51 protein-coding genes (1 of these 51 running past the window's edge) are annotated in these 57,671 nt (G+C 65.9%); 29 read left to right on the top strand and 22 right to left on the bottom strand.

The genetic code is table 11. From position 1 onward, the window contains the following. The 7 genes in view from E6K76_09095 to E6K76_09065 are tightly spaced (at most 37 nt apart) and all read right to left on the bottom strand, a layout consistent with a single transcriptional unit that may run on beyond the window. On the bottom strand, positions 1 to 798 hold the 5' portion of the coding sequence (locus E6K76_09095) for an MBL fold metallo-hydrolase (protein ID TMQ58053.1). It extends 807 nt beyond the left edge of the window; the window shows 798 of its 1,605 coding nt (coding positions 1–798); the start codon lies at positions 796 to 798; its stop codon lies off the left edge, out of view. Then, complete coding sequence (locus E6K76_09090; protein ID TMQ58052.1) at positions 696 to 1,604, bottom strand: homocysteine S-methyltransferase family protein; 909 nt, start codon at positions 1,602 to 1,604, stop codon at positions 696 to 698. Before E6K76_09090 ends, E6K76_09095 begins: the two co-directional genes overlap by 103 nt. Further along, positions 1,601 to 2,797, bottom strand: coding sequence for a hypothetical protein (locus tag E6K76_09085; protein TMQ58051.1), 1,197 nt, complete (start codon positions 2,795 to 2,797; stop codon positions 1,601 to 1,603). The genes E6K76_09090 and E6K76_09085 overlap by 4 nt, the downstream gene beginning before the upstream one ends. Then, the gene (locus E6K76_09080; GenBank protein ID TMQ58050.1) at positions 2,710 to 3,519 is read right to left on the bottom strand and encodes an SDR family NAD(P)-dependent oxidoreductase; all 810 of its coding nucleotides are present in this window, start codon (positions 3,517 to 3,519) and stop codon (positions 2,710 to 2,712) included. Before E6K76_09080 ends, E6K76_09085 begins: the two co-directional genes overlap by 88 nt. Then, positions 3,520 to 5,637: a S9 family peptidase gene (locus E6K76_09075; protein TMQ58049.1), complete on the bottom strand. Its 2,118-nt coding sequence runs from the start codon at positions 5,635 to 5,637 to the stop codon at positions 3,520 to 3,522. Between the two features lie 17 nt (positions 5,638 to 5,654). Then, positions 5,655 to 6,701, bottom strand: coding sequence for a DUF1028 domain-containing protein (locus E6K76_09070; protein TMQ58069.1), 1,047 nt, complete (start codon positions 6,699 to 6,701; stop codon positions 5,655 to 5,657). 37 nt (positions 6,702 to 6,738) lie between these two features. Continuing rightward, the gene (locus tag E6K76_09065) at positions 6,739 to 8,016 is read right to left on the bottom strand and encodes a DUF1028 domain-containing protein (GenBank protein TMQ58048.1); all 1,278 of its coding nucleotides are present in this window, start codon (positions 8,014 to 8,016) and stop codon (positions 6,739 to 6,741) included. On the opposite strand from E6K76_09065, the gene E6K76_09060 reads away from it, so the two are divergent. The 3 genes from E6K76_09060 to E6K76_09050 all read left to right on the top strand — a co-directional run bounded on the left by E6K76_09060 (position 8,015) and on the right by E6K76_09050 (position 11,753). Continuing rightward, positions 8,015 to 8,920: a hypothetical protein gene (locus E6K76_09060; GenBank protein ID TMQ58047.1), complete on the top strand. Its 906-nt coding sequence runs from the start codon at positions 8,015 to 8,017 to the stop codon at positions 8,918 to 8,920. The two genes, E6K76_09065 and E6K76_09060, sit on opposite strands and share 2 nt — an antisense overlap. Continuing rightward, complete coding sequence (locus E6K76_09055) at positions 8,853 to 10,202, top strand: DUF2330 domain-containing protein (protein TMQ58046.1); 1,350 nt, start codon at positions 8,853 to 8,855, stop codon at positions 10,200 to 10,202. The genes E6K76_09060 and E6K76_09055 overlap by 68 nt, the downstream gene beginning before the upstream one ends. A 168-nt stretch (positions 10,203 to 10,370) precedes the next feature. Beyond that, positions 10,371 to 11,753, top strand: a complete 1,383-nt coding sequence (locus tag E6K76_09050; protein TMQ58045.1) for a DUF2330 domain-containing protein — start codon at positions 10,371 to 10,373, stop codon at positions 11,751 to 11,753. Positions 11,754 to 11,831: 78 nt separating this feature from the next. On the opposite strand, the gene E6K76_09045 is transcribed toward E6K76_09050, so the two are convergent. The 5 genes from E6K76_09045 to lexA form a co-directional block, all read right to left on the bottom strand. Beyond that, on the bottom strand, positions 11,832 to 12,656 hold the full coding sequence (locus tag E6K76_09045) for a hypothetical protein (protein TMQ58044.1): 825 nt from the start codon (positions 12,654 to 12,656) through the stop codon (positions 11,832 to 11,834). Next, positions 12,653 to 13,321: a hypothetical protein gene (locus E6K76_09040; GenBank protein ID TMQ58043.1), complete on the bottom strand. Its 669-nt coding sequence runs from the start codon at positions 13,319 to 13,321 to the stop codon at positions 12,653 to 12,655. Before E6K76_09040 ends, E6K76_09045 begins: the two co-directional genes overlap by 4 nt. A gap of 131 nt (positions 13,322 to 13,452) precedes the next feature. Further along, positions 13,453 to 16,464, bottom strand: coding sequence for a DNA polymerase III subunit alpha (locus E6K76_09035; protein TMQ58042.1), 3,012 nt, complete (start codon positions 16,462 to 16,464; stop codon positions 13,453 to 13,455). Next, complete coding sequence (locus tag E6K76_09030) at positions 16,430 to 17,662, bottom strand: hypothetical protein (protein TMQ58041.1); 1,233 nt, start codon at positions 17,660 to 17,662, stop codon at positions 16,430 to 16,432. The genes E6K76_09035 and E6K76_09030 overlap by 35 nt, the downstream gene beginning before the upstream one ends. Before the next feature lie 23 nt (positions 17,663 to 17,685). Then, complete coding sequence (gene lexA, locus E6K76_09025; GenBank protein ID TMQ58040.1) at positions 17,686 to 18,399, bottom strand: transcriptional repressor LexA; 714 nt, start codon at positions 18,397 to 18,399, stop codon at positions 17,686 to 17,688. Positions 18,400 to 18,598: 199 nt separating this feature from the next. Between lexA and E6K76_09020 the strand changes: the two genes are divergently transcribed. After that, complete coding sequence (locus E6K76_09020) at positions 18,599 to 19,459, top strand: SRPBCC domain-containing protein (GenBank protein ID TMQ58039.1); 861 nt, start codon at positions 18,599 to 18,601, stop codon at positions 19,457 to 19,459. A gap of 4 nt (positions 19,460 to 19,463) precedes the next feature. On the opposite strand, the gene E6K76_09015 is transcribed toward E6K76_09020, so the two are convergent. From E6K76_09015 to E6K76_09005, 3 genes are read right to left on the bottom strand one after another with little or no spacing between them, the layout of a single operon-like run. Continuing rightward, a complete protein-coding gene (locus E6K76_09015) occupies positions 19,464 to 20,477 on the bottom strand; it encodes a zinc-binding dehydrogenase (GenBank protein TMQ58038.1) in 1,014 nt (337 codons plus the stop codon). 4 nt (positions 20,478 to 20,481) lie between these two features. Further along, on the bottom strand, positions 20,482 to 20,907 hold the full coding sequence (locus tag E6K76_09010) for a hypothetical protein (protein TMQ58037.1): 426 nt from the start codon (positions 20,905 to 20,907) through the stop codon (positions 20,482 to 20,484). Positions 20,908 to 20,914: 7 nt separating this feature from the next. Next, positions 20,915 to 21,730, bottom strand: a complete 816-nt coding sequence (locus E6K76_09005; GenBank protein ID TMQ58036.1) for a uracil-DNA glycosylase — start codon at positions 21,728 to 21,730, stop codon at positions 20,915 to 20,917. Between E6K76_09005 and E6K76_09000 the strand changes: the two genes are divergently transcribed. From E6K76_09000 to hemG, 12 genes are all read left to right on the top strand, one after another. Further along, positions 21,632 to 22,864 carry a redoxin domain-containing protein gene (locus E6K76_09000; protein ID TMQ58035.1) on the top strand — a complete coding sequence of 411 codons (1,233 nt, stop codon included), beginning with the start codon at positions 21,632 to 21,634 and terminating at the stop codon, positions 22,862 to 22,864. The genes E6K76_09005 and E6K76_09000 overlap by 99 nt on opposite strands. An 8-nt stretch (positions 22,865 to 22,872) precedes the next feature. Further along, positions 22,873 to 23,349, top strand: coding sequence for a DUF664 domain-containing protein (locus E6K76_08995; GenBank protein TMQ58034.1), 477 nt, complete (start codon positions 22,873 to 22,875; stop codon positions 23,347 to 23,349). A gap of 86 nt (positions 23,350 to 23,435) precedes the next feature. Continuing rightward, positions 23,436 to 24,257, top strand: a complete 822-nt coding sequence (locus tag E6K76_08990; protein TMQ58033.1) for a hypothetical protein — start codon at positions 23,436 to 23,438, stop codon at positions 24,255 to 24,257. Then, a complete protein-coding gene (locus tag E6K76_08985) occupies positions 24,004 to 25,584 on the top strand; it encodes a glutamyl-tRNA reductase (GenBank protein TMQ58032.1) in 1,581 nt (526 codons plus the stop codon). The genes E6K76_08990 and E6K76_08985 overlap by 254 nt, the downstream gene beginning before the upstream one ends. Then, the gene (gene hemC, locus E6K76_08980; protein TMQ58031.1) at positions 25,562 to 26,482 is read left to right on the top strand and encodes a hydroxymethylbilane synthase; all 921 of its coding nucleotides are present in this window, start codon (positions 25,562 to 25,564) and stop codon (positions 26,480 to 26,482) included. Before E6K76_08985 ends, hemC begins: the two co-directional genes overlap by 23 nt. After that, complete coding sequence (locus tag E6K76_08975; GenBank protein ID TMQ58030.1) at positions 26,479 to 27,258, top strand: uroporphyrinogen-III synthase; 780 nt, start codon at positions 26,479 to 26,481, stop codon at positions 27,256 to 27,258. Before hemC ends, E6K76_08975 begins: the two co-directional genes overlap by 4 nt. Positions 27,259 to 27,275: 17 nt before the next feature. Next, positions 27,276 to 28,238 carry a porphobilinogen synthase gene (gene hemB, locus E6K76_08970; protein ID TMQ58068.1) on the top strand — a complete coding sequence of 321 codons (963 nt, stop codon included), beginning with the start codon at positions 27,276 to 27,278 and terminating at the stop codon, positions 28,236 to 28,238. Positions 28,239 to 28,251: 13 nt separating this feature from the next. Next, positions 28,252 to 29,580, top strand: coding sequence for a glutamate-1-semialdehyde-2,1-aminomutase (gene hemL / locus E6K76_08965; protein TMQ58029.1), 1,329 nt, complete (start codon positions 28,252 to 28,254; stop codon positions 29,578 to 29,580). Next, entirely contained in the window at positions 29,559 to 30,617 is a 1,059-nt protein-coding gene (locus E6K76_08960) for a uroporphyrinogen decarboxylase (protein ID TMQ58028.1), read from the top strand. Before hemL ends, E6K76_08960 begins: the two co-directional genes overlap by 22 nt. Before the next feature lie 8 nt (positions 30,618 to 30,625). Beyond that, complete coding sequence (hemN, locus tag E6K76_08955; GenBank protein ID TMQ58067.1) at positions 30,626 to 32,005, top strand: oxygen-independent coproporphyrinogen III oxidase; 1,380 nt, start codon at positions 30,626 to 30,628, stop codon at positions 32,003 to 32,005. Then, positions 32,002 to 32,961 carry a ferrochelatase gene (gene hemH, locus E6K76_08950; protein ID TMQ58066.1) on the top strand — a complete coding sequence of 320 codons (960 nt, stop codon included), beginning with the start codon at positions 32,002 to 32,004 and terminating at the stop codon, positions 32,959 to 32,961. The genes hemN and hemH overlap by 4 nt, the downstream gene beginning before the upstream one ends. Then, positions 32,961 to 34,331: a protoporphyrinogen oxidase gene (gene hemG / locus E6K76_08945; protein TMQ58027.1), complete on the top strand. Its 1,371-nt coding sequence runs from the start codon at positions 32,961 to 32,963 to the stop codon at positions 34,329 to 34,331. Before hemH ends, hemG begins: the two co-directional genes overlap by 1 nt. Positions 34,332 to 34,397: 66 nt before the next feature. On the opposite strand, the gene queD is transcribed toward hemG, so the two are convergent. Then, positions 34,398 to 34,760 carry a 6-carboxytetrahydropterin synthase QueD gene (gene queD / locus E6K76_08940; protein TMQ58026.1) on the bottom strand — a complete coding sequence of 121 codons (363 nt, stop codon included), beginning with the start codon at positions 34,758 to 34,760 and terminating at the stop codon, positions 34,398 to 34,400. Beyond that, the gene (locus E6K76_08935; GenBank protein ID TMQ58025.1) at positions 34,760 to 35,542 is read right to left on the bottom strand and encodes a 7-carboxy-7-deazaguanine synthase QueE; all 783 of its coding nucleotides are present in this window, start codon (positions 35,540 to 35,542) and stop codon (positions 34,760 to 34,762) included. Before E6K76_08935 ends, queD begins: the two co-directional genes overlap by 1 nt. 18 nt (positions 35,543 to 35,560) lie before the next feature. On the opposite strand from E6K76_08935, the gene E6K76_08930 reads away from it, so the two are divergent. The 4 genes from E6K76_08930 (at position 35,561) to E6K76_08915 (ending at position 38,839) form a co-directional block, all read left to right on the top strand. Then, positions 35,561 to 36,217 (top strand): fatty acid hydroxylase, encoded by a 657-nt coding sequence (locus E6K76_08930; protein ID TMQ58024.1) that lies wholly within the window; start codon positions 35,561 to 35,563, stop codon positions 36,215 to 36,217. A 92-nt stretch (positions 36,218 to 36,309) separates the two neighbouring features. Then, a complete protein-coding gene (locus E6K76_08925) occupies positions 36,310 to 37,089 on the top strand; it encodes an ABC transporter permease (protein TMQ58023.1) in 780 nt (259 codons plus the stop codon). After that, positions 37,086 to 37,913, top strand: a complete 828-nt coding sequence (locus E6K76_08920; protein ID TMQ58022.1) for an ATP-binding cassette domain-containing protein — start codon at positions 37,086 to 37,088, stop codon at positions 37,911 to 37,913. Before E6K76_08925 ends, E6K76_08920 begins: the two co-directional genes overlap by 4 nt. Next, positions 37,910 to 38,839 carry an MCE family protein gene (locus E6K76_08915; GenBank protein ID TMQ58021.1) on the top strand — a complete coding sequence of 310 codons (930 nt, stop codon included), beginning with the start codon at positions 37,910 to 37,912 and terminating at the stop codon, positions 38,837 to 38,839. Before E6K76_08920 ends, E6K76_08915 begins: the two co-directional genes overlap by 4 nt. 37 nt (positions 38,840 to 38,876) lie before the next feature. Here the strand turns inward: E6K76_08915 and E6K76_08910 are convergent, their stop codons facing one another. From E6K76_08910 to E6K76_08895, 4 genes are all read right to left on the bottom strand, one after another. After that, positions 38,877 to 41,411, bottom strand: coding sequence for a choice-of-anchor B family protein (locus E6K76_08910; protein TMQ58020.1), 2,535 nt, complete (start codon positions 41,409 to 41,411; stop codon positions 38,877 to 38,879). Positions 41,412 to 41,461: 50 nt separating this feature from the next. Then, a complete protein-coding gene (locus E6K76_08905) occupies positions 41,462 to 42,685 on the bottom strand; it encodes an NAD-dependent epimerase/dehydratase family protein (GenBank protein ID TMQ58019.1) in 1,224 nt (407 codons plus the stop codon). Beyond that, positions 42,445 to 43,473, bottom strand: a complete 1,029-nt coding sequence (locus tag E6K76_08900) for an N-acetyltransferase (protein ID TMQ58065.1) — start codon at positions 43,471 to 43,473, stop codon at positions 42,445 to 42,447. Before E6K76_08900 ends, E6K76_08905 begins: the two co-directional genes overlap by 241 nt. A 65-nt stretch (positions 43,474 to 43,538) precedes the next feature. Next, positions 43,539 to 44,783 carry a pyridoxal phosphate-dependent aminotransferase family protein gene (locus E6K76_08895; GenBank protein TMQ58018.1) on the bottom strand — a complete coding sequence of 415 codons (1,245 nt, stop codon included), beginning with the start codon at positions 44,781 to 44,783 and terminating at the stop codon, positions 43,539 to 43,541. A gap of 186 nt (positions 44,784 to 44,969) precedes the next feature. Here E6K76_08895 and E6K76_08890 point away from each other — a divergent pair, with 186 nt between their 5' ends. The 9 genes from E6K76_08890 to E6K76_08850 all read left to right on the top strand — a co-directional run bounded on the left by E6K76_08890 (position 44,970) and on the right by E6K76_08850 (position 54,946). Beyond that, the gene (locus tag E6K76_08890) at positions 44,970 to 45,947 is read left to right on the top strand and encodes a DUF1028 domain-containing protein (GenBank protein ID TMQ58017.1); all 978 of its coding nucleotides are present in this window, start codon (positions 44,970 to 44,972) and stop codon (positions 45,945 to 45,947) included. Positions 45,948 to 46,017: 70 nt separating this feature from the next. Further along, entirely contained in the window at positions 46,018 to 47,193 is a 1,176-nt protein-coding gene (locus E6K76_08885) for a citrate synthase (GenBank protein ID TMQ58016.1), read from the top strand. A gap of 42 nt (positions 47,194 to 47,235) precedes the next feature. After that, complete coding sequence (locus tag E6K76_08880; protein ID TMQ58015.1) at positions 47,236 to 48,021, top strand: NRDE family protein; 786 nt, start codon at positions 47,236 to 47,238, stop codon at positions 48,019 to 48,021. Continuing rightward, a complete protein-coding gene (locus tag E6K76_08875; GenBank protein TMQ58014.1) occupies positions 48,011 to 48,586 on the top strand; it encodes an isoprenylcysteine carboxylmethyltransferase family protein in 576 nt (191 codons plus the stop codon). Before E6K76_08880 ends, E6K76_08875 begins: the two co-directional genes overlap by 11 nt. Positions 48,587 to 48,607: 21 nt before the next feature. Then, positions 48,608 to 49,696 carry a transcription termination factor Rho gene (locus E6K76_08870; protein TMQ58013.1) on the top strand — a complete coding sequence of 363 codons (1,089 nt, stop codon included), beginning with the start codon at positions 48,608 to 48,610 and terminating at the stop codon, positions 49,694 to 49,696. A 530-nt stretch (positions 49,697 to 50,226) separates the two neighbouring features. Next, a complete protein-coding gene (locus tag E6K76_08865) occupies positions 50,227 to 50,910 on the top strand; it encodes a hypothetical protein (protein TMQ58012.1) in 684 nt (227 codons plus the stop codon). 268 nt (positions 50,911 to 51,178) lie between these two features. After that, positions 51,179 to 51,565, top strand: coding sequence for a hypothetical protein (locus E6K76_08860; GenBank protein TMQ58011.1), 387 nt, complete (start codon positions 51,179 to 51,181; stop codon positions 51,563 to 51,565). 51 nt (positions 51,566 to 51,616) lie between these two features. Continuing rightward, entirely contained in the window at positions 51,617 to 53,575 is a 1,959-nt protein-coding gene (locus E6K76_08855; protein ID TMQ58010.1) for a hypothetical protein, read from the top strand. 432 nt (positions 53,576 to 54,007) lie between these two features. Next, complete coding sequence (locus tag E6K76_08850; protein TMQ58009.1) at positions 54,008 to 54,946, top strand: hypothetical protein; 939 nt, start codon at positions 54,008 to 54,010, stop codon at positions 54,944 to 54,946. A gap of 27 nt (positions 54,947 to 54,973) precedes the next feature. On the opposite strand, the gene E6K76_08845 is transcribed toward E6K76_08850, so the two are convergent. After that, complete coding sequence (locus E6K76_08845) at positions 54,974 to 57,208, bottom strand: T9SS type A sorting domain-containing protein (protein TMQ58008.1); 2,235 nt, start codon at positions 57,206 to 57,208, stop codon at positions 54,974 to 54,976. Positions 57,209 to 57,671 lie beyond the last annotated feature (463 nt).

Genomic DNA, 57,671 nt, shown 5'->3' with positions numbered 1-57,671 from the left:
CAGGATCACATGGCGCGAGGGCACGCCGTTCGCCTCCGGTACCGCGCGAAGCCGGGCCGGAAGATCGTCGGCCCCCTCCCCGATCACCCGAATCGCGTGGAGCGTGGGCATCGCGAGCGTCACGCGGTCTTCCTCCCAGAGCCTGAGCGCCCGATCCGGCTCGACCCACTCGCCCGAGCTGAGCTCCCCCGGCCAGACATCGGGAGATTCCGGCTGCTCGAGCTCGGAAACGAAGAACATTGTGTCGAAACGCGTGCGGCTGAAAGGGGGCGTGACCCACCGGCCCGACATCCGGAACGCCGCGCGGTCCAGCGAAAGCCCGATCCGTTCGATGGAGGGCCAGAATTCGGCGTTGCCGTTCAGCACCTGCTCCCTCAGGAGGCGCCGCGCGGCCTGGTCCGGTTTCGGCCCGTTCACGCCCACGAAGATCCCTGTTTCCTCGAACGTCTCGCGCACGGCGCAGCGGATCATTGCCAGCTCGAGCGCCTCCTCCCCGTCGGTCGGGCCGTCTTCGGGCGACATCCTCCCGCCCGGGAAGGAATGAAAGCCGCCGAGGAATGGATTCGCCTCGGCGCGGCGCACCCAGAGCACGCGCAGCTTGGGCGTTCGCGAGATGAGAATCAGGCTCGCCGCAGGGCGGAGCGGCGGCGCCGCGGCCGGGCCGGCGGCCTCGGGAGCGGATTGCGGTGGCAACGCTACTCGACGAGCACGGGAGGCAGTGCCTCCCGGAGCGCTCGGATGTGATCCGGTCCGACCCCGCAGCACCCGCCGATGACCTGGGCTCCCCGCGCCACCCATGTGGCGGCGGCCTCCGCGAATTTCTCGGGGGTCCACGCGGGATCGAAGAGCCACGTCCCATGCGCCATGTCCGGCGCGCCCGCGTTCGGGTAGCAGCCGATGGGCGTTCGCGTCGAGCGCGCCATCTCTCCCAAGCAACCCGCAACCATGTCCGGCGCCGTGCAATTCACCAGGATGACGTCGGGTTTGAACGGCTCGACCGCGCCAACGGCATCCGCAAGCGATTCCCCGTTCAAGATTTCCGTGGCGCTCTTGCAGATGAAGCTCACGAGCACCGGGAGACCCGAAGCCTTGGCTCCGCGGAGCGCCGCTTTGGCCTCGGCCGTCGAGTTCATCGTTTCGATCAGAAGGAGATCGACGCCGGCGCGCGTGAGCCGGACCGCCTGCTCCGCGTGCTCGCGTTCGGCCAAGGCGGGGTCGGGCGCGAGATCGGGCCGGTAGCAATCCTCGAGGGGTGCCAGGGCGCCCGCGATCAGGATCTCACGCGCTCCCCGCGCCCGATCCGCGGCCTCCCGCGCGAGCGCGACCGCACGCGCCACCATGCGCTCGGCATCCCCCGCGCGCCCCGCCTTCGCCAGCGTCCGCGGCGTCGCCCGGAACGTATTCGCGGTGAGGATATCGGCTCCCGCACGCACGTAATCCTGGTGGATCGAGCGCACGGTATCGGGAGAATCGAAAAGGGCCTGCGCGCTCCAGAGCGGGAGCGGGGTCGGGATCTGCCGCCGCTCGAGCTCGGTGCCGAGGGCCCCGTCCAGGAGGATCAGCTCGCCGCGGTTCAGCCGGCTCTTGAGCGGGTTATGGATCATTCGGCGACGGAGGCCTCATCCGAAGGGTTCAGTCCATGAAACTGCATCAGCTCTTCGATGACCGCGCGCCTGCGCTTCAGGACCGAGGTCATCGAGGTATACCCGTATCGCAGGATCTGCTCGCGCTCGGAGTAGCTCATGGTCGGATGGAGGAACATCATCACCTCGGCCGACGAGGGCTCGATCCGATAGATCTTTACTTGCGGAAACTCCGCTTGGGCGCGCCGGATCTCACCGTCCAGGCGCGTCCGCGTCTCGATCCGCGATGCCTGGTCCTGGACGAAGGACATGCCCTTCTCTACGATCCTCGCGCACTTCCCGTCGCTCCGCGGAATGCAGACCGAGCTGCGGTCGTTCATGATATTGAGCAGCGGGTTGATGATCAGGATCGTGGACGCGCCGGCTTTGATCGCCACGTCGATGTGCGCGACCCGGCCGGTGGAGCCGTCGATGAAGTCGCGTCCCTGGATCCGAACCGGCCGGAAAAAGAGGGGGATGGCGGAAGAGGCGGCGACGGCGTGGGAGATCGGAACCTGGTCTTCATCGGTATTCGAGAAGATCCGTCTCGTGCCCAGATCGAGGTCGGTCGCGGGGATGTAGAGCTCGCGGGCCAGACCTGTGAAGGAATCGGTCTTGCCGAAGGCTTCGAGCAGCTGGGCGAAGAACCGCTGGTAGTTGTCCAACGCAAACAGGCCGGGTGGCAGGCGCTCTTCGATGTGATGCATGAACTCGAAAGGTGAAGGGTGCTGGCGCAGCCGGATACTCTTGAGGAAGAACCCGGGGACCGAGGCCACGGTCGCGAACACGGATTTCACGATGGCCCAGCGATTCGCCATGTAGAAATCCCCGCGCTTGAACTCGAGGGAGGGCTCCGAGCCGTGCAGAAGCCCCCAGTAGATTTTTCGGGCCGGCACCCCCTTGGCGAGGAGCGAGGCGACGGAGGCCCCCGCGCTCACGCCCATGTAGATGTGGAAGCCCGTGCTCGAAAAATCAAACCCGAGAAAATCGTCGAGCGCCGCCAGGCAGCCGATCTCGTAGAAGGCGCCGGTCATGCCGCCGCCGGTCAGGCCGAGGGCGATTTTTCCGCCTTCCGGGGCGGACGGAATCACTCCGGCCTCCCGGGGTAGCGGAAGAGGCGGTTTACGATCCGGTCCGACAGGCGCGGAGATAGGACGTTCAGAAGCCCGATCCATCGGTTTCGGCGCGGAATGTAGATTTCGGGTCTGGGGCGCCGAAGCGCGCCCACGATCGCCCGCGCAACCTCCTCTGGTTCGAGTACGGTGCCCGCCGGGCCCAACCCGAGCGCCCGGTTTCGATCGAGCCGGGCCAGAAACTCCGTCTCGACCGCCGCCGGGATCACGAGCACCACGTCGATGCCGCGGGGCCGAAGCTCCCGCCGCCACGCCTCCGTCATCCCCACGAGACCGAACTTGGAGGCGCTGTAGAAAGAATAGTACGGCACCCCCACTTTTCCGGCGAAGCTCGCCACGTTGACGATGACCCTACGAACGCCGTCCTTCGTGCCCTCGGAGAGCTTGGGATACGCGGCTCGGGTTACCCGAAAGGTGCCGAGGACGTTCACCTCGAGGAGCTCCGCCACGCTGCCGTCGGATGCCTCGGCGAGCGAGGCGAGCATGCCGATGCCGGCGTTGTTCACGACGGCGTCCAGCCCGCCGAACCTCCCGACCGCCTCGGCCACGGCGCGCTCCGCGTCGGGGAGGCGGCGCACGTCTCCCGCCACCGCGATCGCCGAGCCCCCTGAGGATTCAATGGAAGAACGGAGGGTTTCGAGCGGCCCCTGTCTGCGGGCAAAGAGCGTGAGCTTGGCCCCGCCCCGCGCCAGGAGCTGGGCGGTCCGTCGGCCGATCCCACCCGTGGCGCCTGTGAGGAGGATCGAGCGACCGCTAAGCTCCACTCACTTTGCTTTCGCCATCGCCGGCTCCGCCGCCACGGGCGCCCTTGCAGCCGTGTCCGCGGGCTCCGGCTTCAGATGCCGCACGAACCACTCGCGGATGAAATGGAGCCGCGCGAGGCGTCGTGAGGGCGTGCCGCCGCGCGATAACCCGTGGCTTTCGCCGGGGAAGAGCACCATTTCCACGTCGCGGCGCAGCAGCTTGAGCGAGGTGTAGAGCTGCTCCGCTTCCTCCACGGGGCAGCGGTGGTCCTCCAGGCTGTGCAGGATCAGAAGGGGCGTCTTGATGTTTTCCACGTAGGTGATGGGGGACATCCTGCGATAGTCGGCGGAATCCCTCCAAGGCTGATCCCCGAACTCGGGCACGGCGTCGTCGCTGAAATCGCCGGCGAGAAGGAGCGTTTTCAGGTCGACGACGCTCCGCTGGGTCGCCGCCGCCTTGAAGCGATCGGTGTGCCCCACGATCCAGTTCGTCATGTATCCACCGTAGGAGCCTCCCGTGACCCCGAGGCGTTCGGGATCGATCTCGGGGTAGCGGCGGAGCGCTTCGTCCACGACGCGCATCAGGTCCTCGTAATCGGGGCCGCCCCAATCCTGCACGATCGCCCGCGTGAAGGCCTCGCCGTACCCTTGGGCGCCCCGTGGGTTCGAGAAGAGGACGTAGAACCCCGCGCTCGCGAGAACCTGGAACTCATGAAAGAAGCAGGCGCCGTACTGGATCCTCGGTCCCCCGTGGATCTCGAGCACCATAGGGTGCTTTCCCTTCGGAGCGCCCTTTGGCGCGCCGGACTTCGGCGGTTTGAGCATCCAGCACTGGACCCTGTGCCCTTCGGGCATGTCGACCCAGAGCTCTTCGGGCGTCCCCACCGCGAGGGTGTCGAAAAGCTTGGCCGTCGGGCGAGCCAGCGGCGTCATGGCCCCGGTCGTCGGGTCGAGTCGCGCGACCGTTCCGGCGTCGGTGTGATCGCACCGGACCACCGCGAGATCCTTCGTTCCAGCGCAGCCCTGCACCGCGAGGAGCGCGAGCCCGCCCGATGTGACCCGGCGCGGGGCTCCGCCTTTCGAGGAAACGGCGAATAGATGGGTCGAGCCCTCGTCGCTCGCGGAGAAATAAATCGTCGCTCCGTCGGGCGACCAGACAGGCTGCCCTGGCTCGTGGAAGTCCCGAAGATCGGTCCCCATCAAGTCGAGCCCGCTCCGATCGAAATCCGGGGTGAGGTCGCGAGCGGGGCCCCCGGCGGGCGAGACGATCCACACGTGCACGTTCTTCACGCCCCACGCGTCGGTCTCGTCATCGTTTCCCAGGTAGGCGATCTGGGAGCCGTCGGGCGACCACGCGGGAGCCAAGGCCATGCCCGGCTCCGGCGTGAGGTTCCGCGGCTCCCCACCGGATGACGGGAGGAGCCATAGGTCCATGGTCGTCGCATGGTAGTCGGCATCGGGCAGGCGATTCGCCGGGACGACGAGCCATTTCCCGTCGGGGGACCATGCCGGGGTCCCGTGGTCCCATTCACCCCTCGTGAGGGCCCGCAGCTCACCCGTTGCGATCTCGAAGACGTGGACATGGAACCGCGATTTCGGCAGGAATCCCTGGCCATCCTCCTTGTAATGGAGCCGCGTCAGGTGCCGAAACGTCGGCGGCTTCGGATCTTTCTTGTCGGCCTGGGCCTGGGCCGCATTCTTCGCGGCGATCGAGCCCGGGAGATGTCCCGTTTCGGGCGGATCGTTCGCACGATAGGTGAACGCCAGCTTCGAGGCGTCCGGGGACCACGAGAGCCCGCCGACCACCCCGTCGAGATCGGTCAGCCGTTCCGCTTCGCCTCCCTCGAGCGAAAGCCGGTAAATCTGCGCCTTCTTATCCCGGCGATCCGACACGAACGCGATCGACTTCCCGTCCGGACTCCACGCGGGGCCCCCGTTCTTGTGCTCGCCGAACGTGAGACGGCGCGGCTCGCCGCCCCGCATCGGAACGAGCCAGAGGTGCGATTCATACGCGTCCTTTTCGGAATCGATCGAGCGAACCTGGTAGACGACGCGGCTCCCATCGGGCGAGAGCGCGACACCGTCGATGAACTGGAGATCGAGCAGGGTCTCGGGCGTAACCGGGCTTCGTTCGGGCATGGGTTGTCTCCGCTGGACTATTTGCTTCCGTTCTTGAACCGGTTGATTTGCTCTTTCAAATATTGATCGTTGGGCGCGTAGGAAAGCGCCCGGCTTTCCACTTCGATCGCCTTGGCGGCGTTCCCGCTACGGTAGTGGACCTCGGCGAGCGTGTCGAGTATCTCAGCGCTCTTCGGCTCGAGCGCGGCGGCGCGTTCGGCGGCCTGAAGCGCCTCGACGAGGTGCACGTTGTTCGTGGCGCAGATCCAGGCGAGCCCGTTCAGCGTGGAGGCATCCACGTCCTTCCGCGCCAGCGCGTGCGCGAGCGACTCGGCGACCCGGTCCCGCTCGACCCGCGCGAGATCCGCGCGGCCGGCCTTGTCGTAGGCCTCGGCGTAGCGAATGTGGGCCTCGGCGAGCCGCTGCCCCTCGAGGAGGCGATAGACGCGGATCAGCTCGTTGATGGGGTCCCTGTGATCCTCGACGCGCAGGTCCACGTAGCGCGTCCGGTATTCCGGATACTGGTCGCTCGGCCGCACGACGACGAGCGCCGCGGATTCCATGCCCCGGCGGTCGCCCCCCGCGGCCTGCGCCGCCTGGAGCGCGGCCAGGAGCCGCTCCGCCAGCTCCCCCTGGGTCCCGAGATACGCCCGCTGCATCCCCTGTACAACGGCCTCCCCCGCCAGGATGTTCCCTTGGATCGCATAGCCCGGCCCGGTGATGCCTCCCGCCCAATCGGAGCAAAGCTTCCCGGTGAAATTGGCGCTCCTGCCCCGGGCGTCCACGATTCCGATCTGCCGGTGCGCGCTCCCGGAATCGGCGGCGAGCAGTGTGCGCATCGCCTCCGGAGCCGGTTTCCCCGCGCGGAGAAGCGTGAGCCCCATCGGGCCGAAGGACTCGTTGGTCGAGGCCTGGGTGGCAATCGCGCCCACGCCCGCCTCGGCCCAGGGAACGGCCATCCCCACGCTGAACGCCCGCGATTGGACCGCGACGCCCAGCTCCTGCGTGACCGAGTCGTACGCGACGATGGAAAAGGTGGCCCAGGCCGGATGGGCGCACGCCGCGAGCGCGGCGGCCGCCACCATCGCGATGACAGGGAAGGCTCGAGCGCTCATGGGGAGCCTATCCTCCGCCGCCCCTGCGGAAGCGCTCGATCTGGTCTTTCAGATACTGGCTCTTCGGGTCGATCGAGGCGGCCCGGGATTCGACCTCGATCGCCTTCGCCGGGTTTCCGTGACGGAAATAGACCTCCGCGAGCGTGTCCAGGATGTCCACGTTCCTGGGCTCGAGCGACGCGGCACGCTCGGCGGCCTTGAGCGCGTCCTCGAGATAAAGATCGTGGGTCGCGCAGGCCCAGGCGAGCCCGTTCAGCATCGAGGCATCCCGCTCCCCCCGTCCGAGGGCGCGGCGCAGGGTCTCCGCCACGCGCTCGCGTTCGCGCGTCGCCAGGTCCGCGCGTCCCGCGGCCTCGTACTGGTCGGCGTAGAAGAGGTGGTTGTCCGCGCCGTGGAACCCCTCCTGGATCTCGAGCAGGCGCCTCAGCTCCTTGATGGGGGTCTTGTGGTCCTCCACGCGAAGATCGATGTATCGCTGCGTGAACTGAGGCCGCGTCGCGTTCGGGCGAACCACGAGGAGCGCCGCGGACTGCATGCCCCGCTTGTCGCCCCCCGCGGCCTGCGCCGCATCGAGCGCCGCGAGGAGGCGCTCCGCCATCTCCCCCTTGCTCTCGCGGTACGCTTTCGCCATCCCGGACACGACCGCCGGGCCGGCCAGGATATTTCCCTGGCAGACGAAATCGGCGCCCGCCTCGCCGCCCGCCCAGTCGAGGCACTTGCTCCCCGTCCAGTTCGCGACGCCCCCGCGCGCATCCACAATTCCGAGCTGGCGCGAATCCCACACCGAGTCGGTCGCGGCCAGGGCGCGCAGCACATCCGCCGCTCTCAAACCGGTACGGAGGAGACCGAGCGCCTTGAGCCCGAAGGAAGGATCGACGCGCGCCTGCGTCGCGACAGCCCCGACGCCCGCCTCGGCCCATGGAACATCGGTCCCAACGCTGAAGTACTTGGACTGAACCGCGACGCCCATCTCCTGCGTAACCGAGTCGTAGGCGACGATCGAGAAGGTGCCGCGATCCGATGCGGCGGTGGCAGGCGAGGCGCCCGAAACGCCGAGCCAAACGAGCACGGCGAGGCTCGCTCCGATCCGGGATCCGGCCGTCCGTGGAATGTGGAGGTGACTCATCTCTTCTCCTCGGCTGATCGGTTGGGTGCCGAGCCAGGTCAGGGTAGCTCCTAACCGGTGCCACGCGGCGAGTCTCCCCGAATTTGCCCTTGCGGTCAACGCCGGCCAAGTAGGATCCTTGGAATACACCCGCCGGGCCGGGCGTAGGAGAGGCACCATGCGTGCTGATTCCTCAAGACCCAGGCCCCCCCTCGATCCAAGGATTTACCAGATCACCGTCCTGTCCGGCCTCTTGATTTACGGCCTGGGCTGGCTCCATTTCGACATCACGCCCGGCCGCGCCGCCCTCCTCCTTTCGACCGCCCTCCTGACACAGTACGTGTGCACCAAGCTCTGGCGGCTCCCGAAGTTCGACCCCAAGAGCGCCCTCATCTCGGGGCTCTCGCTTTGCCTCCTCCTGCGCACGAACTTCGCGGCGCTGGCCATCCTGGCCGCCGTCGTGACGATCGCGAGCAAGTTCCTGGTCCGATGGAAGGGCAAGCACATCTTCAACCCGACGAATATCGGGCTCGTGTTCCTGATGCTCCTGGGCGCACCCATCTGGGTTTCACCGGGGCAGTGGGGCAGCGTCGCCTACTTTGGATTTCTGATGGCCTGTCTCGGCGGCCTCGTCGTGAACCGGGCCGCCCGCAGCGACGTGACGTACGCGTTTCTGATTTCCTTCGCGGCCCTCCAGTTCGGCCGCGCGTTCTGGGCCATGCAGCGGTGGGAGGTGCCCATCCATCGGCTGGAGAGCGGGGCGCTGCTCCTCTTCGCCTTCTTCATGATCTCCGATCCCAAGACCACGCCGAACTCGCGCGCCGGGAGGATCCTCTTCGCGGTTCTCGTCACGGCCTTCGCCGGCTTCATCCAGTTCGGCCTGTACCGCACGAATGGAATCCTGTGGTCCCTCGCGCTCTGGTCGATGGCCGTGCCTCTCATCGATCGGCTCTTGCCCGGACCACGATACGAATGGAATCGTGTGCGTTCGAAACCCCAACCCGAAGGAGTACTCGATGAAGCGCCTTCTTCTCTCCGGCAGCCTGCTTTGGATCGCCCTGCTCTGGGCCCAACCGGGGCATAGTTTCTGCGGCTTCTATGTCGCGCAGGGGAACGCGAAGCTCTTCAACCACGCCTCAAAGGTCGTCATGGTGCGGGACGGAGATCGGACCGTGCTCACCATGGCCAACGACTACAGCGGGGAGCCGTCGGAGTTCGCGATCGTGGTTCCCGTACCGACCGTCCTTGCCCGGGGTCAGATCCACGTGGGCGATCGGGCGGTCCTGGAGCACCTCGACGCCTACTCGGCCCCGCGTCTGGTCGAGTATTTCGATCCAGACCCTTGCATGCGGTACGAAGCGCTGGAGTCCGCGCCCATGGCGCAGGGGATGGCGCGGAAGGCCGCCGACGCGATGAACTCCGCGCGCGAACGATCGCTCGGAGTCCGGATCGAAGCCCGCTACACGGTCGGCGAATACGACATCTTGATCCTCTCCGCGAAGCAAAGCGGCGGGCTCGAGACATGGCTCCTGGAGAACGGCTACTCCGTCCCGCCCGGCGCCCGGCGCGTCCTCGGGAGCTACCTCCGCCAGGGCATGAAATTTTTCGTCGCGAAGGTGAACCTGGGCGAACAGAAGCGGCTGGGCTTCTCCTACCTGCGCCCGATCCAGGTCGCATACGAATCGGCGAAGTTCATGCTCCCGCTCAGGCTCGGTATGGCGAACGCGGATGGGCCGCAGGAGCTCTTCGTCTTCGCGATCACGAAGAACGGTCGCGTCGAGACGACCAACTACCGCACCGTCCGGCTCCCCGAGGGCATGGACATACCGGAGTACGTGAAGGATGACTTCCCGCGCTTCTATCGCGCGATGTTCACCCAGCAAGTCGAGAAGGAAAATCGTGAGGCCGTGTTCCTCGAGTACGCCTGGAACATGAGCTGGTGTGATCCCTGCGCGGCGGACCCGCTCTCCGCGGACGAGCTGCGGAGCCTCGGGACGTTCTGGGTCGCCTCGCCCGCGTCCGGCTCGAACCCGCCCCAGCCGGTTCCCCAGACCACGTTCATCACCCGCCTTCACGTGCGGTACGACGCGCGGCATTTCCCGGAGGACCTGGTCTTTCAGGAGACATCCGACCAGAGCAATTTCCAAGCGCGGTACGTGCTTCGGCATCCGTGGAAGGGGGAAGGCTCCTGCCCCGGCATCCGCGAGTATCACCGGAGCGTCCGGGAGCGCCGCGTGAAGGAGGCCGAGACCCTGGCCTCGCTCACCGGGTGGGACATTGCTTCGATCCGGAGAAAGATGGGCGGGGGCTGGTCCGATGATCCGGACAAGCCGTTCCCCTGGTGGGACCAGATGTGGAAGAACTGATTTCACATTGGACTTGGCCGGCGCTGGGTGTAGCGTGATGGGAGTCGGCGCAGACGACTCCGCTCACACGGCGCCGGCCGGCAGTCCTCCCCATCCCTCTCCCCTCTCCCTTGAGCCCCCTCTCCCTTGAGCCCCCTCTCCACCCGCTGGATTTCGGAGGCTCGTGTCATGAATCGGACCTATCTCGCGGATCGAATCCGCCCAACCCTGGCCGGGGTCCCCTTCCTTCTTCTGCCGCTCCTGGCCGCCGCTCCAGGCGCCCTCGCCTTCTGCGGTTTCTACGTCGCCCAGGGCGATGCCAAGCTCTACAACCAATCGTCCAAAGTCGTGCTCGTGCGCGACGGGAACCGGACCGTCCTCACCATGGCGAGCGACTTCAAGGGGGATCCCAAGGAGTTCGCGGTGGTCATCCCGGTGCCGGTCGTGCTCAAGAAGGAGCAGGTCCACGTGGGGGAGAACGGCTGGGTGGATCACCTGGACGCGTATTCCGTGCCGAGGCTGGTGGAGTACTGGGATCCGAATCCGTGTCCGGAGGAACTGCGCATGAGAGGCGGGGCCCAGTCTCTCATCAGAAGGAAGGATTCCTCGACGATGCAGGTCATGGCTATGAATGCATTGGGCGACGTCCGGGTTGAAGCCCGCTACAAGGTCGACGAGTACGACATCCTCATCTTGTCTGCCGACGAGGGACGCGCGCTCGAGCGTTGGTTGCATCAGAATGGCTATCAGATTCCGGAGGGCGCTTCACGGGCCCTCCGGAGCTACATCAGGCAGGGCATGTTCTTCTTCGTGGCCAAGGTGGACTTGGGAGAGCAGAAACGGCTCGGCTACACCTACCTGCGCCCCATCCAGGTGGCGTACGAATCCCCGAAGCTCATGCTGCCGCTGCGCCTCGGGATGGTGAACGCGCAAGGATCGCAAGAGATGTTCGTGTTCACGCTCACACGAGCCGGACGAATGGAGACCACCAACTACCGCACGGTCCGTTTGCCGACCGGAAGCGACGTGCCCGAGTTCGTGAAGCCCGACTTTCCGGACTTCTACCGCAAGCTCTTCAATAAGCAGCACGAGCGTGAGGGCGGAAAGGCAGTGTTTCTCGAATACTGCTGGAACGTCGCCCCGAACGCCCCTTCATGCGATCCATGCACCGCCCCTTATCTCACCGCGGAGGAGCTACGATCGCTGGGAGCGTTTTGGATTTCGACGACCACACCGGATCCCGGGCAGGCGGTCCTGACGAGGCTCCACCTGCGATACGACGCCGGGCACTTCCCGGAAGATCTCCAGTTTCAGGTGACCGCCGACCGGGAAAACTGGCAGGCGCGCTACGTGATCCACCATCCGTATCGAGGAACCGACGAGTGCCCACAGATGGCCGCATACAACCGAACCGTCTGGGGACGCCGCAAGAAGGAAGCGGAAAACTACTGCGATCTCACGGGTGCTCGGATCGACGACGTTCGCGACCGAATGGGGGCCGCCGCGGATTGGTCTACGGCGTACGAAACGGCGACTTGGTGGGAGCGAATTTGGAAGGTCATGGGCAAGTAGCAGGGGTGCCGCGGGGTTCAGCGGACGGAGGAGGAACGCTGGACCCCGCCGTCTCCACGCGAGACTACGCCGAAGTGGCTACCCTTCCAGGCCCCAGAAATACCGGACACTTACCCTGAGCGCGATCCCAACCACGAGCGCCACGGTTGTGCTTGCGAGGGTCCCCAAGATGAAGTACTCGGCGAAGGCTCTGTTTTCAAACTCACGAGAACGAATGAGACCTTTGGCAGCAACCAGGAATCCGAGCACTTCATAACGGCCGACAACGATCGCCACGATCATCAGCAATCGTTCCAAATTCCCAATGCTGCGCCCCCGGCTGAGCTCGGTCGTGCTCGGGAGGGACCCCGAGCCACCTTCGGGTTCGCGCGGCGGGATTGCACCGGTCTTATTGAGGACGCCGCGGACAACATATGTACCGAACCTGAAAACGGCCACGACCACGGCGATTACGCAAACGATCGCCGTGACCTTGCCTGATTGCACAACGGTTTCCGTGGCTGTCCAACCGGTCCCACCGAAACCGATAACCAGGGCGCTGACCGCTAGCAGACCAACGTTGGCTCCTATCTCAAGCTCCGCCAGGAAGCCGTCGCCGCCGCGAACGCTCATCAGCCTTTGACGTATCAATCCTGTGCCAAGAACGAAAACGGCAAACGCGACAAGAAGCAGCACGCGTGCACGAGCATCTGTTCCGGCAGGCGGGAGCAGCCACCCGAGGCAGCCCGCGAAGGCGCTGGCGGCCAGCAACTTGGCTATCTTTTGAGCTGGCCCCTCGATCCTCCCCCGCTCGGGCACGCAGTTCGGCGCGATAGCGTAGCTTGCGATGATCCATACCGAAATGAGCTGCGCCCAAAGCGTCAGCTCCGTTGGGCCTGCCGGCCAGATCGGATCTGGAGTCATTCCTGGGAGGGGGAACGCTGCTTGGTGGCAGCCAGGACCAACTTCCAGGCGGCCTCGGCCTCCCTGTATGCTTCGAGGCCTCCGGCTCGAGCCCGCTTGCTCACGGCCTGCTTACTGATACCTTCACGTGTCGCGATCTCCGCTTGCGTTTCATCCTGAAGCAATGCCTCGAGCAATTCACGCTGCTTCATCGTCAATCGTGAGCGAACGTGGTGGAGCACTCGGGCCATACCGTTTAGTACCTGGTCCTCTTTTGGGCCGAAGCCAACGAACACACCCCCAAAGCGGCGGCTGGCCCTCGCGTCCTCCAGGGCTCCCCTCGCTGCATACCAAGCGGGGCCATCCATGCCGATCGCGTACTCCCCAAGGTCTGTGTAGAGAGCTCCCCGGCCAATTCCGAGCCTTAGACTTGTATTCGGTAGATTCATCTCCAGCTCCCGAACGAGGTCGGGTATAGCGACGGGGTCTCGAAGGAGACCTTGAAACTCATCCCCGATCGTTATCAGAAACTTCGCCGCGAGCGAAAGGGCAAAGTGGCTGTTTATCTGCTGGAGAGTTCGCCCTATTCGACGCTGAAGAGCGCTCCGCGCGTGCGGCGCGATCTGCCGTGATCTAACGATGTCGCCAATGACCCCTACATAGAGAGTCGGCATATGTACAACCATAATAGGTTGACTTATTGGTAGTCAACCTTTTTTTGTTGTATTATTAATGCAATAAACAACAATAACTTATGCGGTTACAATCCCAATATAGATTGACTCATTGAAGGTCAACCCAATAAGGTTGACCGATCTCAGAGGCGCGCCAGCCCCTCCACCACGAGCGTGCACACCCCCATGTCCTCCTCTACGCGCCCCTCCAGCACGAAGGGACGCGAGGCCGTCAGCAGGTGGCAGAAGCGCCGGTACGCGCCCGGGAACAGGGTCGCGTCGTAGAGCGCGGTCGTGTCCTCGAAGGAGAGGAACTCCATCGGCTCATGGTCTTTGGTCTGGACGGGCTTCGATGTGACGAACCAACCTCCGACCCGGACGCGCTGTCCGGCGTGGCGGGAGAGGTCGCAGGCGCGGATCACGCCTCGGGTCTTGAGGGCGCGCTCGAAGGGCTCGAGCGGGTGCGCGCTGAGCAGAAAGCCGAGGGTCTCCACCTCGTGCCGGAGTACGGTGGCCCGGTCGTAGGCCTGGGCGTGGGGCGCATTCACCGGCTCGGGCGCGAAGAGGTCGCCCGTGGCGCCGGGGCGTCCGTTCGCCCCCAATCCCAGGTAAAGCTCCCACAGAAGCTCCGGCCGCGTCCTCCCCTCCCCGATCGAATCACACGCCCCCGATTTGACAAGCAGCTCCGCATCCGAAAGGTGCAGGGCGACGCGGCGTCTCAGCTCCGCGAAGGAGGCGAACGGCCCTCCGCGCGCGCGCTCCCCGAGGAGCGCGCCAGCCGCCTCCGCATGGAATCCTTTGAGCTGCATCAGCCCCACGCGAAGCTCGCGGCCCCTCCCGGTGTACTCGCGCGCGCTCGCGTTCACATCGGGTGGAAGGACGCGGAGGCCCATGCGGCGTGCTTCGGAGACGTAGGCGAACGTGGAGTAGTAGCCACCCTGATTCGAAATCACCGCGGCCATGAACTCCGCAGGGAAGTGCGCGCGGAGCCACGCCGAGCGAAACGACACGAGCGCGTAGGAGGCGCTGTGCGGCTTGCAAAAGGAATAGCCGGCGAAGCTCAGGATCATCTCCCAAACCTGTTCCACCACCGGCCGGTCGACGCCCCGCTCGGCAGCGCCCGCGAAGAACTCCTCCTGATAGGCGCGGAGCGGCTTCACGGGCCGCTTGTGCCCGAGCGCCTTGCGTAACCCCTCCGCATGGGCGAGCGTGAACCCCGCCATCTCCATGGAGACCTTGGTCACGTCCTCCTGGTACACCATGATGCCGTAGGTCTCGTCGAGCGTATGCTGGAGCGCGGGATGGATCGGGTCGTAGGCGCCCCCTTGGAGCCGCCTCACGTACTCCCGGATGTAGCGGTTCGCGGCGGGGCGGATGATGGAGGAATGGATGACGAGGTGGTCGAAGTCGCCGACGCCCGCCTTTCGCTGAAGCTGGCGCATCGAGGGGGATTCCGCATAGAAGCACCCGAGCGTGTCCCCCTCCGCGACGAGTCGCCGGGTATCGGGATCGTCGATCGGGTTCCACGTCCGCTCGTCGATCTCGCGCCCGGTGTTGCGGGCCACGGCCAAGAGCGCGTCGCGGATCACCGCGAGCGAGCGGTTCCCCAGGAGGTCCATTTTCACGAGGCCGTAGTCTTCGACCTGGTCTTTCTCCCATTGGACGATCGGCACTCCCTTGGGAGCGATCTCGACCGGGACGTGGTCGGCGAGCGAGTCGGGCACGAGCACGATCCCCCCACTGTGCACCGAGAGATGGCGCGGATGGCCCTCCAGCGCGATGGCCTGCGCGAGAATCTCGGGCCAGGGAGGCTCGAAGTCCACGTCGCGGAATCGCGGGTGGCCGTCGAGGCGCTCGATCGGATCCTCGAGCCCCCAGAAATGCTTGAGCCGCTTCGTCACGTTGCGGATCTCCTCCTCCGGGAGGCCGTAGACCTTCGCGATTTCGTGGATCGCGGCTCTCGACCGGAACCCGACGTGGTTCGCGACCATCGCCGCGCGCACGGGCGCGCCATTTTCCTGTAAGACGTCGAGCTGGATCTGATCGCGCTCGTCCCACGCGAAATCGACGTCGATGTCGGGCGGGTCCTTGCGCTCCGGCGAGAGGAAGCGCTCGAAGAAGAGGTTGTGGCGCACGGGATCGACGTGCGTGATGCCCAGGAGGTAGGCCACGATGCTCGCGGCGCCCGATCCGCGCCCACAGATCCGCGGCGTGCGTGAGGTGATCGCTTCCACGATGAGAAAGTAGTCCGCGAAACCCTTGTCTCCGATGACCGCGAGCTCTCGGTCCAAGCGGGCGCGGACCGCGGGGTCCGGATCGCGCCCGTATCGGTGCAGGATCCCCGCCTCGCAGCGCGCGCGGAGGATCTCGAAGGCGTCCCCCCGCTCGAGCGGATAGGACGGGAAAACGGTCCGCCCCATCGACCAATCGACCGCGCATTCCTCGGCCAGCCGCCCCGCGTTCTCGATCGCCTCGGGCGCGTGGGGAAACCGCTCCTCCATTTCCTCGGCGCTCAGGAACGTGCGATCGGGCTCGGCGAGGTCGTCGAGCGGGACGCGGTCGAGCGTCGCGTTCCGCGCGATCGCGCGGAGCGTGTGGTGGAGGCGGTGTCCCTCGCGGTGGACGAAGTGGACGTCGTTCGTCGCGACGCACGCGATCCCCTCGCCGCGGGCCCAGCGGAGGAGCCCGCGGTCGTCCCGTCCCGGGACGAGCTCCGCGTAGACCGGGAGCGCGTCGCGCAAGACCGAGAGAAGGCTGCGCTGCCCGCTCAGGAGCAGGAGCGATGCTGCGTTCTCGCGGACCGCCCGGGCGAGCGAGAAATCGGGATCGAGATGCCGCGCGGTGAGGACGCGGCAGAGTGAGCGGTAGCCCTCGCGGCCCCGCGCGAGAAGCACCGCGCGATCGGGCGCCGCCCCCGCGCGATCGGGGGTGGCCCCGGACGCGGATACGACCTCGGCACCCGCGATCGGCTTGAGGCCCCGCTCCTCGCAGATCTGCCGGTAGAAGACAAAACCGTAGAGCGCGTTCGTGTCGGTGAGCGCGAAGCGATCCATGCCGCGCCCGCGCGCCGCCTGGGCGAGCGCTTCGATCGTGTCGGCACCTCGCATGAGCGAGTAGTGGCTATGAACGTGCAGATGGGCGAATCGTGAGGCCATGCAGCATCCAAGCGGCGGGAACGAGCGCCTCTGCTCCGAAACGCTCGCGTGCGCCGTCGATCGTCGACTCGAGAGCCGCCGCGCGCGATCCCGGGCCCTCCTCAGGCTGGACGTCCCACAGGGGGAGCTGCGTCGCCCCGCGCGCGATCCCCCGGGCGTCGAGCCTGAGCCTGCGCACCCTCACGCGCCGCGTGAGAGCGCGCCCGAGCAGCTCCGCCACCGCGGCGCGAAGCTCTGCGCTCCCGAGCGGCGGCCGCGCGAAGGTCCGCCTCGCCCGGGCGCCCCGGCCGTCCGCGTAGTCCACCGCGAGCATGAGCCACCGAGCCTCTTCGCCGCGTGCCCGGAGCCCCGCGCCCACCTCGGCCGCCAGCCGCGCCGCGTGCGCGGCGAGCGCGCGGCGATCGTTCGTCTCACACGCGAGCGTCTCCTCGGCCGTGACGTGAGGACGAAACGCGGGCGCCCGCACGGGCGTCGAGTCCATGCCGCGCGCCTGCCTCCAGAGAAGAAGCCCGGCCTTGCCGAACGCGCGTGCCAGATGCGCAGGCGAGAGAGCCTGAACCTCACGGACGAAGCGGACGCTGAGAAGATCGAGCCGTGGCGCCACCTCGGCTCCCCGCGCCGCGGGGAGCATGTGGACGGAAAGCGGGGCCAGAAACGATGCCTCGCTTCCGGCGGAAACATCGACGAGATCCCCGTCGGGCGCCACGACTTGTGCCGCGACCCGGCTCACGAGCTTGTTCACCGCCACGCCGAGGGTCGGATGGAGCCCGAAGGAGGATTCCACGTCGCTTCCTGCGCGCGCGGCGCGGTCCCGCGCTTCGGAATGGGTGCGCGCGACCCCGGTCAGGTCGAGAAAGAAGCGGCCGCTTTCCGACGAGCCGCTCCCCGGTCCGCCCGCGGGTTCGACAACGGGCGCGAATGGAGCCAGGCGCCCGAAGATCGACTCCCCGATCCCGCCGTAATAGGCGCGGTCGATCGGGAGCGCGACAAGATCCCGGCACAGGCGCCGCGCCAGCACGAGCGGCGTCCCCCGCGTGACCCCCGCCTCGCACGCCTCGCGCGAGGGCATGATGACGTGCGGTCGCGGAGACTCGCTCGGAACGAGCGCGAGCGGGCGGCCCGCGAGCTTCGGGCAGCGGAGCCGCTCCGCTTGGATGGGAAACGAGTCGATCGCGACGTGGAGAATCGTGCGTTCCATGGCAAGAACGGCGGGCCGCTGCCTCAGGAATAGCGGCGCAGGAGCCCGATCAGGATGCCGCGGATCTGGACTCGCGAGGCCGGGAATTGCATCGGCCGAAGCGCGGCGTTCGCGGCGCGAAGCTCGACCTGGGCGCCGTGGCGGTAGAAGCGCTTGAGCGTAGCCTCGCCGTCCACGACGGCGACGACGGTGCGGCCGTCGTCCGCCTCGAGCGCGCGGCGCACGACGATGAGATCCCCGTCGTGGATTCCGTCCTCGATCATCGAGTCCCCGCGCACACGCAGCGCGTAGCGCTCCCCGGGACCCAGGAGGGATGGCGGCACCTCGACCGGCTCGGGGTTCTCAATCGCCTCGATGGGTTCTCCCGCTGCGACCACACCGAGAAGCGGAATTGTCGCGGCGGCGCGCTCCGCCCCTCGCACGGGCCGGCCGACGCGCCCCGAGCGCGCCCTTCCCCACGCCAGAGGGGTGAGGCTCCGCTTGGCATTCAAGGGAGAGGGAGCCAAAGCGCCCCGGCGGCGGAGCTGCGCGATCAGCTTCGCCACCGCGTTGAGCGATCGAAGCCCTAAATGGCGGCGGATCTCCTCGTAGGATGGGGCGAACCCCCAACGCTCGAGGAATCCGGCGATGAATTCATAGGCCGCATACTGGCGCGGCGTGAGCATGAGGTTTCCCCCGTGGCCCCGCGCGCCCCCAGCGATGGCGATGGCGCGGCGGCGCCGTAGCGTGACCCGCAAGGTGGGCGCCCCGGGGCGGCCGCATGGCGCCCTGTTAGCAGCCGTCCGGGACCCCCTGTTCGCCAGGCGGTACGCGATGCGCGCCCTGCGAACCGAAACAACAGTATAGGTGAATAAAAGGTGAAAGTCAAGCGGGTCCCGTGATTATTTGCTTGATGCGATCACGGGCCATGTTCGAGCCACCGTCCCATGGGCTACGATGCCCCCCATGGAACCCACCGCGTTCACCCACTTCCGCTCGTTCCAGTCGCCGGTATCCGCGATATGGCCCTGCCTCACGGTTCCCGATGGACTCGCGGGTTGGATCGGCGCGGCGGAGCTCAACCTTGCCCGCGAGGGCCCCCTCACACTCAAGACGTGGAACGGCGACGTCTTTCGCGGGCGCGTGATCTCGGCCGTTCCCCCCGTGAGGCTCGAGTTCGCGTGGCGGCTATTCGACTTCGACCCGGAGAGCCACGTGACGTGGCGGCTGACGGGGGACGGTCCCGGCTCGAGACTGACGGTCACGCACGACAGCCTCCGCAGCCGCGAGGAGCGCGACCACGCCAGGCTCTTCTGGCGGGAGTCTCTCGACGCGCTCAAGAGACTCGCCGACGAGAAGCTCCCCTCCCCTGAATGGGGAGGAACTCATCCGGTCACGATGCGCGCTGTCTTGCCTCGCACGGCAGCGGACCTCTGGCCGGTTCTGTCGACTCCTTCGGGGCTCTCCAAGTGGGTCGCCAATGTGGAGCAGTTCGAGGCGCAGGCGGGGGGCGCCTTCCGATTCCGGTCGCGCTATCGCGGGCAGGATGTCATCGAGCAGGGGTTTGTTCAGGAGATCGTGGCGGAATCGAAGCTCAGGCTCTCCTGGGAATGGATCGGCGAGGGCTGGGGGGCGCCGACCGAGGTGCTCTTCGCGCTCGAGCCGGAGCAGGACGGCACGTCGCTCATGATCTCGCACTCGGGATTCGAGCGCATCGATGCGGGACGCGGGCCGGACGCGCGGAGGAATTATGCCCTGGGCTGGCCGGAGGTCCTCTCGGACTTGAAGCGGCTCGTCACGCCCGTGGCGAGCCGGTAGCTATCTAGACACGCAGCACGATCTTCCCGACGTTGCGCCGCCTCTCGAGGAGATGATGCGCCGTGGCGACCTCCTCGAGTTGCAGGACGCGTCCCGGTTCCGGGTGGATTTCCTTCGCCTCCGCAAGGCGGATCAGCTCGCCGAGCACTTCACGCACGAGCGCCGGATCGCCCATCAGCCGCGCGAGATTGAGGCCGTAGAACCCACGGCTTCTGCGCAGCATTTGGAGCGGATCGATCTTGGGCGTCGAGAACAGGAGCCCGAGCGCGCCCAGAATGCCCCGCTTCGAAATGCTCGCAACCCCGCAGCTCACGAGCCTTCCGCCGGGCCGAAGCGCGCGAACGCCTTGCCCGATCGAACGCCCGCCCACCGAGTCGACGATGATGTCGAACCCGCCATTCCTGCCGTAGAGGGTGCGCGCGACCCGGTCCACGTGAACCCGCCTCGAATCCACGACGTGCTTCACGCCCTCGCTCTGGAGGCGCTCGCGCTTGAAGTGGGAGCTCGCGGCTCCGACGATCTCGAGCCCCACGCGGCGCGCGAGGTCGATCGCGGCGAGCCCGACGCCGCCCGCGGCCGCGTGGAGGAAGAGCCGCATCCCGGGCTCCACCGGGCCGGTCCGGTAGAGCGCCACGTAGGCGGTCCCGTAGTTGAGTGGGAGCACGACGGCCGATTGCGTGCCGAGGGAATCCGGAATCGCGTGCACGTTGGCGGCGGGGACGGCCACCCGTTCCGCGTAACCGCCCGACCGGTGATACGCGAGCACGCGCTGGCCCACCCGGAACCCGTTCACGCCCTCACCGAGCGCCAGCACTTCGCCGCCCGTCTCGAACCCGGGGACGAACGGGCGCTCCGGCGCGTCCGGGTAGAGACCTTGGCGCGCGAGGACGTCGGCGAAATTCACGCCGGCGGCCCTGACCTGGATCAGGATCTCACCGGGACGCGCGACCGGGTCGGGGATCTCTTCGACGCGAAGGTTCGACGGCGGGCCCGGACGGCGGAGCACGATGGCGCGCACGGGACTACCTCGCCGGGCGCCCGGCCGGCGGCGCGCCCTCGCCTGCCCGAAGCCTCGCGACGAGCGCTTCCACGCGCGCTCGGACCTGATCGCGGATTCGCCGCACGTCCTCGATCGGTTTCTTCGCCGGATCTTCTATGGCCCAATCCTCGACCTTTCGACCCGGATCGTCGCAGACCGCCGGATCGTCGCAGCCCATCGAGATGACGAGGTCGGCGCGCTCGAGCATCGCCCGGTCCACGCGGCGAGGGATCCGGCCCGAGAGATCGATCGCGACCTCCCGCATGGCCGAAACGACCGATGGATGCACCGAGGCGGCAGGCTCGGATCCCCCCGAGAGTGCGGCGTGATCCGGCGCCAGGCTCTCGAAGAAGGCGTGGGCCATCTGGCTGCGGCCGGCGTTCTGCCGGCAGAGAAAGAGAACCGTCACGCGCCGACTATACGCGAACCGATCCGGTGCCCGCCAGCGCCCGCGCCTTCTCGAAAACGGCGCGCCACATCGCGGCCGTGAGCTTGCCCGTGCTCGTGTTCTGCTGGCTCGGGTGGTAGGAGGAGAGAAGGAAGCCGCCCTCCGGCAGGGACCTAGAGGCCGCGTGCGCGAACTCGGGCCGGGGTTTGAGCTCGGTCCGTCCCAGCTCGCGCCGGGCTTTCAAGATCGCGTCGAACGCGATCCGCCCGAGCGCGAGCCGGATCCGCACGTTTCGAAGGGCCATCATTTCGCGGACCAGGTATTCACGGCAGTTGTTCAGCTCTTCCGAAGTGGGCTTGTTCCCGGGCGGCGCGCAGCGGGCGGCCGCCGTGATGTAAACGCCGCGCAGGGCGAGGCCGTCGTCCGCGTGACGGGAGTGCGGCGAGCCGGCGAGCCCTTGGCGATACAGTTCTCCGTAGAGCCATTCTCCCGAGCGATCCCCGGTGAACATCCTGCCGGTGCGATTCGACCCGTGGGCCCCCGGCGCGAGCCCGACGATGAGGAGCCACGCTTCGGGATCGCCGAACCCCGGCACCGGCTTGCCCCAGTACTCCTCCTCCCGGTGTGCCTTGCGCTTCTCCCGTGCGATTCCGGCGCAGTAGGCGCGGAGCCGCGGGCATCGCTCGCACGCAATCACGTCGCGTGAGATGAGCGCGGGGCCCTCGCTCCGTGCCGAGGCCGCCGCTTGAATGGCCTGGGGAGGGGGTCGCCGCCGTGCGGGTTTCGTCACAAGGGCTCCTCGCCCGCGTATACTCCCAACCAAGTTCGCTGCCGCAATGCACATCCCCCCGGAGGTCCCGTGACGAAACGAAGCATCCTATTCGCGGCGCTTGGCGCTGTGGTCATTTCATTCGCGGCGTCTCCGCGCACCGGGGCCGAGCTGACCCCGGGCACTCCCGCGCCCGACTTCGCCGGAAACCACGTCTGGATCAACACGCGCCCGCTCTCGCTCAAGCAGGAACTGAAGGGCAAGGTCGTGCTGGTCGATTTTTGGGAGTACACCTGCATCAACTGCATCCGAACCCTTCCCGCGCTCAAACGCATGTACTCGCGGTACAAACCCTACGGCTTCGAGATCATAGGTGTTCACGCGCCCGAATTCGATTTCGCCTACAAGGCTGAAAACGTCTCGATCGGAACCAGTCGGCAGCGCATCCCCTGGCCCGTTGTGGTGGACAGCGATTTCTCCATCTGGCGCGCCTACGACAGCAACTCGTGGCCGAACAAGTTCCTGATCGATTCGAGGGGCATCATCTCACGCCACCACGCGGGCGAGGGTGCCTACGGGGAGCTGGAGCGGCAGATCCGCGAAGAATTGAGGAAGACGAATCCCAAAGTTACCTTCCCCGCCGCATGGGTGATCCCCCCGGATTCCAACGACTTCGACCCGACGCGATGCGGGAGCATGTCGGAGGAGACGTATGTCGGCACCTCCCGTGGATCGCGCTGGGGAGGGGAAATCGCCAACCCTGAAGGTTTCCAGCCCGGGAAGTCGGTTCGGTACGCGAGCGGGCCGCGCCCCGTGAAACGGGGCTTTTTCGCGCACGGCCTCTGGAAGAACAACCCCGACGACTTCGAGCATGCTCGGAGCACCACGGATCTCAAAGACTACGTAGGCATGTCCTATCTCGCCCGCGAGGTGTACGTGGTCATGAACCCGAAACGTGGAGGAGCCGCATCGCGCGTATACTTAACCCGCGACGGGCAGCCGGTGCCGGGCGCCCGCCGGGGCGTCGACGTCAAGGCGGACGCGCGCGGACGAACCTACATCGACGTCCGCGAGGGGCGAATGTACTACGCGATTCAGGGGGAGGACACGGGGCAACACGAGCTTCGCCTGTTCGCGACCGATCCGGGCGTCGCGATCAACTCGTTCACCTTCGGAAACCGCTGCCTCACCAGCTTCGACCGCCTTTAGGAGCGCGAATGGATCTGAGTAACTACTTCGAGGAGACGTGGAAGGCGCGGCGCACGCTCCTGGGTGCCGCCGAGAAGGTTACCCCCGAGGAGTGGAAGCGGGAGTTCGAATTCTCCTGGCGGTCCATGCAAAAGATTTTCGCCCACATCATCGAGGTCGAAAGATCGTGGATGCTCGAGGACATCTTGGGCAAGAAGTACGCCTCGGTTGGCGACGCCGAGATCCAGCGACTCTACGCCACGCCCTCCTTGACCCGCGCCCGGGGTAACGAGGTGGCTGGCGAGACGCGCGCGGTGCTCGCGGAATACATGCCGGGGAAGCTGGACGAGACCCGCGAGGTCAAAGGCGCCGACGGGAGCAGCATCCGTCTGACCGTCGAGGAGATCTTGACCCACGTTTTCACGCACGAGCTGCGCCATCAGGGCCAATTACAGGTGGTCCTGAGGCTCCTCGGGAAGAAGCCGCCCAACGCGGACTGGTTCTAGACCGCCCCTCGACGTCCCGCCCCCTTGAAACCCGGGCGCGTCCGGGCGACAATGAAGGACCGGTCGAGGAGGCCGGGCATCCACACATGCAATCCCTGCTCCCTCTCTTAACAACCCTGCTGCCAGTGCTTTACGCGCTCTCGGTCGCGGCCTACGCGCGCGCCTACGCGCACGAGGGCGGCGCGGGAGGCCGCTTGGGTCCGTTCGCGCTCCGCGCGGCAGTTCTCGTGCATATTCTCTACCTCTCGGTCCGAGGCGTGCTCGAGGGGCACTTGCCGCTCGCGTCGGTCTATGACTTCCTCTCCGCCACGGGGCTTTCGATGGCGGTCGTCTATCTCTACGTCGAGGCGCGGGAGGGAATCAGGACGACCGGCGTCTTCGTCCTGCCCTTCGTCTTTCTGATCCAGATCGTCTCCTCGGCGTACGGGACCCAGACCACCCCGGACCCGGTCCCGCTCCGGCCGTTTTGGTTCGAGCTTCACACGCTGACCGCGGTCCTGGGATACAGCGCCTTCGCGGTTTCCGCGATTTACGGCGTCCTCTTCTTGATCCTCTATCGGGACATCAAGGCGAACCGCTTCTCCTTTTTCTTCCGCCGTATGCCGCCGCTCGAAGCGCTCGGGCAGATGAACATCCGCGCGGCGGGAGGGGGGCTTGTGCTTCTCACGCTGGCGATCGCACTGGGCGTGGGCTGGCTCCAGCGCTCGGGGACCGGATCCCTCTTCGATCCGAAGATCTGGCTCACGCTTTTCGTGTGGTGCATTTTCGCGTTCTCGGTCCTGGCCTATCACCGCTTCGGCTGGCGAGGACCACGCGCGATCTACATGTCGCTCATCGGATTCACCACGCTGCTCCTGTCGCGGGTCGCGGTGGATCTCTTCTTCCACTCCTTCCACTCCTTCCGCTAGGGGAGCGCCTTTGGCAAAGGCAACCGAAGCTTCGCTCGATTTCCTGTGCGTCGGTCTCAACCACGAGACCTCGCCGCTCGAGATCCGCGACGCGCTCGTCATGAACGAGGAGGAAGTCGGGCGCGCGATCCATGTATTGCGCGATCGCGCGGGCGCGGAAGAGGCGATGATCCTTTCCACGTGCAACCGCACGGAGGTCTACGCGCGGGGCGCCGCGGTGGCGGATCTTCCCCTCTTCGTGAACGACCTCCTGCGCGAGATCAAGGGCATGGATCTGGGCGCGAGGGGGCACAGGCTCTACGCCTACCGCGAGCCCGACTCGGTGCGGCATCTCTTCCGGGTCGCGTGCGGGCTCAATTCCCAGGTTCTTGGGGAGCCCCAGATCGTGGGTCAGGTCAAAGACGCGCTCACCCTGGCCGCGCGTTCCGGCGGCTCGGGGCCGGTCACCGAGCGGCTCCTCGACGCCGCGCTTCGCTGCGCGAAACGCGCCCGGACCGAAACGGGGATCGGGCGTGGTCCCATCTCGTCCGTGTACGCCGCCGTGAATCTGGCCGCGAAGGTGCTCGGGCACCTCGGCACAAAGCGGGCGCTCGTCATCGGATCGGGTGAGATGGCCGGGCTCGCGATGTGCCACCTGGTGGACGCGGGCGTGGGACAGTTCACCATCGCGGCGCGCAACCGCGGGCGCGCCGAATCGATGGCGGCTCACGCGGCCGCGCGCGTCGTGAGCCTCGAAGCGATCCCGGTGGTTCTCCCGGGGGCGGATATCGTCGTCTGCGCGACCGCGGCCCCGGGCTTCATCGTCATGGAGGCCGCGGTTCGGGCCGCCATGAAGATTCGAAAAAACCGCCCCCTCCTCCTGCTGGATCTGGCCGTGCCACGCGATGTCGACCCGCTGGCGGCCAGGCTCCCCAACGTCTTCCTGCACGACCTGGACGCCTTGGCCGCGATCGTCGCCCAGAGCTTGGAACAGCGCCGCGCCGAGGTCCCCAAGGTGGAGACGATCATCGACGACGAAGTACGCCGGTTCATGCGCTGGTACGGCTCGCTCGAGCTGAAGCCGACGGTCACCGCGTTCCGGGGCCACTTCGAGCGGATCGCGCAGGAGGAGCTGGAGCGCCATCGCGGGCGCTTCCGCCCCGAGGATCACCCCGCGCTCGAGTCGCTGACCCGCGCGATCGTGCAGAAGCTGCTCCACCGCCCCACCACTCGGCTGAACCGAGCCGGCGAGGACGGCGGCCAGGGGCTCCGGCGGATCGACGCCGTGCGCGAGCTTTTCGGAATCGGCCGCGAGGAGGAACCGAATGAGGATCGGGACCCGCGGTAGCGCGCTCGCGCTCGCGCAGAGCGAGCAGGTGCGCGCGTCCCTCCCGGGCGACCCCAGGGAACACCGGCTCGTCATCATCAAGACGTTGGGCGATCTCCAGCCGAATGCCGCCCTGGCTCGGATCGGTGGCAAGGGTGTTTTCACCAAGGAAATCGAGGAGGCGTTGCTCCGGAACGAGATCGATATCGCGGTGCACTCCCTCAAGGATCTTCCCACCGGCGAGCGGCCCGGTTTGAAACTGGGGGCCATGCTCGCCCGGGACGATCCGAGAGACGCGCTCGTGAGCCGTGAGGATCTTCCCCTGGAGCGGCTGCGCTCGGGAGCGTCCATAGGAACCTCGTCCCTGAGGCGGCGCTCGCAGATCCTCGCCCATCGACCCGACCTCCGCGTTCAGGACCTGCGGGGCAACGTGCCGACGCGCCTGGCGCGGCTCGAGGGGGGCCACCTGGACGGGATCATCGTCGCGGCCGCAGGGCTTCACCGCTTGAAGCTCGTCGACCGAGCCACCCAGATGCTCGAGGATTCGGTGATGCTCCCCGCGCCGGGGCAAGGCATCCTCGCGATCCAAATCCGCGCGGGGGACGGGACGACCGCGGCGGCCATCGAGCGGCTGAACGACGACGACGCGGCGGCCGAGGCCACGGCCGAGCGCGCGTTGCTGGAGGGGCTCGGCGGCGGCTGCCTGATCCCGGTGGGGGCTCGGGCGCGCGCCAAGAACGGCACCCTTGAATTGACGGCCTATGTCGGGCATCCGGACGGCAGGCCGTCGGTGCGGATGAGCGCCTCGGGACCGCTCGGTGCCCCCGCGGATCTGGGGCGTGCGCTCGCGATCGCCATGCTGGGGCAGGGAGCGCGTCCGATTCTCGATGAGGTGCGCAGCATGGAGAGGTTTCCGTGAGCCCGATGTTCTTCCTCAGCCGCATGGACCCGACGGACGACCGGCTTGCCTTGGAGGCATCCGCCATGGGATTCGAAGTGGTCCGGGTAGCGCTCCTCGCGACCGAACCGGGAGCGGATTCCAGGTCGCTCGCCGATTTGATCGCGGCGATGCCCGATGCGACCGCGCTCGCTTGGACCAGCCGGCGCGCGGCGGACTCGCTCGCGCGCGCGGCGTTCCCGCGCCATCGCGAGAAGCTCGCGCGCGTCCCCATGTACGCGGTCGGAGAAGAGAGCGCTGCACCGATCCAGCAGCTGGGCGGCCTGAGGCCCCTCACCCCAAGTGAGAGTGCGGGTGCCTCGGGGCTGGCGCGGTTCATCGCGCGGCGGGCCGCAGGGGACGGTGTGAAACGCGTCGTCTTTCTTCACGGCGACCGCTCCCTTCCCGATCTTTCGGACGGCCTCCGGGGCGGGGGCATCGACGTGGAGCTCCTCGAGGTGTACCGCACGCGATTCCTCGATGCCGACGTCGACGGGCTCGAGGCGGCGCTCAAGGAGGCCGGGGCGGTCGCGGCGGCCTTCTTCAGCCCCTCGGGGGTGGATGCGCTCGAGCGGCTCCTCTCGGCCGGGGCGCGGAAAAGGCTGCGCGAGAGCGCCACGGCAATCGCGCGGGGGGCGACGACGGCGCAGGCGCTCGAGGAGCGCGGCTACCGACGGGTACTCCATCCTGAGGGCGTGGTCCCCTTCGACCGCTATGCGCTCGAGGCGCTCCAGAGCCTCTCCGGAGGACCGAGGTGAGCTTCCCCGCGACGCGCATGCGCCGTCTTCGCGGCACCGAGGCGCTCCGCCAGCTCGTGCGCGAGACCTCGCTCACCCCGCGAAACCTCGTGGCGCCGCTCTTCGTCTGTCATGGAGAGCGGGTGAAGCGGCCGATCGCCTCCATGCCGGGACATGCCCAGATCTCCATAGACCACGCGGTGGACAAGGCGAAAAAGCTCGCCTCTCTCGGCGTGGGCGGCCTCATCCTCTTCGGGATACCCGCGGCGAAGGATGCCGAAGGACGCGAGGCCTACGATCCCGACGGGATCGTCCCGCGCGCATTCCGCGCGATCAAGTCGGAGGCGCCCGAGATCTTGCTCTGGGCCGACGTCTGCCTGTGCGAGTACACCGATCACGGCCACTGCGGCGTCGTGAGGGACGGTCAAGTCGACAACGACCGCACGCTTCCCCTCCTGGCGCGCGCTGCGGTCACCTACGCCGCGGCGGGCGCGGACATCGTGGCGCCCAGCGACATGATGGACGGCCGGGTCGGCGCGATCCGAAAGGCGCTCGACGGCGCCGGTCATGCGGATACGCCCATCGTCGCCTACTCCGCGAAGTACGCCAGCGGATTCTACGGACCCTTCCGGGAAGCGGCGGAATCAGCGCCGCGGTTCGGAGATCGTCGCGGCTACCAGATGGATCCGGCGAATTCGGACGAGGCGCTCCGAGAGGTCGCCCTCGACCTCGAGGAGGGCGCGGACGCGGTGATGGTGAAGCCCGCGCTTCCCTACCTCGACGTGATCCGCCGCGTGAAGGACCGCTTCCAGGTTCCGGTCGTGGCGTACAACGTTTCGGGCGAATTCGCGATGGTCAAGGCGGCCGCCCAGCTGGGCTGGCTCGACGGCGAGCGCGTCGCGCTCGAGTCGCTCACCGCGATCCGCCGAGCGGGCGCCGACATCATCATCACGTACTTTGCGGAAGAGATCGCGCCGGTTCTGGGTGGGAGCAAGAGATGAACGGAGCCCCGCGATGAAGGAGACCCGCGCCCTGCCGGCGACGAGGAAGAGCGACACGCTCCACGAGCGCGCGCTGGGATTGTTTCCCGGCGGGGTGAACTCCCCCGTTCGCGCGTTTCTCGCCGTCGGAGGCAGGCCGCGGATCATCGCTTCGGCCCAGGGCGCCTATCTCAAAGACGCGGACGGGAACGAGCTTCTGGACTACGTCCTCGGCTGGGGACCCCTCCTCCTGGGACACGCGCACCCGGCCGTGGTCCCGGTCGTCGAGCGGCAGGTTCGGAACGGCGTGCTCTACGGCCTATCGACCCAGCTCGAAATCGAGCTTGCCGAGCGGGTGCGGCGTTTCTATCCGGCCGCCGAGCGCCTGCGCTTCGTCTCGACCGGAACCGAAGCGACGATGGCGGCGATTCGCGTGGCGCGCGCGGCGACCCGGCGGGAGGGGTTCATCAAATTCGATGGCGCCTATCATGGACACGCGGACGCGTTTCTCATACGGGGCGGCTCGGGACTCACGACGTTCGGCGTGCCCGACTCGGCCGGTGTCCCCGCGTCGGTGGCCGCGGAAACGCGGGTCGCCATTTTCAACGACCTGGACTCGGTGGAAAGGGCGTTCGCGCGCGAGCCGGAGCGGATCGCGGCGGTCCTCGTGGAGCCGGTCGTGGGAAACATGGGCGTGATCCCGCCGAAACCCGGCTTTCTCGGGGGGCTCAGGGGCCTCTGTGACCACCACGGCGCCCTGCTCGTGTTCGACGAGGTCATGTCGGGCTTCCGCGTCGCCCGAGGCGGCGCGGCCGAGCGCTACGGGGTCACCCCCGATCTCGTCGCGCTGGGGAAAGTGATCGGCGGGGGGCTTCCCGTCGCCGCCTTCGGCGGGCGCGCCGATCTCATGAAGCTCGTCGCCCCGGAGGGCCCCGTCTACCAGGCGGGAACCTATTCCGGGAACCCGCTCGCGATGTCCGCGGGGAACGCGACGCTCGCCCACCTGGAGAGCGATCCGGCGATCTTCCGCCGTGTCGAAGCGCGCACAACGCTTCTCGCCGCGGGGCTCCAGGAGATCCTGACCCGTCGGAAGGTCCGCGGCGTCGTCAACGCGATCGGATCGATGTGGACCATCTTTTTCGGCGTGGACCCGGTCTCCTCCGTGGAAGATGCGCGCCGCGCTTCCAAGGAGGAGTACGCACAATTTTTCCGATCGATGCTCGAGCGCGGGATTTTTCTTCCGCCGTCGGCCTGGGAGAGCGCGTTTCTCTCGGACGCGCACCGGGAGACGGAGCTCGATCGCACGCTCGAGGCGGCCGATGAGGCCATCGAGGGACTCTCATGCCCCAAGGACCATCCTTAGCCCCGGCGTACTCGTTTCTGCGCGCCTGCAGGAACGAGCCCGTCTCGGAGACGCCGATCTGGATCATGCGGCAGGCCGGCCGCTACCTGCCCGAGTACCGCGCGATCCGTGAGAAGCACGCCTTCCTCGAGATCTGCCGCACGCCAGAATTGTGCGCGGAGGTGACCGCGCAGCCGATCGAACGCTTCGCCTTCGACGCCGCGATTCTCTTCTCGGACATCCTGATCCCTCTCATGGCCATGGGCGTTCCGATCGAGTTCGACCCCGGGCCGAAGATGGGCACCCGCATCAGCCAGCGTCGCGACATCGCGACGCTCGAGTGGCGCGGCCCTTCCTCGATGCCGCACCTCCGTCCCGTCATCAAGGCGGTGAAGGAGCGCCTCCAGGGGCGGGTCCCGCTGATCGGTTTCGCCGGCGCGCCCTTCACGCTCGCGTCCTACCTCATCGACGCGAACGGGTCGAAGGACCTCGTGCTCACGCGCAGCTTCGTCTCCCGGGATCCGGCGGGATTCGCCGAGCTGCTGGACCTGCTCGCCGACGCGACCATCGACTACTTGAAGGAACAGATCGCCGCGGGTGTGGACGCGGTGATGCTTTTCGACACCCAGGCCGGTTGGCTTCCGCCCGCGGAATTCACCCGCTCGGCCGCGGCGCCCGCGGACCGCGTCCTCCGCGCGATGCCGAAAAACGCCCCGACGATCTATTTCGCGCTGGCTTCCTCGAACGGGCAGCTCGACGCGATGCGCGCCATTCACGCCGACGTGATCGGCCTGGATTACCGCGTTTCCTTGAGCCAGGCGCGAGCGATCTTGGGAGGCTCCCGGAGCGTCCAGGGAAATCTCGACCCCGCCGTCCTCGTGGGCTCTCCCGAGCAGGTCGTGACGCGCGCCGAGGCGGTCCTGCGAGAGAACGGCGGACGCCCCGGCTTCATCTTCAACCTCGGGCACGGCATCTACCCCGAAACCCCCGTCGAGAACGTCGCCCTCCTCGTGAGCACGGTGAGGCGTCATCGGGATGCGGCGCGGAGAGTCCTGTGAACCCGTCGATCGCCTCCGTCACCGCGGACCTCCTCGCCAAGTACGACCGCGCCGGCCCTCGCTACACCTCGTATCCCACGGCGGTCGAGTTCCACGAGGGCTTCACGCCGGAGCGATACTTCGAGAAGCTCGACCAGGCGGCCTCCAACCCGGAGCAGCCGCTCTCGGTCTACGTCCACCTTCCTTTTTGCCGTGAGCGGTGCAGCTTCTGCGGCTGTAACGTGATCATCACGCAGAGGCCGGGGGTCGCCGCCGGCTACATTGCGGACTTGGAGCGCGAAGTGGCGCTGGTCTCAACGCGGCTCGGGAGGCGCACCCGCCTCGTCCAGTACCACTGGGGCGGCGGCACGCCCACCTATCTCTCGCTCGAGGAGATGGAGCGCGTTTGGAAATCCTTCGCGGACCGATTCACGTTCGAGCCGGGCGCCGAGATCGCGGTCGAGGTCGATCCACGCGTGACGACCCACCGGCAGGCGGAGCTCCTCAAGCGCCTGGGCTTCAACCGGATCTCCATGGGAGTCCAGGACTTCGATTCGGACGTCCAGGCGGCGGTGAATCGGTATCAGACGTTCAACCAGACGAAGGACCTTCACGAACACCTGCGCGGTCTCGGGATCGAATCGATCAACTTCGACTTCATCTACGGGCTGCCGCAGCAGACCCCGGCATCATTCCGCAAGACGATCCAGCTCGCGTTGGAGCTGCGGCCGGACCGTGTGGCGGTTTATTCCTACGCCTTCGTGCCCTGGATCAAGGCCCATCAGAAGGCGATCCACCTGGAGGATCTTCCCCAGCGCGAGGTGAAGCTCGAGCTCTTCGGCATCGCGCACGAGCTTTTCACCGGCGCTGGATACCAGCAGATCGGGATGGATCACTTCGCGCTCGAAACCGATTCCCTGGCCCGGGCGGCTCGCGAGCGCACCCTCTATCGGAATTTCATGGGATACACGACCCATCCCGCCAAGGACTTTGTGGGGTTCGGCGTCTCGGCCATCGGCGACCTGGGCGGCGCCTTCGCGCAGAACACCAAGAAGCTCAATCGTTACAAGGAGGCCCTAGACCGGGGCCGGCCGCCGATCGAGCGGGGGTTCGAGCGGAGCAAAGACGACGAGATCCGTCGCGACGTGATCCAGAGCCTCATGTGCAACTTCTACCTGGATGTCCGGGCAGTCGAGCGCGCGCACGGGATCGACTTCGCGTCCTACTTCAGAGAATCGCTCCTCGAGCTGGACGAGGGGCCGGGCTCGAACGGGTTCGTGACCCGCACGCCGGACGCGATCGAGGTCGCCGGCCCGGGCCGGCTTTTCGTGCGGAACATCTGTATGGCTTTCGACGCCTATCTGAAACGCCACGAGGGCGAGAAGCCGATTTTCTCGCGCACGGTCTGAAGACGGGGATTCTTCTGCTCAACCTGGGCGGCCCCGACACGCTCGACGCGGTGCGCCCGTTCCTCACGCGGCTCTTCACCGATCGTGAGATCATCTGCCTTCCGGGAGGCGCGATCGGCCAGGCCTTCATCGGCCGCGTGATCGCGCGGAAGCGCACACAAGAGGTGCGGGAGAACTACGCCAGGATCGGAGGGGGTTCTCCGATCGTCCGGTGGACCACGCTCCAGGGACGCGGCATCGTCGAGAGGCTTCGCGAGCGAGGGCACGACGTCGCCTTTGCCATGGCGATGCGATACTGGAATCCCTCGACCGAGGAAGCTCTGGTGGAGCTGGAGCGCGCCGGAGTGGGGCGGCTCGTGGCGCTAACGCTCTATCCGCACTACTCGATGGCGACGACCGGTTCGAGCGTTGGAGAGCTTCTGCGGGTGATGAAGCGGCGGGGTACGAAGCAGCCGCTCGACCGCATCGACACGTGGTACGACCACCCGGGCTACCTGAACGCCTGGGCGCTCCGGGTCCAAGAGGCGCTCGCGCGATTCGCGCCGGCCGCCCGCCCCACGCTCCTTGTGAGCGCGCACGGATTGCCGAAGCATTTCATCGAGGCAGGCGATCTCTACTGCGAGCACGTCCGGATCACGATGGAAGGCGTCCTCGCTCGCTTGCCGGAGCTTCCGCACGTGCTCGGATACCAGAGCCGCGTGGGCCCGGTGGAATGGATCGGCCCGAGCACCGATGAGGTGATTCGCGCGCTGGCGCGCACCGGCGTGAAGGACGTTCTCGTGCTGCCGATCAGCTTCGTCTCGGACCACATCGAAACCCTGTACGAGATCGACATGCTCTATGCCGATCAGGCCCGAGCGCTCGGCATTTCAAACTTCCGGCGGGTGGAATCGCTGAACGACTTCCCCCCGTTCCTCGACGCGCTCGCCGATCTGGTCGAGCCCAAGCTAGGCTGATGCGGGTCGCGATCCTCGGAGCCGGGATCGCCGGGCTTACGGTGGCGCATGCCCTGAGGCGCGAGACTTCGCGCGGCGGCGCTCCCCTCGAGCTCGAGGTCTTCGAAGCGGGGCCGCGCGCCGGCGGACGCATCCAGAGCACCGAGGCGGGCGGGTTCTTGATCGAGTGGGCGGCCGACGCCTTTCAAACCGGCCCGGGTCCGGCCCGCTCGCTCATCACGGAGCTGGGCCTGGATGGGGAACGCCTCGAGGCGTCGGCGGACGCGGCGCGGCGTTACATCTTCTCGAGGGGGCGCCTCCACCTCGTTCCAAGCGCGCCTGCCTCCGTGGTCGGATTCTCCGCGCTCACGCCGGGAGGGCGCCTGCGCGTTCTCGCCGAGCCGCTCCTGGCCGAGCGCGTGCCCCGCGAGGAATCGGTTCACGCGTTCGCCTCACGTCACATCGGCGAGGAGGCCGCGCGCGTCATGCTCGGCGCCTTCGTCCGCGGGGTCTACGCGGGGGATTCGAAGAAGCTCTCGGTGGATGCAGCGTTTCCACGGATGCGCGAGATGGAGCGGAAGCACCGCTCGCTCGCTGTCGCGATGGCGAAGGGGCGACGCCGGGGCGGGCGAGAGCGGAGAACGCTCTGGACCCTCGCGCGCGGCATGGGCTCTCTCATGGAGAGGCTCGCGGAATCGCTCGGTCCCTCGCTCAGGCTCGGGATGCCGGCGCTCCAGCTGAGCCGCGTGCCCGAGTATGCCGCTCCGACCCCGTTCACCGTTCGATTCGCGAGCGGTGAGTCGCGGAGCTTCGACGCGGTCGTAGTCGCGACCCCGGCTCCCGACGCCGCGGCCCTCCTACGCGATCTTGACATCGAAGCCGCGAAGGCTGTGCGCGAGATCCCGTGCACCGGGGTCACGGTGGTCGCGCTCGCGTTTCGCGACGAGGCGTTCCGGTCGAAGCCCGACGGCTACGGATTCCTGGTCGCGCCCGGCGAGGACCTTTCGATCTTGGGCGCGGTCTTCGAATCCAACCTCTTTCCCGGACGCGCGCCGAAGGGATTCTTCCTGGTGCGGGCGATTCTGGGAGGCGTCGAGCGCCCCGACCTGGTCACGCTTCCGGACGCGCAGCTCATCGGGCTCGCCTGTCAGGCCCTGGACCGCGCGATCGGGCTCAAGGGAGGACCCGACAAGACGTGGGTCAAGCGTCAGGAGAACGCCATACCGCAGTACACGCTCGGGCACCGCGAGCGGGTCGCGGCGGCGATGAAGCGCCTGGGGTCGTTCCCCGGGCTCTACCTCGCCGGAAGCGCGTATCGCGGCGTGTCGGTGGGATCGATCGTGGAGGACGCGGACCGCGTGGCGGGGTGGCTGCTCCACGCGGCACGGTGAAGGGCGCGCCCCGCGCAGCCTAGCCCTTCCCCCGGCGCCACGCCAAGGCGTCCGCCGCGCGTACCCTCACCGCCCCTCATACTGGCACCGCGCTTCGCAGGTCTCGTGGATCGTGACCGCGGTGAGCGAAGGGAGCGCGGGTTTGAGCTTCTCCCAGATCCACCTCGCGAGATTCTCGGAGGTCGCGTTCGAGAGCCCGGGCACCTCGTTCAAGTAGTAGTGATCGAGCTGCGCCCGGACCGGCTCCACGCGGTCGCGAATCAGCCCGTAGTCGATAAGCCAGCCGGTCTCAGGGTCCACCTCTCCCTCGACCGTGACCTCGACCCGGAAGGAGTGCCCGTGGAGCCTCCGGCACTTGTGACCCTCCGGTGCCTTGGGGAGAAGGTGCGCGGCCTCGAAGGTGAAATCCTTCGTCAGGCGGACACGCATCAGCGCAGCCCCACGATCTTGTGGGTCTGCGGAATGAGGCGCGCCTCCGGATAGCGATCCCAGGGCCACCATTCGAAGACCCGGCGTCCGTCGCCGCGATCGTGCTCCGGCTGCAGCACGATCGCCCCGCGATACTCGAGCTCGTCCAGGATGCGCACGGCATCCGCCACGTCCTCCCGGGTCTGGATCACGAATTTGAATTGCCGCCGCGAGTCGGGAAGCGCCTGGTATCGCCTGAGCGTGGGCACCTGCGCCTCCACGACATCCCCCTCGAACGTCTCGGCGCTTGTTCCTTTGGGGGCCACCGTCCAGAAGTCGATCCAGTCGAAGAGCTCCTCGACCACGCGCGCGCCGCTCGTCTCGATCGAGACCCAATAGCCCGAATTCTTGAGCTCGCGAACGAGCCACAGGAGCCCCGGGGTCGGCGCGATGACGGGTTCCCCGCCGGTGAGGCAAACCCGCCGCGTAAAAGGATATGCGAGCACCCGATCCCTAACCTCTTCTGGGCTCAGGTGGACGTACTCGCCCACGCCCGTGTGGGCGAGCGCCTCGGGCTGATCGCACCAAACGCAGCGGAGCACACAGCCGTAGAACCGCACGAAAACGGTGCGTTCCCCCACGTGCAAACCCTCTCCCTGGACCGAGAGGAAGATCTCGTTAATTCTAAAGCTAGGCAAGCCTTGCACGCGCCGATGATACAGGTTTTCGGCGTCGTTGACTCGAAGGACGCCACTCCGTAGAATTGCGCCCCTTCGGCCCGAACACACGGCGCAAGGCGCCATTGTAGGAGCAAGGAGGCCATGGCAAAGACCACGTACGCGAACCTGCCCATCAATCACGCCGAAACACCAATCCGTCTCTTCAAGTCCGATTTCCTGGAGTTCTTCACGCACATCCACCCCGCGGTGGTCTTGCTGCTCTTCGCGCCGGTCGTTCTCTTCTTCTTGATCCGGGCGATCCTAGAGGGCGGGTCGAAGGCGGCGTTGTTTCTGGTATTCGCGGCGTACGCGGCCGGGATTCTTGTCTGGTCCTTGAGCGAGTATTTCCTTCATCGGTTCGTGTTCCATTACGAGCCGAGCCAACCGTGGCTCCAGCGCGTCTGGTATCTGATCCATGGCGTGCACCACGAGCAGCCACAGTGCAAGACCAGGCTGGTGATGCCGCCCATCCTGAGCATCCCGCTCTCGTTTCTCTTCTATGGTCTGTTCCGCCTGACCGTGGGGACGATCCTCGGTCTGCCCCGCTTGAGCGGGCCCGCGTTCTCGGGCTTTCTCACGGGCTATCTTGCGTACGACATGTTGCATTATGCGGAGCATCACCTCTCCATGCGGTGGGGGTTTCTCAAGTACCTCAAGCGTTATCACCTGAGGCACCACTACAAGAACCCGAACCACGGCTTCGGCGTCAGCTCGCCGGTTTGGGATGTGGTCTTCCGCACGAAGCCGAAGGAATCCTGAGCGCCCGAGGCAGCCGGGTCCGCACGGGTCCGTCGAATCGCGGGCCCTTTTTCATTCCAGCAGATCGCGATCCGAAGTCCTATACTGTCGCCGTGGAAGCTCTGGCTGCGGTAGGCAACCGAGTCCGCCGCATCCTGGAAACCGTCCAGGATGTGACCCTGTTCTGCGTCTCGGTGATCCGCTCCGCCTTTTTCCCTCCCTATTACAAACACGAGATCCTGGAACAGGTCCACTTCGCGATGATCGGATCCATGTTCATCGTGATGTTCTCGGCGCTTGTGGCCGGGCAGGCGCTCGCGATCCAGCTCGCGCGGGAGCTGGCGAAGACCGGCGCGAAATCGGAGCTGGGCCATTTCATGGTCATCTCGTCCGTGCGCGCCCTCGGTCCGGTGCTCACCGGAATCGTGGTGGCTTCGCGGATGTCCGCGGGAATCACGGCGGAGCTGGGAGCGATGAAATCGAGCGATCAGATCGACGCGCTGGTCGCGTTCGGGACCGATCCGCTGAAGCGGCTCGTCGCTCCACGCATGATCGGGCTTTGGATCGCGCTCCCCGTGCTCACGGTCGTGGGAGACGCGCTGAGCGTGATCGGCGGGGGCTTCGTCGGCCTGGGCTACCACGTGACGTTCCAGTCCTACTACAACGGCGTGGCGAAGTATCTCACGCCGACCAACCTCCTGGTGGGGATGATCAAGCCGGTTTTCTTCGCGGTCCTCATCACCACGGTCGCCTGCTGGAAGGGTCTCACCTCGGCGGGGGGCGCCAAGGGGGTCGGCGTGGCCACGACCCAATCGGTCGTGATTTCCTCGGTGGGAATCTTGGTCACCGACTTCATCTCCACGAAGCTGATCTTCCGGGTACTGGGCTGGTGAGCCCGATGATCGAGTTCCGGGACGTCAGCTTCTCGATCGACGACCGCCCCATCCTGACCCGTGTCTCTTTCAACGTGGAACGGGGCCAGACCAGGGTCATCCTGGGGCCTTCGGGCTCCGGGAAGAGCACCATCTTGCGCCTTCTGATCGGACTTTGGCGGCCGGACTCGGGGAGCATCGTCGTGGACGGCGAGGATATTACGCAGGTCACCCCGGAGCGGATGCGCGAAGTCCGAAAGCGGATGGGGATGGTCTTCCAACAGGGGGCGCTCTTTGATTCGATGACGGTCGGGGAGAACATCGGGTATACCCTGCTCGAGGACGGGCACGACGAGGTGGAGATCGAGGAGGCGGTGCGAACCTACCTGCTGCAGGTGGGACTGGACCCGGCCCTGGCGGACCGGATGCCGGACGAGCTTTCAGGCGGGATGCAACGCCGTGTCGCGATCGCCCGCGCCCTCGCCGCCCGCAATCCCGACGTCCTGCTCTACGATGAGCCGACCACCGGGCTCGACCCCCAGAGCGCCGAGCGCATCACCGACCTGATCGTCCAGCTGAGGGATACCATGGGCAAGACCTCGATCATGGTCACCCACGACATTGCCGATGCATTCAAGGTGGGAAATCGCGTCACCGTCCTCGATCGCGGGATGGTCGTCTTCGAAGGAACCCCGGCGGAGCTGACGGAGGCGAGCAACGCGTTCATCGGGGAGTTTCTCGCGCCGTTTCGAAAGGCCGTCGCCGCGGCATCCCGGCGGATGGACACGCGCGGCCTCGGCGTAGGCGGCCCGGGGCCGCAGCATCAGCCAGGGGGAAATCCTTGAAGCGAACCGGCCGCGTTCCATTCATGAGGCTTCAGATCGGCTTCTGGGTGCTCGTCGCGTTCGGGCTTCTCTTGTGGGCCACCTTCCAGTCCGGGAGCCTCAAGTTCTTCGGGCGTGAAGAGAAAATCGATCTCACGTTCTCGAGTGTCGGCGGCCTCGAGGAAGGAGCGTCCGTCCGGCTGAACGGGGTCCCGGTGGGGCACGTCCGGGACATCTCCCTCGAGAGAGGCGGAAACAACGTGGTCGTGGAGCTGGGCGTGAAACCTGGAACCCGCGAGCGGCTCCACATCGGCGCGACCGCCCGCATCACGTCCGTGGGGTTCCTGGCGGAGCTCTACGTGGAGCTGAACGGAGGCGATCCGAACCAACCCATCATCCGGGACGATCGGGAGATCGCGGTCACCGCGGCGACGGATCCCCAGGTCGCGTTCAAGAAGGTCCAGTCGATCACGGACAGCCTCGAAGTGTTGCTTGGAAACCTGAACGTCGCGGGCCGGGCGCTGGGAAGCGGACGCGGGACCCTCGGACGGCTCGCGAGCGATGAGCGGCTCTATCAGCAGCTCGTCGAGCTGAGCCGGAACGCGAACATGCTCGCGACGAAGATCGACGTGAACCAATCGCGGGTCTCGGACCAGCTCGTCTCGCTGGCGGCCTCCCTCGACAGCCTCGCGCAGAAAATGCAGCACGGTCCCGGGACGATCGCACAGCTCATGAACGACGCCACGCTCCATCAGAAGCTCGCGTCGAGCACCGCGCGGGCCGATTCGATTCTAGGTGCGATCGCTTCGGGGCATGGAACGTTCGGGAGGCTCTACTCCGACTCGACGCTCTACGACGACACCAAGGCCCTGATGGCCTCGATGAAGCGGCTCATGGCGGAGATCGAGAAGAATCCGAAGAAGTATTTCAAATTCAGCATCTTCTAGCCTGCGCCCGGCCGGGCGCGGGCGTACCGCCTCGAAGTCACCGCACCCACACGAGCTTTCGCTCGAGGACGTGCCCGCCCGCCTGGGCGCGGATCCAGTACACGCCGCTGGAGGCTTCCCGACCTTGGGCGTCCTTCCCGTCCCACACGAGCGTTGTCGGCCCCGCGACGGCATCTCCCTCGAGCAACATGCGGACCTTCTTCCCCGCAAGATCGTAGACCGTGACGCGCGCGCGCGCCGGCGCCGGTAGCGTGAGCGTCAGGCTCGCGCTCCTCGTGGCTGGGTTCGGCCGCGGCGCGCTCATCGCCAACCGCGGCGCCGTCGGACCCGGCGGTTTGGACGCGCCGGAGGGCGCGAGCGCCGCGTCGTAGAACTCGAAGTCATCGACCGCCGCTTCCACGATTCCTTCCGGAGCCTCGTCCTGCGCGGTGAATCGGACGCGCACCGTGGAGGTGGGCGTGATGTAGTCGCCCACGCGGAAGGTGTCGTGGCGCCAGGCGGGCTCGCTCGTGAGAATCGATCGGACTTTCACCCACGTGACGCCGTCGGCGGAGATGTCGATGAGGAACGAATCGGGCTCCCCCGGCGAGTTCATGAAAAACCATCGGGCGAAGTGGACGCGCGCGTCGGTCATTCCGGTCATATCGAGCGGCGGCGTTGTCAGCGTGGTCTTCCCGCCATCGACGTCGTTCGTCGCCGGCGGATTTCCGGGCGCGCTGTTCCCGGTGACGAAGCAGAACCCGCCCGAACCGGGCGTGTGGTCGTCCTCGGGCTGGACGGGCCCCGCCCCCAGGGTACCCTCCGGCGGCTCCTCGTGCTGCGGCGCCGGATGTAACGGCCCCGCCTCGTACAAGGAGGCCGCGAGACGTCCGGCCGGGGCCGCGGTCGGCTGCGAGGTGCCCACCGGGTCGGCGCGCTCCCAGAGCCCCGTGACCGCGTTGTCCCCGGCGGCGCCCAGCGACCATCCCTTGTCGGTGTCGCAGGAGTCGTACCAGGCGGCTCTCAGCAGCGTGAAATCCGCGGTGCGGTTCACCCCCGGCTGCACGGCCGTGATCCGGGTAACGGGAACGTATCCCGTGCGGTCACAGGTCATGGAATAGGTGCCCCCGGGCACGCCGGCCATGGTGTAGGCGCCACCCGACGTCGAGCCCGTCTCGAGCGGTGTGTCCTCCATCTCCAGATCCGCGCCCTCGAGCCCCGCCGAGTCCGAGTTGCGCCGGATCACGCCGGTTACCGTCGCGAGCGGCTCCGGTTGCAGCGCGACCAGGACCGAATCGTGCGCCCCTTTCGTCATGCTCACGGGGACGATCGCGCTCTTCCACCCGAACCGCTTCACCCGGAGCGTGTGGCTTCCCGGGCTGAGTGCGAGCCTCACGGCGCCCGAGCCCTGGGTTCGCGTGGAGTCCATCTCGCCCAACGCGGTGACGTCGGCCTCCGGGATAGGAGTCATGGATGGATCGACAACCCTCACTTTCAGAATTCCATAGTTGGGATTCGTGCGGAACACATAGAGACCCGACCCGATGTCGCTCGCGACGAACGTGCCCGACGGGAATCGGGGCGCGATCTCCCAGACGCCGTGAAAGCCTCCGGAGTAGCCCGCGTACGTGTCGTAGTACCCGAACTCCGCAGGCAGCGCCGGATCGGAGAGATCGAACAGACGAATCCCCTCCGTGTAATAGGCGACGAATCCGGTATCGGCTTTCACGTGGATGTTGTGGACGATCGCGAGCGGATTCACGGCGATCTCCATGATCTGCGGATGCGCGAGGAGATCGTGGATGTCGAAGACTTTCATCGTCCCGTAGTTCAACTCATCGCAGACGTAGAGATACTTCCCATCCTTCGAAGTTTCGGCGCTGTGGGTGAAGGCCTTGGGATACGTCCAGGATGCGATCTCGGTGATCGAGGCCGGGTTCGCAATGTTCAGCACGCGCATGATCCCGCCATAGATGCAGCTCACGAACAGCGTGTCTCCCCGCGGGAAGCAGTCGTGGACGTAGTCGGCGGTGTAGCCGCCGAGATCCACCGGGTTGACAGGGTCCGCGAGCGAGAGGATGCGCATACCGGTCTGGGTCGAGTTGAGTCGGGTGCCGTTACAGAACAGGAGCGCCCGGGTCGAGTCCACCTCGAGCGTGTGCTCGTGGTTGATGCCGGTGGCGTAGACCCCCCTCAATACCGGGCTCTCGGGATTCGCCATGTCGATGATCTGGATCCCGCCCCCTTGCGCCTCGGTGGAGACGTAGACGTAGGTGCGGTATTGCTTCATTTCGCGCCACTGCGAGGCGAGCCCCGGGATGAACGCCACCTCGTAGGAGGCGGCGGGATTTGTCACGTTCACGATCGCCGTGCCGTCGGTCGTCCCGAGGATGGCGTATTCCCGTCCGTCTGGGTGGACGTAGCTCCAGCAGGCCGAATACCCGGGGTGCTGGTTCAGGTGCGCGAGCAAGGTGACGTTCTTCGAGCCCTGGGCGCGGACGGCGAGGGGGATGAGGCTCAGGGCTGCTCCGAGGAGCAACGCCCCGAGGAGGCGATTCGCGTGAAGGGTGCGGAAGGCGCGGGACCGAGCCAAGTTCAAGTCTCCACCGGAGGGCGCCGGCGTTGCCGCTCCGAGGGATGATCCTACACCCAGCCCGCTTCCCGATACCAGGCCGCGGTGGCGCGCACTCCCTCCTCGAGCGGCGTCGCGGGCGTCCAGCCTAGCTCAACGCGGATCCTTCGCGAGCTGACGACCCAGTCCCCCGCCGCGATCTCGCGGAACTTCTCCCGGGAGAAAAACGGCGCGCGGCGCGTGAGGAAGCCCGCGACTTCGCCCAGGAGCGCTCCCGCTTGGAGCAAGGGCATGGGAATCGGCACCGACACCGCCCAGGTGCCCATGGCGCGCGCGATTGCGCTGCCCATCTCTTGATACGTGGTGACATCGGGGCCGCCGACGAAATAGATCTTGCCCATGGCCCGCTCCTCGGTCAGCGCCGCCCAGACGGCGCGTGCGTGATCCTCGGCATAGACAACGCTGAACGGACGGGCCCCGCCGACGGACGGGCGAATGTGGTGTTTCACCGCGCGGAAGTACTTGAGCAGCGACGTCTCGCGGGGGCCGTACACGGTCGGCGGGCGGAGGGCCACGACCGGGAGCCGATCCGCGGCGCCCATGACCAGCGTTTCGCCGGCCAGCTTCGTGCTGCCGTACGTGGAGACCGGCCGAGGAGGGTGCTCCTCGGTGACGGGCGCGCCGTCACGGCTCGGCCCGGCTGCCGCCTGGCTCGAGATGTAGACGAAGCGCTTCGGCGCAGGGACAGCGGCGAGCGCGGCGGCGAGGATGCTTTCGGTGCCGCGCACGTTGACCCGGTGGAACTCCGCCGCGCTCGGGGCGTGGGTGAGACCGGCCGCGTGCACGATCCAATCGACGCCGCTCACCGCCGCGTCGAGGCCCTCCCGGCGACATACGTCACCGTCGGCGAACTCCACCTGCTTTCCCTCGAGCCATCGCCGAGAGGACGTCGCGCGCAGGAGGCAGCGCACGCGCGCGCCACGGCATATGAGCTCGTCCACGATGTGGCTTCCGACGAAGCCCGACGCGCCCGTCACGAGCGCCAGCGGAGCGCTCACAGCGCCCGCTCGTAGATCCGGAATGTCTTGTAGCGCTCGCCGTTCACCGCTTCGATCAGCCGATTCACGAGGTCGTTGTCCTCGAGGGTCCAGCCCACCTCGCACCAGATGTAGCCGGCGGCTCTCGATGCGACCGCGGCCTGATGGACCAGCGCAGCATCGATACCGCGGCGGCGATAGCCCGTTTTCACGCCCAACGCCATCAGCCGCGAGGTGCGGATCCGCGGGAGCTTCCACAAAAGGCGCGCGACCCCGAACGGGAAGAGGCTCCCCCGCAAGGGCTTCAGCGCGACGTTCACGTCCGGTACCGCAAGGGAGAAGCCGACCGCTTCGCCGTCGATCTCGGCGAAGAGGGCGAGCTCGGGAACGATGGCGGGTTTCAATTGCGCGGCCATGTGGTCGATCTCCCGGTCCGTCATCGGAACGAACCCCCAGTTCTTGTCCCAGGCGGAGTTGTAGATCTCCTTCACGCGCTGGAGCTCTTCCCCGAACCGCTTCATGTTGATGGGGCGAACGTGGACCCGGAACCGCTCACGGACTTTGTGCGCGATCCGCGCGACTTGGGCGATGTCCAGATCCGGTATCTCGGGAATCGGGACCTTGAACGCGAAGAGGTCCTTGGCCTTCTTGAACCCGGCAGCCTCCACCCAGGCCGGGTAGGTGGGCGGGTTGTACGGCATGAGGATCGTCGGGGGGTGCTCGAAGCCGCGGATCAGTAGTCCGCAATCGTCGTTCGTCGTGAAATTGAAGGGGCCGCGCAGGACGCGCGCGCCACGATCGCGCCCCCAGCGCTCGGCCGCCTGAAGGAGCGCAGCGACCGCGTCCGCAGACTCCGCTTCGAGAAATCCGAACGCCGCCTGCCGCTCCCCGTGGAACGCGTCGTAGTTTCGGTCGACGCTCGCCGCGATTCGTCCAACGTCGCGGCCGCGGTCGCGCGCCATGAAATAGGCGGCCTCGGCGTGCTCGAAGAAGGGATTCTTCGCGGGCGTGAACCGCGTCCTTTCGTCGGACGTGAGCGGCGCCACCCAGCGCGGGTCGACGCGGTAGATCGAGTGGGGAAAACGGATGAAGCGGGCGAGGTCTTTGGGGCTTACGACGGGGACGACATCCACGGCATCCCCGGGGGCGTCGTCGTGTTCGCAGCGGGGGCCATGGCGAGGCCCATCTCCGCGTCGACTTCCTTGACGATGCGCAGGATGGTGTCGAGCTGTTCATCCTCATGGGTGGCCATATACGAGGTGCGAAGGAGATCGCGACCGGGCTGCACGGCGGGCACCACGATCGCGTTCACGAAGACTCCGCGATCCAGAATCCGCCGCCAGACCTGCATGGTCTTGACGCGGTCGCCGATGAATATCGGCACGATCGGCGTGCCGTTTCCCATTCCTACGTCGAGCCCGAGCGAGCTGAATCCATTCCGCATCCTGTCCGAGATCTGCTTGAGGCGCGTGCGAAGCTCTGGCTCATGCTCGATGATCTCGAGCGAGGCGAGCGCGGCGGCGGCGCTCGCGGGCGTGACACTCGCGCTGAAGATGAGCGCGCGCGCGTGATGACGGAGATAATCCATGACGGCGCGCGGGCCGGCGATGAAGCCGCCGAGGGACGCAAAGGATTTGCTGAACGTCCCCATCACGAGATCGACTTGCTCTTCGACGCCCTGTGCCTCGCATGCTCCGGCGCCGCGGGCTCCCAGAACCCCGAACCCGTGGGCGTCGTCCACGAGGAGCCTGGCATGGTACTTCCGAGCGATCCGCACGATCTCGGCGAGCGGCGCGATATCCCCTTCCATGCTGTACAGCCCGTCCACGACGATCAGCTTCCCGGCTCTCGCCGGGATCGACTCAAGGACCCGCTCCAAGTCGCGGACATCGTTGTGCCGGAAGCGCTTCACTTCGGCCGGGCTCAATCGCGCGCCGTCGACGATGCAGGCATGCGCGTCCTTGTCGAGCACCACCACGTCCCCCTTCTCCATCAAGGCCGAGATGCTGCCCAAATTCGTGAGATAGCCGGTCGAATAGACGAGCGCCGCTTCCTTGCGGGTGAATTTGGCGAGGCATTCCTCGAGCTGAACGTGCATCTCGAGCGTTCCGTTCAGGAATCGGGAGCCGTTGTTCGATGTGCCGAAGCTGCGGAGCGCTGCGTCGGCCGCTGCGATGACCTTGGGATGCTTCGTCAGCCCTAAGTAATTATTCGAGCCCGCCATGATGATGCGGCGGCCATCGACCGTGACCTCGGTCCCGTGGTTTTCCGCGATCGGGAGAAAATAGGGGTAGATGCCAGCGGCCTTCGCCAAGCGGTGCTCTTTGAAGCGATTACACTTGTCGAATAGATCCACGCGTACCCTGGGTTTTGGTGTCTGGAATCGCTCGTGACTCGGAGCCGGGATCGAGGTGCGAGAGCTTCTGGGGCACCATACCCGAATCTCAAAAGCGCGTCAATCCAACTTGCTTGCCGGCCGGCGGAGCCCTAGTATCCCTCCAGCTGACCAGCACTTAGCTCCTTTCCCGGCACGGAGGCGCCCATGTCCACCCTGGCACGAGTTCTCCTGGGTCTGGTCCTTCTCACAGCGCCCGCACAGGCCACTTTTTCGATCGTAGCCCGCGATCCTGAAACAGGAGATCTCGGGGTCGCGGTCCAGTCACATTATTTCTCGGTGGGTCCGATCGTTCCCTGGGCTGAGCCCGGTGTGGGGGCGGTCGCGACACAATCGCTCATCGAGGTGAGTTACGGCCCGAGGGGCCTTCAAATGATGAGCAGCGGGAAAGGCGCCAAGCAAACGCTGGAGGAGCTTCTCGCCCAGGACCCGAACCGGGAAGTCCGGCAGGTGGGCATGATCGATGCCCGAGGGGAGGTCGCGGCCCACACCGGCAAGCGGTGCATTCCCGCCGCCGGCGATCAGGTCGGCAATCAGTACTCCGTGCAGGCGAATCTGATGTCGAATGACCGCGTATGGCCCGCGATGGCCAAGGCGTACGAGAGCACCGAGGGAGACCTGGCGACGCGCCTCTTGGCCGCGCTCGACGCCGGACAGAAGGCGGGAGGCGATATTCGAGGGCAGCAGTCCGCGGCGATCGTGATCGTGAAGGGCAAACGCTCGAACAAACCATGGCAGGATCGCATCATGGACCTTCGGGTCGAGGATAACCCTCATCCCATAACGGAGCTTCGCCGGCTCGTCCAAGTCTGGCGCGCCTATAGAAACGTGGACCAAGGGGACGCATACACCACGGAGGGAAAGGTCGAGGAGGCGATGAAGGCCTACGCGGAAGGCGCACGCCTTGCGCCCGGGAACAATGAGATCCTCTTCTGGCAGGCAGCCTCCATGTGGCAGCTGGGGCGCGAAAAAGAGGCGACCCCTATTTTTCGCAAGGTCTTCGCCCGCGACCGCCGGTGGGTCGAGCTTGTGCCGCGGCTGGTTCCAGCCGGACTCCTGAAGGACGATCCGGCCTCCATCCAGCGTATCCAGGCCCTCGCCCCAGGGGGGCGGATGCGCCGGTAGGGGTGCCCCTCGGCTTGCATCGGAGCATCCAAACAAGGAGAATGCTCATGCCCACCATCGGAGGAATCGTATGACGGAGCGTACCGCTCCCCCTGCAGCGGAAGGGCACACGACCATCCCCTACATCCCCGGGCTCGCCGATGTTCCAGCGGCGCGCTCGAGCATCTGCTTCATCGATGGCGAGCAGGGGATTCTCGAATACCGCGGGTACCCCATCGAGATCCTGGCGGAGCGAAGCACGTTCGAGGAGACGACCTACCTTCTCCTCTGGGGCAAGCTTCCCAACAGGACGGAGCTGGAGAAATTCAGCCGCGACCTCGCGACGAACCGCGACGTCCGCTTCCGCCTGATCGATCTATTGAAATGCCTTCCGGACACGGGTCATCCGATGGAGGCGCTCCAAGCGGCCATCGCAGCGCTCGGGATGTTCTATCCGGACCGCGATCCGATGAATCCGACCGATCGCTACAACTCCACGGTCCGGATCATCGCGAAGGCGCCGACGCTGGTCGCGGCCTATCACCGCCTGAGCCACGGCAAGGAGTACATCCCGCCCAAGGAAGATCTGACCCACGCCGAGAACTTCCTCTACATGGTGCACGGTGAAATGCCGGAGGCGGATGTCGCGCGTGTCATGGATATCTGCTTCATCCTCCACGCGGAGCACTCGATGAACGCCTCGACCTTCGCGGGGCGCGTAACCGCATCCACACTGGCGGACCCCTATACCGTGGTGACCTCCGCCATCGGCGCTCTGACGGGCCCCCTGCACGGCGGCGCGAACGAGCAGGTCATCCACATGCTCCAGCAGATCGGAGATGTCGAAAAGGTCCGGCCCTACATCGAGGACCTGATCCAGCGCAAACAGAAGATCATGGGTGTCGGGCATCGCATCTACAAAGTGAAGGACCCGCGCGCGCTGGTGCTCCAAAAGCTCGCGGCGCAGATGATCGCGAAGCGAGGAGCCGACCCGCTCCTGGCCGTCGCCCAGGAAGTGGAGAAGGTCGTCGCGGAGCATCTCGCCGCGAAGAAGATCTATCCCAACGTCGATTTCTACTCGGGCGTCGTCTACGAGGCGATGGGAATGCCGTCGTCCCTCTTCACGCCTGTCTTCGCGATCGCGCGCATGGCTGGATGGCTCGCCCACTGGCTCGAGCAGCTGGAGGACAACCGCATCTATCGCCCGTCGCAGATCTACACCGGCACCCACGACGAGCGCTACATTCCCATCGAGGAGCGGGTGTAGCGGGGCGGATTTCCTCCCGCTGACGGCACGGCCTCCCTCGAGATGTGCACGCTGATCCTAGGCCTGGGCATTCTCGGCCCGGGATCCGTGCTTTTGGGGGCGAACCGCGACGAATCGCCGAAGCGGCCCTCGTCGGATCCCGGCGTTCTGGTGGAGGCGCCGCGCGTGGTCGGAGGCCGGGACCTCGTATCCGGCGGGACGTGGCTCGCCGTGCGGGAGGCGCGGTTCGTGACCGCGCTCATGAACCGGAGACCCGTTGCGGGTGACAAGCGGGATCCCGCGACGTTGCGATCGCGTGGGATGCTGTGCCTCGACGTCGCGGCCGGCAGGGATCCCGGGGGCGCAGGCTCCGCGGCCGCCGATTCGCATCTCGACCACGCCTTGCGGCTCGTGAAGCGCGATCCTTACGCTCCTTGCACATTGGTCGGCGTGGGCGTAGACGGTGAAGGTTGGGCCCTGCACGCGGGCCCAAGCGAACCCCTCGTTCATGCGATCCCCCGCGGCTGGCACGTGATCACGCACCGGGAGGTCGACGATCCGAGCGAGCCCAGGACGAAATGGCTCCTGGAGCAGATCGCGGAACGGCGCCCTTGGTCGGTGGATGAGGCGTTCGGATTGATCGCGGGCTACCTTCGCTCGCACGGCGAAGGCGGGACGCCGCCCGTGTGCCTTCATCGCGAGTTATTCCCCACCGTGTCGAGCAGCATGCTGGCGTTGGGGATGAGCGGCGGGCCGCGTTACCTCCACGCGCCCGGGCCGCCGTGTGTCACGGAATACCGCGATTACTCATCGCTGCTTCAGACGGGAGGAAACGCGCGTGACCGGTAAATTCGTCGTTCTGTCCTACTACGCCTATTTCGTCCTTTTCCTCCTGGTCGAATTCGTGTTCACCCGATTCCGGCTGGGCTCCGGGGGCAAGGGCGCTCGGGAGGAGCGGCTTTCCTTTCTCTTCTTCTTCGTCGCGCCCTTCGTGGGGATGTTTCTCTGGATGACCCTCCTCAGTCTGGACCGTATTCCGGCCAACCCGTCCTGGCCGCAGTGGGCTCTGGGTTACGCGATCGGTTTTTTGGGGTTCGCGATCCGGATCATCGCCAAGCGCACGCTGGGGAGGTTCTTCACCGTGCGCCTCCAGCTCGAGAAGGATCACGAGGTCGTGGATCAAGGAATCTACGGAGCCGTGCGCCATCCCCTTTATCTCGGCTTCATCCTGGAATGGGTGGCCCCGCCGCTGATCCTCGGCAGCCCCGCGGGATTTCTCTTCGTCACGCTCCCGATCGTGATCGGCGTCCTGCAACGGATCCCGCGCGAGGAGGCGCTGCTCCAGCTAGGGCTCGGCGAGAAGTACCGGGCGTATATGGGAAAGACGAAGAGGCTGATCCCGGGGGTGTGGTGAAGGCTATTATGGAGGGGCGCAATGACCGTCTCCGGAGTTCTTGAAATCCTCGAGCGGGGCGGCGGCTTTCTACGCGACCCCGCTCGCTCCTTCGCGCCAAGCCGGCAGGACGTCTTTGTCCCCGCGGCGCTCATCCAACGCTTCCAATTGATCTCCGGCGCCCTCGTTTCCGGCTCCGCCAGACCGGAGAGACAGGGCCTGCGGCTTGACAACGTCGAATTGATCTGTGGCCTGGAGCCGGAAGCCTTTCGCGAGCGCGCTTCGTTCACCAAGCTGACGGCCACGAATCCTGACCGGCGTTTTCGCCTGGGCACCGAGGGGAACGTGTCGACCCGCATCATCGATCTCTTCGCGCCCATCGGACGCGGCACGCGCGGGCTTATTGTCTCGCCCCCCAAGGCCGGCAAGACCCAGTTGCTGGAGGAGCTCGCCACCGCCATCCTCGCCGACGCGCCGGACACCAGCGTGATCGTCTTGCTCGTCGATGAGCGACCCGAGGAAGTGACCCACTTCCGGCGCAAGGTTTCGGCCGAGGTGCTCGCAAGCAGCAGTGATCAATCGCTGGAGGATCACGTCCAACTCGCGACCATGTGCATGGCGACAGTGCGCTGCGAGCTGATGTGCGGGCGCCACGTGGTAGTGCTCGTGGACAGCCTCACGCGCATGGGCCGCGCATTCAATTCGTATGGCTCCGACTCGGGACGCACCATGAGCGGCGGATTGGATTCTCGCGCGCTCGAGATTCCGCGCAAGTTCTTCGGAATGGCGCGAAACGTGGAGAATGGCGGATCGATCACGGTCCTCGCGACCGCATTGATTGAGACCGGCTCGCGCATGGACGATATGATTTTCGAGGAGTTCAAGGGGACTGGAAACAGCGAGATCGTTCTCGACCGCGCCCTTGCTGAGCAGCGGGTCTTCCCCGCCATCAGCATCGCCAAGAGCGGGACGCGGCGGGATGAGCTTCTCTACTCCAAGGCAGATATCGACGCGATCAACCGGCTCCGCCGACACGCCCTTGGGCTCCCGCCCAAGCAGGCCATCCTAGAGTTACGGAAAGCGCTGGAGCAGTGGCCGACCAACGAGGAACTGCTGAAGCACGTGGGGTGATGAGGCGGTTTCCTGCTCCTGATTGTCTTCCTCGGTATCCGGCCGTAAGCAGTCGCAACCGTGATGGCCGCGCGAATCCTCAGAGATCGCGGCGGGAACGGGTAGAGCCTCGGGGCGGCACCTCCCCGGGTCGCGCCTGCGCTGGTGGCACGTCTACCGGCGCGCCAGGGGAATTCGTCAGGTCCAGGTCGCTCCATTGTGCCCGATAGGGTCCGCCGGAGGTCGAAGGTCTGCCTTCTGTCGTGTCGTGGGGAGAATCGGGGCAATACTCCTAAGCGGCTCGCCGTGCCAGCGCTGGATTTCGCCCGTTAGCGACATTCGTCTTTCGTATGAAAGACGAGCCTTGCGGCTTGTAAAGGCATAGCATGGCACCCTGAGCGGCGCGGCATGGCGTGACGACCCGCGACTGGGAGTGACGAGCCGTTATGTCGTCCCGACTCAAGCTCATCTCAAACTCTCGCTCGCTCGCTTTCCCATTGGCATTGGATCGCTAGCTTTGGGCTGAGCCGTACTCCAACTGGGAGGATTCCATGCGTACCGTTCGAGCCTGGAAGCAAGGTCTTCTCTGCGTGACTCTTATCGCGGGATTTCCGCTCACGGCCAATGCGGCTGGAAAAGTCCAGGTTTATGGAGTGCGGATGACGCCAACCGGCCAGGACGCCAGTCGCTTCAGCCGCCCCTCGTGGGGTGGAGGCGTGGCTGTCATTGCTCCGCTCCGGCAGGTTCATAATCTCTTCGCCGGCACCCTAGGGTTCGACGTCGTGAATATGCTCAGCCAGACCACGGGGTTTCAGGACGAGCAGACCGGCCTGCGGGTCGAGCAGCAAACCAACCAAAACTATTATCGGATCTATCTCGGCGGACGAATAGGACCCCACGGTCGTGGCCTCGTTCGACCGCACGTCGGCACCAATATCGCGCTCGTCGTCTACAACATCAGCACCGACGTCGTAGTGCCCGATGACGCGAATCGCGAAAACGAAATCCGGCAGAATCTGCGGAGCCGGACGGAGACGGGATTTGGATGGGACCTCACGCTCGGAACCGACTTCAACATCCATAACACTGTGGCGCTGGAGGGTGGAGTGCGATTCCTCAAGACCTTCGGGGTGCCGCAACAGCTTGGCGCCGGCTCCATGAGAGTCGAGCCGGCCTACTTCCAGATTTATCTAGGCCTGGGGTTGGGATTCGGTGCCGCCAAACGGGTCGGTTGAGGTAGTCCGGCCGAACATTGGGGAGCTGTACGAAGGTATCGTCGACTTGGTGCGGTCAAGAATTAGACGGGCCATTCGGGTACGAGGCCTCAGATCGTGCGAACGGAAGAGGTCAAATCGGCGCTTGAGGAGGTGGCACCGCGGGAATAGGCTGGCGCACGAGTGCGGGCTGTTCCGCACCCTTCTCTCCGCGGCGAGAGGCGCCGCAGCGTCGTCCCGCCGCCTGCGCCGTAGCTGCCGGCGTCTGGACCAGTCGGGAGGTCCTATCATGCCTCGGCACCGAATACCTTTTCTCCTCGCGTTGGTCGTTCTCATCACTCCGTTTTCCGATGCGTTCGGGTTCGATGGCAACCGCGAGGGTTTCATTTTGGGTTTCGGAGGAGGCTACGGCCAGTTCTTTGCGATCTCGCAGGACGCGCCGGACGTGAGCGGACAGGGCGTGCTGACCGAGCTTGTCTTGGGGCATGGCGTCTCGGATCAATGGCTCGTGCACTACAGCGGACGACAGATCTGGGGGTCCAAGAACGGCATTCTCTACACCGCCGTCTTCCCGAGTCTCGCGGTGACTCATTTCAGCCGTTCGAAATCCCCATCGTTCTACCAAATGGGCAGCCTGCCGGCAACGGCACGTACGGGACGGCAGGACTCACTATGAAGGTCTTGGGGTACTAACGGGTGCTGCCAGCCCGCTGAGGGGAGCTTGGCCATGAGCAGAACGGAACCGGATTCGCGGGCCGTGGCGATTTCCCCTGCGCGAATCGCGTCGCATCGATTCACCGTCGCTCTCATCCTCGTCATCTGCTCCCTGACTCTGAGCTGCGCGTCCACGCATGGACAGCGCGGTCTCTATCTCGACATCATCCGGCCCGACCAGAGGCCACCATTGGTCGGTTCACGCGCCGCAGCCGACTCTCTCTTCGGTCCTGCCCAGGAAAGCGAGAAGGGGGACGGGATTGCCGAATCCCGGCGCGCCGGGCTCGAGGCGCTTGTCCAGCGATTCGCGCCCACGCTCGTCCTCTCCGGGGGGGATCACACGACCAGTCACGGACGGAAATACCAACTGATCCCGGTCCATCCCATGCTCTTCGCCGACACGCTCCGAGTCGACAGGGTCAGAGCGGCTCCGTACGAGTTCAAGGACTTCCTGGACATCCCGTTTCACGGTCTGAACACCGATTCCCTCTTGCATCTGACCGAGATGGGCGCGCGGTATGAGAGCGACCCGGACCTCCTCGAAGTCTGGTACTTCGATTTTCCGGGAGAAACCCCGCGGGAATGGTGGAGGGCGTATGCCCGGCTGCGCCAGGGCGCAGATAGTTCTGCGTGGCGTCAGCCGACCGTTTTCGCTCATCCATTTCTCGACGAGCGTAATCGACTGGCCATCCAGTATTGGTTCTTCTACCCGACGAATGATTACATCGGGAATCACGAGGGCGATTGGGAGCACGTCAACGTCGTGCTGACCCCCGATCGCGCGGGAATCGACGAGGTTCACTATTACTTCCACTTCCGAAGCGTGAACCTGCCCCAGGGAGAATACAGGCCCCAGATCGTCGACCGCACCCATCCAGTCGTTTACGACGGGGGCCGAGTGTATATGATCCTGGATTACCCGATCCGCATCCTCGCGGGCGACCGCAATTCGGGCTCGCACGGAAAATTTCCCTACCCAGGCGAATGGGAAGCGGTCGCCGGACTGGGGCACACCGAAAGCGTTTCGCGAGCGGACAAAGACTCCTTGAGGGTCGTCCCCCATGGTCTGTTCCGGGTTGTTTTGACCCCCGAACCGAGCCGTATCGATTACCAGCGACATCCCGAGGTGCTGCGCGAATGGGCGTGGCTTCTTCTACCCGTTCGCTGGGGATATCCCAGCGCTCCATCGGTCGGTTCCGAGGTCAAACTCGCAGACGTCGGGAATCGCGCCCCGTTCGGCCCAGCATTCAATGCAGGGTGGAACCGCACTGCACCGGGCTTGACGTACCCTGCATATCGGGTCAGGAGGATCCCCGTCCTGCGCTCATTCTTGGAAGATCTGTTTCAGCCTTGGTACTACCTCTACATATTCCGCCATCCCCGTTACGTTCATGACACCCGAGGTATTCTCGCGCGCCGGGAGCTGGAGCGGCTGGGGCTTGCTCCGCGCAGCGGATGGTCCGAGCGGGGCCTCGGTTCCCCCATCCTCGGCTCGAATGTGGCGTTTCCCGGTGGTCACTTCGCGGATCTGTATGACCGCTCCGTGGGGATCTCGGTCGTGCGCAATTTTTGGGGCAAGTTCCGCGTCGGAGGAATCGAGCTGGTGGGGGGGTACCAGAAATTCAAGCGGACGGAGGGAGCGGGGGGCGCCCTCTTCGTCTACCCGATCACCGCCAACTTCGCCCTGCGGGCACCCGAGGCCCTGTTCCGTCCCTATGCGACGATCGGAGGCGGCCCCTCGGGGTGGGAGTCGCGAGTGAGGGTGCCGGCGCAGCGAGACCAGCTGGTCTCCTCCGGTTGGGGGCTTGGCTGGACAGCGAGCGCGGGAGTTGAGTATTACCTCAGGCCCAGGCTGGCCCTCGATGTGAACTTCCGCTACTTCGACACCCCGGGTCCGGGCGGTGAAGCGAACCTGGCCGGTGACCGGCTGCGGTATGCAACGCTTTGGGTCGGGCACTACGTCCGATTTTAGGCCGGCCCCCCGCCAGAATCCGGCAAACGCATGGCAAAAAGACACGCTGGCCATTTTGTAACCTTTCTCCCGGTCGCTTTCCTCGCGGCCTGGCAGTGTGGAGCCGCGTACGGCACGAGACTTGGCTTCGCCCAAGCGCCGTCGGTGATGGATTCGACGGCGGCGGCAGCACCAGCACCGACCCTTCGTTCACACGGGACTCTCTCAAGAGTCATTCGGCCACCACTGGATCTCCTTGATCGACGCGGGTTCTTCTCCCGGGCTGGATTCACCCCGACCAAGAGGAAGCGCGCGTTCAGCGTCGGGCCCATCCCCCGTCTCGGAGCCCTTCCCGGCCTGGGCGCCGGACTCTCTGCATCGCGTGAGCCTTCGCTGGGCACACACCGCCGCGTCGAGGTACGTCTCTCGAGCACCCTGAGAGGCGGCCATTCCGTGTCCCTCGGCTCGAGGGTTGTGGCGGACGGGGACGCGGGCGCCGAGGTAACCGTAGGCTATCGAGTCGAGCCATACGTTCGCTACTTCGGGCTCGGACCCGCGAGCCGCAGAGAGAACGAGGCGTTCTACCGGGAGAAGACTGCTTGGCTCGGTATCTCTGCAAGCAAGGGGCTCGGATCGGTGACCAACGTGGTGGTCGACCTCGTCTTCAGTGGCGTGGAAACCGAAGATCCTGGAGCCCATGAATCCCCTTCCCTCGTTTCCCGGTTCTACGCGTCACTTCCCTCCGGGTACGACAGTCGTTCCGTGGGGACGGAGGTTGGTTTCTCCCTCGCGATCGGCCCGGAACAAGATGTAGGGCGATCCGCGCCGCCCGATCTGGTGCTCGCGCGGGCGGCCGTGCTCAAGAGCTTCATTGGGAACGAGGCCTCGTTTCTGAGCTCTCGCGTGGAGCTCCAAGGATCCCTGCGGCTCGGTGGGGACTCGGTCGGCTTCCTTGCCGTCCGCGGGCTTGTCCAGTATCTGGAACCCCTGGGATCCGACCCCCTGGCGTTTCAGAGGCTGCTGTCCAACAGTGGGCCAGACCTGTTGCGTGGCTATGCGGATCTTCGCTGGCGGGACCGAGGGATCGCGCTCGCCAACGTGGAATTCCACTGGGGAATCTGGGCGTCCTCTGACGTGCTGGGCCCCGCCCTCGATGCCTACCTCCTCACGGATGTCGGCCAAGTGTTCGGAGACCCGACGGCGGTCGCCCTGCGAAACGTCACTCTCTCGCATGGTGTGGGGCTCAGGCTCGCCAGCACTCGAGGGTTTGCGGGCGTGGTGGAGTTCGCCAGGAGCCGGGAGGGCTCGGTCGTCCGCATTCGGGTGAATCGGATGTTTCAAGGCTCTCGGCGCGAAACCTTCCGGGGAACAACCTCGGCGCCAGGAACGTAGGGCGCCGCGTCGCGCGAGCCCTAATTTCTAACGAATAAGCACGAGCTTCCTGGAGACCTTCTTTCCATCGTGGTTCCCAACCAACCAGTAAAGTCCGGAACTGACTTGGACGCCGCCCGACAAGCCGTCCCATGTGACACTATGCGGTCCCGCGCCCTGTATTGCATTGACCAGCGTACAGACCCGGCGCCCCTGGACGTCCACGATATCCAGGCGAACGGGACCGGGCCTTGCTAACTCGAAGGTCACGTTAACACGCGACCAGGCGGGATTCGGGATCACCGGTCCGAGTCGAATCCCGAACCCGGGAAAGTCAGCTGGGGATTCCTCTACACCGGTTCGAATTTCCTCGGCGGTCGACACCGTGTCGCTGATCGCGACTTCGTCGATGACCGCATCGAGATAGGAAGATCCTCCGTCAGCGCCAAGCTGCAGATCGGTGGCGTTAACCGACGGCGGAGGCACAGGCGCTGATACGGCCGTACGAAGGCTACCATCGACGTAGACCTTTATAGTGTCCGGCCCCCACGTGAATGCAACGTGGTGCCACTGGTTCGCGACCCAATCATTCACAAATAATCCCGCACCAAGTTCGGGGCCTCCGGCACCTCCATACCGATTCAAGATAATGCGCCAGAAGTTACCGCCATCCTTTCCGATCAGGATTCCACCCGCCGTGCCGAAGCGCAGAGCGAAATGGCCCTGTCCATCGTTCCCGTTCCAGCGAGGTTTGATCCAGAATCGGACGGTCCCCTGGGCGCCTTTGATGTTGCAGGCGGCTGCGTATTGGAGCTGATTCCCAGGTCCAAGGAAGACGCCGGAACCCAATGCGCCTGTCTCGTAGGCGATATTGGTTGCCGTGGTTGGCGCCTCCCCGCCCTCGGCGGTTGGATTTCCCTCGAATCGGAGACGCAGGTCCGCCGGGCCGATATTGAGCGTGCGTTGGAAAAAGGCTGAGTCCCTTTGGCCGGTGTAGAAAGCGACGTTTGCCTCCGTGATGTCCAGCCATGCGTAGTCCGTTCTTCCGTTCGCCTGAACCTCGAAATGGAGCGCACCATTATTCCCGAGCATATTCACATAGCCCCACGGATTCGCCCGCAGCGTGTCGCCGGCGTATGTGGGAGGCACGACCGTTGTGTCGATCTGGACGTTCGGAATCTCCCAATATCCCCGCGCATTTGTGAGACCGGAAGCTTTGACCTGGGCAGTGAGCACCTGACCGAGCCCCGGCCGATCGCAGTATTGGTAGAGCTTGACCGATGCGTTGACCAGCGGAGACCCATCGCACTTTCGAAACATCACGATGACTCGCCGAGGGATTTGGTAAAGATATTGCCCGAAGTAACCGTGAGCGACATCGAGCCAGTGCGTCATCGCAGTAGCGCTGGACGGCCCAATCAAGGGGCTAACATTGAACATGAGGTCGTTTGCGGGCGAATATTCAAGCCCAGAGACTTGGTTCCCGCTCGGGGCCACAGACATCTGGTAGATGTCGATCAGTCCCAGTTGGTGACCCATCTCATGCAGGTAGCCATAATCAACGTCATCGGCAGCGTTGTAGTACGCGGACGTCGCGCGGAAGTTGTCCTGGCCGACATGAAAACGGAAAGGAAACGAAGCAAAATTGATGCGCGCCACATTCGGGTCCGGATCCCCGTCGCGGACTTCTTCCAAGACATCGTAATGGATGCGCTTTGCGGTACCCCCGTTAGCGAATAGCTGATTGAGGCGCGCGGTGCTGCGATTGATCCAGTCAAAGAAGTCGTCAGTCGCTGCCAACGGGTAGAGCGGGGTCCAGGCGTCACGGAAATCCTCGATGTGCGAACGGTCAACATATGCAAGAAAGGCGACCGATTTCGTGTCGATGGATAGCGAGTTGTTTGTGGATCTTGCATCGGTGTCGAGCACCCGAAACTCGATTGCATGAGACAGGCCGTCCCAGCTAGTCACGAAGCTTGCGGTCCGGCGGTCCCCCGCCGCTAGCGGGCCCGCCAAGTTGGGGAACGCCATGCCCGCGCCGTCGACCAGCCACTCCCCGTGGATCGTTCCCGCCCAGGTGTTCGTGCCGCGATTCCGGACCGAGGCCAGATAGGTGACCGGGTCACCCAAATTCGGCCACCGCTGGGTCGATGGTGTCTGCCCGCCTCCGAGGCCCGTCGCCCTCACTACATTGTAGGGGCCAAAACCCGAGGGCTCCGTCATGGCGACCGTGGAATAGATCGGATCGAAGCGGGGAAATCGAGGCTGCCGGGAGATTGTCACAACTTGGAGATCCGTCTCGGAGCGGGGCCGTCGTGGCCCGACGCTCGAGATGTTCCCGCAATCCGGCCCTCCGCTCACTATGGAGGTGACCGCGTAATAGTAGGTGGTCCCATTCGTAGGTCCCGTGTCCACCCAGGTCGTGTCTGTTGGTGATGGGAATGTCGACACGGGAGTCAGGCCTACGACCGTGGAAAACGGCGTCGTAGAGCGATACACAGCATAATGGTCAAATCCAGGCGCCCCCTCGGGTCGCCACGAGAGCGAGACCGAGTTGTTGCCTGACACGGCAATCAGGCCCTGGACCGGGCAGGTCCCGGGGGTAGTAGGCAACAGCGGGGCGCGGGCCGGGTCGCGCGAGGATGGACGCGCAATGGAGGCGGAGGGGACGATACCGACAAAGAGGAGAACTCCGAGCACGCTCCGAACGGGCCTTTTCACGGCATGACCTCCACAGGGTCGACGA

The sequence above is a fragment of the Candidatus Eisenbacteria bacterium genome (assembly GCA_005893275.1).
Lineage (GTDB): Bacteria > Eisenbacteria > RBG-16-71-46 > SZUA-252 > SZUA-252 > WS-7.
This window is presented reverse-complemented; position numbering and strand designations above follow the sequence as displayed.

Excerpts from the sequence above, each read along its gene's own strand:
- E6K76_09090 (TMQ58052.1), bottom strand. The coding sequence starts at position 1,604 with ATGATCCATAACCCGCTCAAGAGCCGGCTGAACCGCGGCGAGCTGATC.
- E6K76_09085 (TMQ58051.1), bottom strand. The coding sequence starts at position 2,797 with ATGGATCGGGCTTCTGAACGTCCTATCTCCGCGCCTGTCGGACCGGAT.
- E6K76_09075 (TMQ58049.1), bottom strand. The coding sequence starts at position 5,637 with ATGCCCGAACGAAGCCCGGTTACGCCCGAGACCCTGCTCGATCTCCAG.
- E6K76_09070 (TMQ58069.1), bottom strand. The coding sequence starts at position 6,701 with ATGGTGGCGGCCGCCGCGCTCGCGGCGTGCGCCCATCCGGCCTGGGCC.
- E6K76_09060 (TMQ58047.1), top strand. The coding sequence starts at position 8,015 with ATGCGTGCTGATTCCTCAAGACCCAGGCCCCCCCTCGATCCAAGGATT.
- E6K76_09065 (TMQ58048.1), bottom strand. The coding sequence starts at position 8,016 with ATGGTGCCTCTCCTACGCCCGGCCCGGCGGGTGTATTCCAAGGATCCT.
- E6K76_09055 (TMQ58046.1), top strand. The coding sequence starts at position 8,853 with ATGAAGCGCCTTCTTCTCTCCGGCAGCCTGCTTTGGATCGCCCTGCTC.
- E6K76_09050 (TMQ58045.1), top strand. The coding sequence starts at position 10,371 with ATGAATCGGACCTATCTCGCGGATCGAATCCGCCCAACCCTGGCCGGG.
- E6K76_09045 (TMQ58044.1), bottom strand. The coding sequence starts at position 12,656 with ATGACTCCAGATCCGATCTGGCCGGCAGGCCCAACGGAGCTGACGCTT.
- E6K76_09040 (TMQ58043.1), bottom strand. The coding sequence starts at position 13,321 with ATGGTTGTACATATGCCGACTCTCTATGTAGGGGTCATTGGCGACATC.
- E6K76_09035 (TMQ58042.1), bottom strand. The coding sequence starts at position 16,464 with ATGGCCTCACGATTCGCCCATCTGCACGTTCATAGCCACTACTCGCTC.
- E6K76_09030 (TMQ58041.1), bottom strand. The coding sequence starts at position 17,662 with ATGGAACGCACGATTCTCCACGTCGCGATCGACTCGTTTCCCATCCAA.
- E6K76_09020 (TMQ58039.1), top strand. The coding sequence starts at position 18,599 with ATGCCCCCCATGGAACCCACCGCGTTCACCCACTTCCGCTCGTTCCAG.
- E6K76_09005 (TMQ58036.1), bottom strand. The coding sequence starts at position 21,730 with ATGTGCATTGCGGCAGCGAACTTGGTTGGGAGTATACGCGGGCGAGGA.
- E6K76_08995 (TMQ58034.1), top strand. The coding sequence starts at position 22,873 with ATGGATCTGAGTAACTACTTCGAGGAGACGTGGAAGGCGCGGCGCACG.
- E6K76_08990 (TMQ58033.1), top strand. The coding sequence starts at position 23,436 with ATGCAATCCCTGCTCCCTCTCTTAACAACCCTGCTGCCAGTGCTTTAC.
- hemC (TMQ58031.1), top strand. The coding sequence starts at position 25,562 with ATGAGGATCGGGACCCGCGGTAGCGCGCTCGCGCTCGCGCAGAGCGAG.
- hemB (TMQ58068.1), top strand. The coding sequence starts at position 27,276 with ATGCGCCGTCTTCGCGGCACCGAGGCGCTCCGCCAGCTCGTGCGCGAG.
- hemL (TMQ58029.1), top strand. The coding sequence starts at position 28,252 with ATGAAGGAGACCCGCGCCCTGCCGGCGACGAGGAAGAGCGACACGCTC.
- E6K76_08960 (TMQ58028.1), top strand. The coding sequence starts at position 29,559 with ATGCCCCAAGGACCATCCTTAGCCCCGGCGTACTCGTTTCTGCGCGCC.
- hemG (TMQ58027.1), top strand. The coding sequence starts at position 32,961 with ATGCGGGTCGCGATCCTCGGAGCCGGGATCGCCGGGCTTACGGTGGCG.
- queD (TMQ58026.1), bottom strand. The coding sequence starts at position 34,760 with ATGCGTGTCCGCCTGACGAAGGATTTCACCTTCGAGGCCGCGCACCTT.
- E6K76_08935 (TMQ58025.1), bottom strand. The coding sequence starts at position 35,542 with ATGGCGCCTTGCGCCGTGTGTTCGGGCCGAAGGGGCGCAATTCTACGG.
- E6K76_08930 (TMQ58024.1), top strand. The coding sequence starts at position 35,561 with ATGGCAAAGACCACGTACGCGAACCTGCCCATCAATCACGCCGAAACA.
- E6K76_08890 (TMQ58017.1), top strand. The coding sequence starts at position 44,970 with ATGTCCACCCTGGCACGAGTTCTCCTGGGTCTGGTCCTTCTCACAGCG.
- E6K76_08885 (TMQ58016.1), top strand. The coding sequence starts at position 46,018 with ATGACGGAGCGTACCGCTCCCCCTGCAGCGGAAGGGCACACGACCATC.
- E6K76_08880 (TMQ58015.1), top strand. The coding sequence starts at position 47,236 with ATGTGCACGCTGATCCTAGGCCTGGGCATTCTCGGCCCGGGATCCGTG.
- E6K76_08870 (TMQ58013.1), top strand. The coding sequence starts at position 48,608 with ATGACCGTCTCCGGAGTTCTTGAAATCCTCGAGCGGGGCGGCGGCTTT.
- E6K76_08865 (TMQ58012.1), top strand. The coding sequence starts at position 50,227 with ATGCGTACCGTTCGAGCCTGGAAGCAAGGTCTTCTCTGCGTGACTCTT.
- E6K76_08860 (TMQ58011.1), top strand. The coding sequence starts at position 51,179 with ATGCCTCGGCACCGAATACCTTTTCTCCTCGCGTTGGTCGTTCTCATC.
- E6K76_08855 (TMQ58010.1), top strand. The coding sequence starts at position 51,617 with ATGAGCAGAACGGAACCGGATTCGCGGGCCGTGGCGATTTCCCCTGCG.